The sequence below is a fragment of the Bacteroidales bacterium genome (assembly GCA_023229505.1).
GTDB lineage: Bacteria > Bacteroidota > Bacteroidia > Bacteroidales > JAGOPY01 > JAGOPY01.
On the sequence record JALNZD010000004.1, the window covers coordinates 115,343 to 156,146 of the forward strand.

Genomic DNA, 40,804 nt, shown 5'->3' on the forward strand with positions numbered 1-40,804 from the left:
TACAGCACCTGGTTGGCAGCTATGCCATGAAGGTGATCACCCAATCGCCCGTGCCGGTCATTGTTGTACAAAAAAGGCAAATTGGTCCCCAGGGATATAAAAAGATCGTTTTCCCGATAGGTTTATATACAGAATCGCGGCAGCAGGTATTTCATGCCATCGTTTCATCTCTTCTATTTAAAAGTGAAATCCTGGTATTTAAGCAAACCAGCAAGCAGGTTGCCGACATGACCAAGCTGAATATCATAACGGGCCAGATCGAGGAAGAATTTAAAAAGAATGGTGTGAAATATACCATTACTGAAGCGGAAAGGCATGCCAATTTTGCCGGCCAGCTTCTAGATTTTGCTGTTTCTCAAAGCGCTGACCTGTTGATGATGATGACCGACAGCAATATTGAGAATCCTAACTTCGACAACAGTTCCTGGAGCGAAAAACTGATTTTCAACCTGGCACAAATCCCCGTGTTATCAATTAACCCGGTTTATCTCGGCCAGATCTACTTCACCCTTTAAGAGCTTTCTATTTGTTTGAAATGACAAAGGAGGAAGCCAAAAGCAGGATTGCTGAGCTGACGGAGGAAATAAATCGCCATAATTATCAGTATTATGTCTTGTCGTCTCCTCAGATATCTGATTATGAGTTCGATCTTCTGCTGGAGGAATTAACCAGGCTTGAAGCTGAATATCCTGAATTAATCACACCCGACTCCCCTACCCAGCGTGTCGGGGCAGATCTTACGAAAGAATTTGTCCAGGTTAAGCATAAGTACCCGATGCTTTCGCTTGGCAATACTTATTCAGAAGAAGAAATTACGGATTTCGACGGAAGGATCAGGAAACTGCTCGGTGAAGATCCGGAATATGTTTGCGAACTGAAATATGATGGCATCGCCATAAACCTGACTTACCGGAATGGAAAACTGGTGCAGGCATTGACCCGTGGCGACGGGACACAGGGAGATGATGTCACTACAAATGTAAAGACGATTAAAAGCATTCCCCTGAATTTATGGGGAGATTTCCCCGATGAAATTGAAATCCGTGGCGAAGTTTTCATGCCCCGGAGCAGTTTTGAGAACCTGAACAGGGAAAGGGAAAAGAACGGGCTTCAATTGTTTGCCAACCCGAGGAATGCCGCCGCAGGCAGCCTTAAAATGCAGGACCCGGCAGAAGTCTCCAAAAGAAACCTTGACAGTTTCCTTTATTATATGATGGGAGAAAATCTTCCGGCTGATAATCATTACCAATGTCTTCAGAAAGCTAAAGAGTGGGGACTGAAAATATCGCCTTATATCGCCAGATGTCATTCCCTGGAAGAAATTTTTTCTTTTATCGAACTATGGAACGCCGGAAGGAAAGAACTGCCCTTTGATATCGATGGGATAGTGATTAAAGTCAATTCCCTCCGTCACCAGGAAATGTTGGGTAATACGGCTAAATCACCGCGATGGGTTATCGCATATAAATTTAAAGCTGAAAGAATATCTACGCCCCTTCTATCCATTGATTACCAGGTTGGACGGACCGGGGCTGTCACACCGGTAGCTAACCTGAAACCCGTCCAGCTTGCAGGCACTACGGTAAAGAGGGCAACACTTCACAATGCCGATATCATCCAGAAACTCGGCCTGCATGTCGGCGATCATGTTTTTGTCGAAAAAGGTGGCGAAATTATTCCCAAGGTCATAGGGCCAGACCTCGATCACCGGTCCGCTGATGCAAGGGAAGTTGAATTCATCACGCATTGTCCGGAGTGTGGCAGCTTGTTGGTGCGACAGGAAAATGAAGCTGCTTATTATTGCCCGAATGAATACGGCTGTCCGCCGCAAATCAAAGGAAAACTGGAGCATTTTATCAGCCGGAGGGCCATGAACATCGACAGCCTGGGAGAAGGCAAGGTTGAACTGCTCTTTGATAAAGGTTTGATCGGCAATGTAGCCGATCTGTACGATCTGAAATATGAGCAGTTGCTGGGCCTTGAAAAGATTTACGAAGCCGAAGAAGGACAGAAAGAAAGAAAGATCGGTTTCCGGGAAAAAACTGTCAGTAATATCCTTCAGGGCATTGAACAATCAATAAGCACCCCTTTCGACCGCGTCCTTTACGCATTGGGCATAAGGTTCGTAGGTGAAACCGTCGCAAAGAAATTAGCCTATCATTTTGGCAGCATCGACCTGATCATACAAGCCAGTTTTGATGAACTAAAAAAAGTTGAAGAGATTGGTGAAAAAATTGCCGGATCAATAGTATTATTCTTTGCAAATCCATTCAATCGGAAAGTTATTGAGCGGCTTCGTGAAAAGGGAATTTCTTTTCAGCTTGAAAAATCCGGACCCATTGTGACAGAAGACAAACTGGGCGGCAAGACCTTCGTAATCAGCGGGGTTTTCCAGAAATTCTCCAGGGACCAGCTTAAGGAGATGATTGAGAAATATGGCGGAAAAAACACCGGGTCGATCTCAGGTAAAACCGACTTCCTGCTGGCTGGTGAAGACATGGGACCTGTCAAATTGCAAAAGGCCCGGGCGTTGGGCGTGAGGGTGATTTCGGAAGAGGAGTTTCTTGAACTTATCAAGTAGGCAGTTGACGGTTGACAGTTGACAGATTTTTTATTGCCTACTGTCAACTGTCAACTGTCAACTTTTTTCAAAACGGTTTCACGCTGGAAGCTCCTGACTCGTCGACCGAAATATTCGGGGGATTCCCTTTGTACCTGATGGAAGATGCGCCGGAAGCGTCGATGTTCAGTTTGCCGGTGGCACATATTTTGGCATCAGAGGCCCCGCTGAGTTCGATAGTGAGATCCTGGAATTCAAGACCTTCCGCATCAAATTCCGATGCACCCGAGATCTCGATATAACCGGTCTTACAAGTCCCCCTGAATTCTATTTCAGAAGCCCCGCTGAATTCCGCATCAAAATTTTCAGCTTTCAATTCCATGTCGATTTCAGCTGCCCCGCTGACATCCATTTCCAGGTTATTGAAAGATAGCGCGTTCTCGCCTTCAACCTCCACCGCACCGCTGAAATCAATATAATCAAGGCTTTTAAAAGTCAGGTAAACCGACATTTCGTGGAGCCTGTCTGGCCAGCCTGCTTTAGTGGAAATCATTAGTTTATTTCCCACTACCTCGGTGACGATTTCTCTCATCTCATCTTTATCGGCTTCAATAACCAGTTTTTCCTGGTCGCCCTGGGAAAGATAAACTTGAAAAGCACCACCTATGTCAAGTGAGGTGAAGCCGCTTACGGCCCTCTCCTCTTTTACAAAATCACCGGTGCTCCTGTTTTCAGGAATATTCCAGCAGCCGAAAGAAACGGTCGTGAACAACCCAAGAAGGATAAAGAGTGAAAACGGAACGAATAATTTTTTTGTGTCCATGGCATTTGGTTTTTAATTAATTTGCGTTATTCTTCAAAATCAATATCGACATCTGCATTCTTAGTAGTTATAGTAAGCTGGGAAGTGGGACTTGCTGCAGAACCAATCTTACCTTTATAAATATTTTTAGTATAGCCAATGGTTTCCTGGCTTAACGAAGTATGGGAATCAGGGTAGGAAAGCTCTCCGAAATCCATTTCCGCACTGATATTCATACTTGCTTTGGGATCGAAGGTAAGACTTGCCCCGGCAAAGGTATTCCTGACTTTGCCCAGTTTGAAGGCCGGTGAGATATAGTGTATGGTGATATCGCCATATTCAGCGTCGAAATCAAAATCTCCGTTTATTTTTTCGAATTCAAGTTCTGAAAAGCGGCTGATCGAAATGACCGGCCCGGAACTCCCGATATTGATCTCATCGTATTGAGAATCAACATTTAGCTTAGCCAGTTTTTCGATGGAAATTTCGGAAAAACGGGAATAGAGTTGCAAATTCTCCGCACCTGATGATTTCCACTCGCCGTATTCGATATTCAAGGTACCATCTTTCATGAATCCTGCTTCGGCATTGCTGAACTTGATTGTCAATTGAGTTTTCGGCCCGTTAAATGCATTTGCTTCCATGGCTCCGTATTCAAGGTTTATCTTGACTAAACCATTTGATTCATCAAGATAAATGTCTCCGAATTTGTTATCAATGTCAATATCTATCCAGCGAGGCATCCTGATATCATAATCTATAGAGTAATTGGCATTGCTGATGCTTCCAACAGTAGTTATCCCCTCAACTTTTGTGCGGGTTCCGCTTAATTGCACCCCGATCTTATCAAAAACCTTGTTGGCCTTTTCCTGGGTGGAAGCATCCACCTTAACTGTGACAGTGATGTCAACACTGCTTTCATCCCATGACTGGCAGTGAATCTCTCCGAATTTATTCCGGATCACCAGGCTTGCTCCTTTGTCAACATCATATTTCTCCTGGTAGTAAGTCTTAGTGAAATCCTGCGCTGTTATTGTCATCCAGGGAAGAAGAAAGATTGTAATCATTACGATTCGTGATAGCCGCAGGGAATCCTCTGTAAATTTTTGTTTGGTTTTCATGGTTTTATAAGTATTAAATATGGCATAACCTGGTTAAAATATCGTCCAGAAGGTCGGACTTGGTTTTATAATTCCTGATCAGTGCATTGATCAACCGCTCATTTTTGTTGTCATTCTGCAATTCACTCTCGAGTTTTACCGAATTGGAATCCAGGATTGAGATCTCATTATCAACGACTTTCTGAATATATGATGCTTCTGATGTTGATGCTGCGCAGTCATTGATCTTCTGAAGTTTTTCTTCGGCCAGTTTATCATAGTACATCCGGGCTTCCTGGATTTCCTGGGGTAATATGCTGGCTGATACGAGATTGGAGTTCACTGATGGGTCAATCAGATAATATGTAACGGACAGGCCGAGCAAAATCACGATCACAGCGGCAACCCTGAAGAGCCTTGTTGAGTGCCAGGTCTTTTGGCGGGGGCCAACTTCATGCAGGGAATCCAGCCTGGACTGGAACCTGTTAAAGTGTCCTTCCGATGGTTCTGCCCCTTCGAAAAGATCCCTGTTTTTCCTGATTTTTTCTTCCAACATTGACATGATAGTATACTTTAATTCAATTTCGAATTTGAAACATTGCTTTCACCTGCGCCGATAAATTCCAGTAACTTCTTTCTAGCCCGGGAGTACCTGGTCCTGGACAGGTTATAGGATATATCGAGGATCTTGGCAATTTCTTCATGATCGTATCCTTCCAGTAAATAAAGCGACAATATGATCCGATAGCTATCCGGAAGGGCATGAATGGCTTTCCTGATTTCTTCCACCCGGGTTGAGAGCACCTGGATATAGTTTTCATCGTCATTCTGGTCTGCCACCTCGACATCGATTTCGTCAATAGAGATGACATCTTTCGCTTTCCGGATCTCATCAATAGATTTATTGATGACGATCTTTTTCAGCCATGATCCGAAACTTGATTCGCCGCGGTAAGTATCGATCTGCCTGAAAGCCTCCAGGAACGCTTCCTGCATGATATCCTCGGCCTGGGCTGAGTCGTTCACGATCCTGATAGCTGTATTGAACATGGCTTTATAATATAATTTATAGACCTGAAACTGCGCTTTCCTGTCATTCACCTGGCATCCCCGGATCAGATCCTCATGAATATTTTTTACCGCTGGTTCCAAAAAGGTGAAATTTTAATCTAATGTCGGAGAAAAAAAAAGAATGTTACAGGTTGGGGGAATTTTTTTGATGAAATAATACATTTAAATATGAATAGATTTTCATGTCATATGTTAAAAAGATTATTATGAATTTTCTTTGTTAATTAGATAACAATTGATAATTTTGACGCAAAGTTAATCCGCAACTAACTTTGAGCTTACTCCAGATAACCAAACCGTGCGTAAGATGTTGTCTTCTGATTATTGCTTTTCATACTCTTCGTTAATGCAATGCGGCTGCTGCCGGTTTGCGCGACATTTAATTTTGTCTTAATACAACCCATCTATATGGAACAACTTACGAATAAATTTCTGCTCCAGGGCATGGAGATCAAGCTTGAAGAAAACCTTGACCAGGATTTCGGAAAGAAGATTGCCGGAATGGCCCATGGCGAAAAGCTGTTTGGCTGCATTCAATGCGGGAACTGCAGCGCCGCCTGCCCTTTGAGCATTTACATGGATTTCACACCTCGCAAGATCATCGCCATGGTGAGGGCCGGATTCCGGGATGAGGTTCTTTCAAACCGTACGATCTGGCTTTGTGCATCATGCTATCAATGCACAGTCGAATGCCCGAAAGGGATTAAGATCACAGATGTGATGTATGCCTTGAAAAGGGAGGCTATCGAAAACAAGATCTATCCCAAGAATTTCCCGGTTCCTATCCTGGCTAAGACATTCTTCAATGAGGTGAAAAGACACGGAAGGATCAGCGAAGCATCGCTGCTGATCAATTATTATTTAAGGTATAACATTTTTAAAATGCTTGGTTATTCTTCACTTGGGATGAAGTTGTTCTTCAAAGGCCGTCTTTCACTATTTGAAAAAGGCATGAAGAATAAAAAGAATCTTCAGGCGATGTTACAGGATAAGCCAAACTAAAAGAGGGATTTTGCTATGAAATACTTGTATTACCCCGGCTGCTCGCTTAAATCATCCGGGAAGCTTTATGAAGATTCGCTGCTGGCTGTTTTCAAAACACTCGGCGTAGAAGTGCAGGAACTGGAAGACTGGAATTGCTGTGGCGCGACCAATTATATGTCTATAAATGAACATCACGCTATCGCCATTACAGCCCGTAATTTAGCCCTGGCAGAAATGCAGGGGGGAGGTGAACTGATCGCTCCCTGTGCCGCCTGCTACATGGGATTGCTGAAAACACAAAATTACCTGGCTACCGATCCGGATTTAATGGAAAAAGTCTGCCATCAGCTTTCAGCTGTGGGACTGCATTGCGAGATAAAGGTCAAGGTACGTCATCCGCTGGATGTTCTTGTGAATGACGTTGGAATGGATGCCATCAGAAAAGCGGTCAAGACTCCGTTAAGCAGCGTTAAAGCCGCTTGTTATTATGGTTGCCAGCTTATCCGGCCTTTTGCATCGTTCGATAATGCCCATGACCCGCAAACAATGGATATAATAGCAAGAGCATTAGGTGCAGAACCTGTCGACTGGCCCATCAAGACCCGCTGTTGCAGTGGCAGTATGACCAGCACGCTAACCCACATTGGCCTGAGCATGAACTTCGAACTGCTGAAAGAAGCAAAATTACGGGGAGCAAATGTCATGCTGACAGCCTGTCCGCTCTGCCAGTTCAACCTGGAATGTTTCCAGGGAAAGATCACGAGGAAATTCCATGAAGATATAAAAATGCCGGTCATGTATTTCACCCAGCTCATGGGCCTTGCATTTGGAATTCCAAAAAAGGAACTGGGATTGCACAAGATGTTATCACCAGAGTTGATTTTAGCCTAAAAACCGGGAGGATCTTTATGACAACTAATCACGAAATCCGCGTAGGCTTTTATATCTGCCACTGCGGGCACAATATTGCCAGCATAATTGATGTGGCATTAATTACAGCGTATGCAGCCAAACTGCCACATGTGGTCGTTTCAAAAGATTATAAATATATGTGCTCAGATCCGGGACAGGAAATAATCCAGAAAGACATTCAGGAATTTAACCTGAACCGGATCGTGGTAGCATCCTGCTCTCCCCTGCTCCACGAAGCCACATTCCGCTCGGCCACGGAGAAAGCTGGTTTGAACCAGTTCTTTATGCAAATGGTAAACATCCGGGAAAATGCATCCTGGGTACATGAGGACAAAGAGATGGCTACTCTTAAAGTAAAAGACCTGGTGCGAGCCGCCATCCAGCGCGTTGCTTTCCATAAAGCGCTCGAGAAAAAGAAGGTCCCGGTAAACCCGGCGGTAATGATCGTCGGCGGCGGTATTGCAGGAATCACTGCCGCTTTAAATATGGCCAACGCCGGAAAGAAAGTTTACCTGGTGGAAAAAGATCCTACCATTGGCGGCTTCATGGCTAAGTTCGATAAGACTTTTCCCACCCTCGACTGTGCAGCCTGCATCCTCACTCCTAAAATGTCTTCCGTTAAAAAACATCCGAATATTACTCTCTGGTCCTATTCAGAAGTATCAAATGTCGAAGGGTTTGTGGGTAGCTACAAGGTGAAGGTTACCCGGAAGCCTCGCTATGTCATTGAGGATCTTTGCGTAGGCTGCATGGCTTGCGTTGAGGCATGTATATTTAAAACCGCTAAGTTCCCTGATGAATTCAATTTCGGCTTAAGCAACCGAAAGCCGGTTTATATTCCGTTCCCGCAGGCTACCCCGCTGGTTGCACTTATTGATGAAGAATCCTGCATACACTTCAGGACGGGCAAATGCAAGCAACCATGTGCAGAAGCTTGCGACCGGAAGGCATTCGATTTCGAAATGAAGCCTGAAATCATTGAGATTGAAGTGGGGACTATTATCCTTACCACCGGCTTTAAGCCCTTTAATCCTTTAAAATCCCCATATTACGGCTATGTGAAATATCCCAATGTTTACACTTCTCTTGAGATCGAACGGCTGGTAAATGCTTCAGGGCCGACAGAAGGCCATGTCCGGCTCAGGGATGGTTCGGAGCCGAAAAGCATAGGGATCATCCATTGTGTGGGTTCGAGGGACGAAAAAACCAATAAATGGTGTTCCAAGGTATGCTGCATGTATTCGCTGAAACTGGCGCACTTGCTGAAAGAACATTCCGGTGCTGAGATTTACAACTTCTATATTGATATGCGGACACCCGGGAAGGGCTATGAAGAGTTTTATGACAAGCTGCTGAACGAAGGTGTACATTTCATTCGCGGCCGGGTTGCAGAAGTTACAGATTGGGCTGTTACAGAAGCTGAAAAAAACAAACTGATCCTTCGGGTGGAAGATACCCTTATCGGCACTGTCCGCAGAATCCCGGTCGATATGGTAGTCTTGTCGCTTGGCATGGAACCCGGGAGTGACGCGCAGGACATCAGCAGAACGTTCAACATATCATGCTCCAATGAAGGTTTCTTCCTGGAGCGTCACCCCAAGCTGGCTCCGGTCAGTACATTTACCGATGGTATTTTCATTGCCGGTGCATGCCAGGGGCCAAAAGATATCCCCGACTGCGTGGCCCAGGCCGGGGCGGCAGCAGCAGAAGCCCTGGCGCTTATCGATGCCGGTTTCGTTGAACTGGAACCCAATACTGCCTACATTGAAGAAGAATTGTGCTGCGGCTGCCAGGTCTGCATCAACATGTGCCCCTATAAGGCAATTACATACGATCAGGAAAAAGGCAAGTCGTATATCAATGAAGCACTTTGTAAAGGTTGCGGTACCTGTGTGGGGGCCTGCGGCTCGGGTGCCATATCCCAGAATCTCTTTGAAGATGAAGAGATTTATAATGAAATCGAAGGTTTAATGGTGGAATAATTATTAAAGAAGACAGAAGACAGAAGACAGAAGTCAGAAGATTAAATCAGAAAATTGAAATTTATGGAATCATATAGTAAAGATAATTCCGATTGGTCACCACGTATTGTGGCATTTTTTTGCAACTGGTGCACTTACACTGCCTCAGACCTTGCAGGAGTTTCCCGCCTGAGATATGCCCCTTCGACGCGCGTAATCCGCGTGATGTGCTCCGGCAGGATCGAGCCCGCTTTTATCCTCGATGCCTTCACAAAAGGCGCCGACGGTGTGCTCATCGGTGGTTGCCACCCCGGCGATTGCCATTATTCTGAAGGCAATTACAAATGCCTGCGCCGCTACCATTTACTGCAAAAGTATGTGGAACAGATCGGGCTTGAAAAAGACCGCCTGCGGCTCGAATGGATCAGCGCCTCGGAAGGCAAGCGCCTCCAGGAGGTGGTTAATGAAATGACGGAAACCCTCAGGCAGCTTGGACCGTCGAAAATTAAAGAAACTGTCGAAACGATTAATAAATAATGGATACCCATCATGGCTGTTGAAAAACCAAAACTCAAGCTGGCTGTCTATTGGGGAGCCGCGTGCGGCGGTTGCTGCGTTTCTGTGCTCGATGTACATGAGCACCTGTTTGATATCGTAGAAAATGCGGACCTGGTCTTCTGGCCAATCGCGCTTGACATCAAATATGCAGATGTCCAAGCAATGCCGGATCAAACCATTGATATCACCCTTTTCAATGGTGCGGTCCGTAATAGTGAAAACGAACATATGGCCCATGTTCTCAGGCAAAAATCAAAGATTCTCATCGGTTATGGCGCGTGTGCTCACATGGGCGGAATACCGGGTCTCGCTAATTTTTCCAATAAGGAAGATATCTTTAAAAGGGTTTATGAAGACAGCGAATCCACCGAAAATCCCGGTAAGGTAAGGCCTGTTGAAGAATTGGACGTTAAAGAAGGCCATATTCATATTCCCCATTTCTACAATGATGTAATGACCCTCGCTCAAACCGTCGATGTGGATTATTTCATTCCCGGATGCCCGCCACAGTCTGAAAGACTGCTTGAGGTTTTCCTGGCAGTTGTCAATGGTGCCGAACTGCCGCCTAAAGGCTCCGTGATCGGCGCATTTCCGCGGGTGCAATGCGATGATTGCAAAAGAAAGAAATCGGACAAAAAAGGGATTACACGTTTCTTCAGGCCTTGGGAAGTTGAAGACGATGGCGAGACCTGCCTCAACGAACAAGGGATACTCTGTATGGGCCCTGCTACCCGCGGAGGATGCGGAGTCCGCTGTGTGGAAGGGAATGCGCCCTGCCGCGGCTGTTACGGGCCACTGGATGACATCCCGGATGCAGGGGCCAAGAATATGTCGGTTATCGCATCGATGCTCGAAGGGAAAGAACCCGATGAAATAGGACAAGCTATCGATTCCATCATGGATCCCGCAGGTACTTTTTACCGTTTTAGTTTACCAGGATCAAAACTCAGGAGAAAACTATCATGAAACAAATCACTATTGATCCCATCACCCGCCTTGAAGGTCATGGGAAGATCGAAATATTTTGCAACGACGACGGAGACGTAGAAAATGTCTACTTCCAGGTCCCGGAACTCAGGGGATTTGAAAAATTCTGTGAAGGAAGGCCCATTGAAGAGATATCACAGATAGTGACCAAAATCTGTGGCGTATGCCCCGGATGCCACCATATGGCCGCCGGCAAGGCTGCCGATATGGTCTTCGGTGTAGAGCCGACCCCAGCTGCAAAAAAGATCAGGGAGCTCTTTTACATGGCCCATTTCGTGCATAGTCATATTGCACATTTCTATGCGCTGGGTGCTCCCGACTTTGTGGTTGGCCCCGATGCCCCAAAATCAGAAAGAAATATTCTTGGTGTCATCGGAAAGGTCGGGAAAGAGATCGGTCTGGAAGTCATAAAACAACGCAGAAGGGCACAGGAAATCCAGGCTTTGTTGGGCGGACACCAGACACACATAGTGCTGAATGTACCCGGTGGTGTCAGGAAAGGGCTTAAGGAAGAAGAAAGAAAGGATATCGTCGAAAAGGCAAAGGGATTTATTGAATTTTCAAGGTTTTCGATGAAGATTTTCAATGATGTGGTCCTGGCAAACCCGCAATATGTCGACCTGATCCTGAATGGCCCTTACTCATTGAAAATCCATTCTATGGGTTTGGTGGACGACAAGAACAGGGTGAATTTTTACGATGGTAAGGTCAGGGTGGTTGATACGGAAGGAAAGGAACTGTACAAGTACTCACCCGTTGAATACAGAGATTTTATCGCCGAAAGGGTTGAACCGTGGACCTATCTTAAATTCCCCTATCTAAAGAAAATAGGATGGAAAGGGTTTGTCGAAGGGCAGGACTCCGGCGTATATCATGCTACACCGCTCTCAAGGCTCAATGCAGCCGATGGCATGGCAACCCCGATTGCGCAGGAAGAATATGAACGGATGTATGCCACACTGGGCGGTAAACCCGTTAATGCCACCCTGGCAATGCACTGGGCCAGGCTTGTTGAGTTGATCTATGCTGCAGAACACTGCCTGGAACTGGCTTCAGATCCTGAAATCACAAGCCAGGACCTGAGGGCCAGAATCGAAAAAGTGCCCACCGAAGGTATCGGAATCGTAGAAGCCCAGCGGGGAACGCTCACCCATCATTACTGGACCGATGAGCGTGGTATTGTGACGAAGGCAAACCTCATTGTAGGGACAACAAATAATCATGCGGCGATCAGTATGTCAATCAAAAAGGCCGCCCAGGAGCTGATTAAAAAAGGTGTCGATGTAACTGACGGCATCCTGAACAGGATTGAAATGGCTTTCAGGGCTTACGATCCCTGCTTCTCATGTGCCACCCATCACTTACCCGGTCAAATGCCGCTGACGGTCAATTTCAGGGACTCACAAGGCAATATTACCAGAAGTGTCTCGAGGTAAATGCCTCATCATTGGTTTTGGCAGCGATGCCCTCTCGGATGATGGCCTGCCAATCAGGCTCATCAATGATTTAAAGGCTATTTTAGATCCGGATAAGTTCATATTGATGACGAGTCCTGTCGGTGGCCTTGAATTGCTTAATCTGCTGGACGGCTTTAATACTGCTGTATTGATCGATACGCAGCTTACTTCAAAGAGAAAACCCGGGGTAATTCATAAATTTACGCCTGACAATTTTGAGGAGACTTTTCATCTTTCCAGCCAGCATGATGTATATTTCCATGAAGCGCTTCGCCTTGGATCAGAAATGGGTATTTCTATGCCGGACGATATCCATATAGTAGCAATTGAAATTGTAGAAAATAAAAAGCTTAGTTTTGAATTCTCCGGGGTAATTGAGGAGAAGTATCCTGCTATACTTGCACAGGTCAGGCTCGCACTGAGAAAAATTGAAATTTAGCTTTCTCTTTGACAAGCGTGACGTAATCTACTTCTCTCCCGCCAGGGATGGTCTAAAAATCAGATTTTGCCTCATTTTCGCCAAGATTGTCTGTTCACCTGATGTAAACTTTCGTTTCACCTCCAAATTAACTAATCCTTTAAATCCAATCAATCAGCCGCTTACCTTGTTCATATCTTTAATACCAAAATACGAATTACCTTGCTGTAATCTTTCCGATTAATATAGACATGTATCTTCCCCAGATCATGTTAAAAGAAATAACATTTTATCCAATTTCTCACCTACTTACGCATTACCATAAGCTCCTCACTACCCTATGTCATATTCTGAATCTGAGAGTCTACAGTCCGGATATTAATTCCAGGACTTATTGTCTTGTATGTGCCCTCAGGCATTTATTTTCCAGTCCCCAATTTCTATTTTCCAATTTCAAGTATCTAATATCGAATATCCATTTCTCACATTCCCATCCGCCATAGGGGGCGCGGGTCCCTGAAAATATACAAGCCGATGGATTTACCCATCCGGAATTAAATCAATCATGAATTATTCATACGTAAACAAATTGTAATTAACTTTAAAAAATAAATCAAATGAAAAAAATTTTTATCATATTAATAATGATGATGATTGGGTCATCAATGACATCTGCTCAATCAATTGAAACGGGTTATGTAACGGTGACATGGACTGAAGTTACACCTTGTTGCATTCCAATGAAATATTATGTTTGCATTACAATTATGAGGGTTTCTGATCGCGTTGCTGTCGTCGAGAACTTGTGCGAAGTAGTAGATGTAGGAAATGACCATTATCAATTTGTGTTTGAATTCCCCTGTTCAACATCAAATGAAGAGTTCCAGGTCTTTGCTACTGTAAGAGCTGGCTGTGAAGGAACTCCTCCATGCGATAATGGTAAAAATCCAGGCACACTTGCAGACTGTGAAGATTTAACAAGTGGATCATTTACAATAGTAGGGGATTATGATTATTAGTCAAATATGAATAGTACCCTATATCGAGGATTACAATCGATATAGGGTCTTTACCTAATTAAATCTATAAATGACCAAGAATTTATTCTCATATTTATTATCAATAATATTTCTATTTGCATTCATAAATAATATTTATGCTCAACGTGAGGCCGATAATTGGATATTTGGTATGTGGGCTGGCTTGAACTTCAATTCTGGTGACCCAGTGCCTTGGTTGCCTGCAAATTACATATCTGGAGGCGCATTTGAGAACGGCACTATTATGAGTGACAGTTTGGGAAATTTATTGTTTTACTCTTCTGGTAAAGAAGTGTGGAACCGCAACGGCGATATCATGATGAATGGCGACGGATTATTAGGTGGTTATGAGTGGGAACAGTCCTGTGTGGCATTTCCAAAACCTGGATCTGATAGCCAATATTATTTATTCAATGTATCTGGATTTGTTCATCCCGAAGGTCTTTACTATTCAGTTATTGATATGTCTTTAGATGGTGGATTAGGTGGGGTGACCTATGAAAAAAATATTAATCTCGAAGCCGCCTTCTGGGCACATAATAAATTATTTGTGTTGAAAAGCAGCAATGCAGATGCTTATTGGGTAATCACACGATTGTTTAATGACGACAGTTTTGCTTGTTTTTTTGTGGATATTAATGGTGTTAATCCTGAACCGGTATTAAGTTCAACGGGCATATTTCGGGAATTTGTCTATGGAGATGTTAGTTATATGAAAGTATCGCTGAATAAAAAATATTTGGTTGCTGGATATAGAATGGGAGGCACGACCGGATTGTCAAATCCTCTTTATGCTTTTGATATTTGTAAATTCGATGAAAATACTGGCAAAGTTAGTTATTTATACATGATTAATCATTATAATCCAGATAATAATAAATATGACTATCCTGAAGGATGTGAATTTTCACCAGATTCTAAGTTACTTTATTTAACTTTTGACCATGGAAATACGATTCAATTTTTATATCAGTATGATATCCAATATGTTGAAGATTCGGTTGCTTTTGTAAATTCTGCAATATTAATTTCAAATCAATCAGGTCGTAGTTTACAACTTTCAAATGATGGTAAAATTTATTGTTCTAAACCACCAGAGAATGTCACTGGTAGTGAATATGTTTTTGGAGTAATTTCCGACCCCTGGATAAAGGGCATAAATTGCAATTTTATTCCTGATGTTGTTTATTTGTTAGGTCGGCGAGCGCAACAATGGACACCAAATATTCTCCTCGATTACCTCTACCGCTTCGAATGGGAAGCGGATGATTACTGCCAGGGCTCAACTGTTAAGTTCATTCCACATTTTGTCCCAACACCTGACAGTGTCGTCTGGTTCTTTGATGAATTCGCACCAGGAAGTACATCTAATGAACTTTCGCCGACATATACTTTTCAATTCCCAGGCATTCATGAAGTTTCGGTGGATATCTGGTACCCTACCGGAAGATTTGAACACACTTCCAGAGAGATAGAGATTTTTCCCAGGCCGAATCCTGATTTAGGGCCCGATACCCTTATTTGCGAAGGCGCTTCAGTTACTTTATATGCTAATTGCGATGCCGATTTTTATACCTGGAATGGAATTCCAGGTACTTCCCAATACTTCGTTTACGATAGTGGGTTCTATCGTGTATCGGCATCTTTCCTCGAAACCGGCTGCAGCGGCAGCGATACCATCCATGTCGTCTTTTACCTGCCAATCCTGATCGATGAAACTGATCTCGTTATAACTCCAACTTCTTGTAACGGGGCCAACGGATCAATCATCGGCCTCTATGCTCTCGGTTCTATGCCCTTAGCCTACAGTTGGAAAGACCTCTCCGGGGTCGGTTACGGATCGGATATCGATGTCTTCGGAATGCCAGCCGGGCAATATGTACTAACTATTACTGATGGAAATGGGTGCGAAACGGTTTCCGCTGTGTACACTATTGAAGATGCCGGGAATCTGCAGGTTTTGGATGTCCAGCTTACCCAGTCGCACTGCGGAAGGCCGGATGGACAGATCGTTGTTCATGCTTTCTCACCTTCCGGTTCGGTTTTGGAGTATTCGATCGATGATGGTGTGACTTACCAGGCTGACAGTGTTTTCCTTGGGCTGGTTGGTGCGAGTTATGTGATAAGGGTTAAGGATGAAAACGGGTGCGAAGGATTCTATCTTGAAAATCCTGTTCTTTTAGCTGATATTCCCGGCCCGCAGGTTACGCAGGTCAATATTACCAATGAAACTGATTTTCTGGGAAATGGAGCGATTGAAATCATTGCCAGCGGCTCGACACCGGTAATTTATTATTCTATTGATGGCGGAGAAAATTATCAATCGAACAATGGAACCTTTAACAATCTAGGATCTGGGATCTATGATTGCATGATCTTGGATGAAAACGGATGTGACACAACGTTTACGGTAGAAATTCAGAACGTTATCTTGACCCACCTGCACGCGGTTACCGGTGAAGGCGGACACTGTTTGGGCAACACGGCGCTGGTGCCGGTGAATGTGGATAATTTCAATTCCGTAGCCACTTTCCACCTGAAACTCGGCTATAATGCCGACAACCTGCAATGCGAAGGCTTTGCCAATGTCCATCCGCAACTGGTGGATAGCCTGACGGGCTGGGTTGACCAGGGCGCAGGAGAGATCAACCTGGCGTGGAATTCAGCTTTTCCGGTAACTTTTGGCCAGCCCGAAAAAGTCGCCGACCTGGTCTTCACCACAAAAAATCCCGGGCAAGGACAACTTTCCTGGTACACCGGAACCTCAGAAAGCTATTTTACTAATGCCGCCGGCTATCCCATTCCTGCCCAGTTCCAGACAGGGGAAGTGAAGATCTATGAGCCACCGGAGATCCTTTTATCACCATCAAAAACGGTCTGTGAAGGGCAATTGGTCAGCATCATGAGCATCGCCCTTGGCAACCAGCCTCCTATTGATTACAGTTGGATATATCCCTCGGGTGATACCAGCAGCTTCGATCCGATCTTCTTCAGCGTCACCCAGGCAGATGCAGGAAACTACACTCTGCTGGCCACCGACCACGTTGGTTGTTCCGACCAGAAAACCATTAACCTGATCGTCAGCGATAATCCTGTTGCAGCTTTTCATGGCTCGGATACCCTGGAATTTCATCCCAGCGATGTCCTGGATGCTGGAACAGGTCTTTCTTCCTACCTCTGGAATACGGGCGACACCACGGAAAGCATCATGATTAATTCTGAAGGAAAGTATTGGGTTGAGATGGAGTCCCAATTTGGATGCACAGGCAGGGACTCCATCTACATCAAGCTAACAACCGATGAAATCCCATCAAACTATATTTTCATCCCCAACGCCTTCTCTCCCGATGGTGACGGGCTGAACGACATCTTTGCAGCCATCGCGACCAGCGATTATATTCAAAAATTTCACATGCTGATCTTCGACCGCTGGGGTGGAGAAATATTTGAGTCGAATAATATCATGCTCGGCTGGGATGGCACCAAGCACGGCACCCCCCTGCCCGGCGGGATTTATACCTACAAGATCACCTATAGCATTTATTCGTCTTTTGGGGATTATACCGATCAGGTGAGGCTTGGGACGGTGATGCTCGTTAGATGATTACACGTTTCGCGTAATCTTTCTGCCGTCCCTATGGGACTTTATATTTTGAGCCGACCTTTTTTACCCGGCACTGGCGTGCCGGGCTACTTTCTGTCATCCCATCGGGATTAAAATCGCCCAATCGACTAATCTCCAAATCATCAAATCAACCAATCATCCAATCACCCAATCACCCAATCTTATCGCTTCTTCAGCGATAATTGATATCTTTGCCGATTCTCAAAAAATCGACTTCTGAGTTTCATGGATAAATCATTCCTCAATCGTATAGGCATTTACCCGGTCATCTCCCTGGCGGTGATCTTCTGGGGGATGTCGTTTGTGTGGACATCCATCGTCTTTAAATATTATCATCCCATTACTACGATTTTCCTTAGGTTAGTCATTTCATCCACCCTGCTTATGGTTTTTATCTTCATTACAGGGAAGGTCGAAAAGCTGAAAAAAGAAGACCTCGGCTTGCTTTTTATATCCGCGTTATTCAATCCATTCCTGTATTTTTTAGGAGAGAACTTCGGATTAAAAAACTCATCGCCCACGATCAGTTCGGTGATTATCGCGACTATTCCGGTTTTCACCCCCCTGGTAGCCTTTTTTACGCTGAAAGAAAGGCTGTCCTGGCTGAACATCGCCGGTATCTTCATTTCTTTCATCGGCATCGGGATCATGCTGGTCAACCCTGATCTTTCACTGAACTCCTCACCGGTTGGTGCCGCTCTCCTGCTGGGAGCCGTGGCATCAGCTATTATTTATTCAGTATTTCTTAAAAGACTGACTCATAAATACTCTGCCCTGACGATTATCACCTATCAGAATGCCATTGGCGTCCTCTACTTTCTTCCATTTTTTCTCATCTTTGATTTCAGGCATTTTATAACAGTCAGACCAAACCTGGAACTGATTTCTGCCCTGTTTCAACTAGCTTTCTTCGCCTCTTCAGTGGCTTATATTTTCTATACGATGACCATCAAGAAAATTGGAGTAAGCCGGGCCAACGTTTTTTCGAATCTCATCCCGGTTTTCACTGCGATATTTTCTGCTATCTTTATCTCCGAAATCTTTTCCATAACCAAAATAACCGGTATGGCTATAGTCATTGCCGGAGTAATGGTGGCGCAAGTGAGGAAGCGGAGAATAGAAAATTGAAAATTGGTACTAATAACCACTAACCACTAACTAATAACCACTAACCAATGACTACTAACCAATGACTACTAACCAACAACTAAACATCACCGTGCTGGGCGCCGGCCTGGTTGGATTTCCGATTGCTTTGGATTTAAGTAAGGATGAAAACTTTTCCGTCACGTTATGCGATATCCGGAAAGACCGGCTCGACCGGATAAAGGAGCATCATGGATTAAACACGTTGCAGGCTGATCTTTCGGATGCATCCACAGTGAAAAATATCGTCCGTAAGGCTGACTTAGTCGTAAGCGCCGTTCCGGGTTATCTCGGGTTTCAGACACTTAAACTGATCATTGAAGAAGGCAAAAACGTCGTCGATATTGCTTTCTTCCCGGAAGATCTTTTTGAGCTTGAGAAACTAGCTGAAAAACAGGGTGTTATCGCTATTTCCGATATCGGGGTGGCGCCGGGAATGAGCAACATTCTTACTGCTCATGCATTCAGCAAGCTGGAAAAGACTGAAAAAGTCAGGATTTTTGTCGGTGGATTGCCGAAGGTCAGGCAATTACCCTTTGAATACCGTGCCGTGTTCTCCCCTATCGATGTTATAGAAGAATACACACGTCCGGCCAGGTTTATACGTGAAGGGAAGCTGGTAGAAATGCCTGCCCTCTCGGAACCTGAATTTCTTAATTTCACCGGATTCGGGACACTTGAAGCTTTCAACAGCGACGGGCTCCGGACGCTCATCCGCACGATTGACTGCCCTGATATGATCGAAAAAACCCTGCGTTATCCGGGCCATATCGGAAAGATCAGATTGTTACAGGAATGCGGTTTCTTTTCGACTGAGATGGTCAACGTGAAAGGCCAGCTTATCCGCCCGATCGACCTGACCACCCAGTTGCTTTTCCCCATGTGGGATTTAAAGGATGAGGAAGACCTGACCGTCATGTTGGTTATGGTTGAAGGGATGAAAAATGGCCGTAAAATGAGGTTTACCTGGGAACTTTCAGATCAGTATGATCAGGCATCCGGTATCCATTCGATGGCCCGTACAACGGGTTACACGGCTACCGCTGCCGTGAGGCTCATTACCAGTGGATTGTACACTAAGAAAGGGGTTTCTCCACCTGAATATGTTGGGTTCGACCCGGCTTGCGTTGATTTCATGCTGAAAGACCTGGCCAAACGCGGGGTTATTTACCGCGAAAAGATTGAAACTTTATAAAATCATGCCCTCCCAGCGACAATTGTTTTTCGAATACCTGGGTATCCCCTCTTCCAGGCCACTTGGCCTTGAGATATCATCAGCCCGGGGCATTTATCTTTATGGTCCCGATGGAAAGGAATACATCGACCTTGTGTCCGGTGTTGCAGTCAGCAATTTAGGGCATCAGCATCCTGAAATCATCCGGGCCGTGAAAGACCAGGTAGACCGGCACATGCACCTTATGGTTTACGGTGAGTTGATACAGTCACCCCAGGTTCAGCTTGCAGAGGCGCTTGCAGGTGTTTTGCCACCCCAGCTTCATTCGACCTTTTTCATAACTTCCGGAAGTGAAGCCATCGAAGGGGCCATGAAACTGGCCAAGCGGTTTACCGGCAGGACAGAAGTCATCGCTTTCAGGGATGCTTATCATGGTGGGACGCAGGGTGCGCTGAGCCTTGCAGGAAGCGAGGCCCTGAAAAATTCTTTCCGGCCTTTGATTCCGGATATCAGGTTTCTCGATTTTAATAATTTTGAAAACCTTTCAAGTATTTCCTGCAAGACTGCCTGTGTTGTAGCAGAAACCATACAGGCTGAAGCAGGGATTGTATTGCCGGAGGAGGGTTTTCTGGAATCCCTGCGCAAAAGATGCACTGAAACAGGCGCCCTTCTTGTCATCGACGACATTCAAATGGGAATGGGTCGTACCGGAAAAATGTTCAGTTTTGAGCATGCCGGTATTATTCCTGATATTCTTTGCCTGGCGAAAGCCTTTGGCGGTGGAATGCCTCTCGGTGCTTTCATTTCATCAAAAGAGATCATGAGCAGTCTGACACATGATCCTGAGCTTGGGCACATCACTACTTTTGGAGGACACCCGGTGAGCTGTGCCGCAGCCCTGGCTTCTCTCAATTATCTCACTTCAAAAAAAATATATGAAACTGCGGAAAATAAGGCTGGAATATTCATAGAAAGATTATCCGGTCATCCTTCAATTAACACCATCCGTCATATAGGGCTGATGCTGGGCATCGATCTGAACTCCTCTGAATCAGTTCATAAACTGATCCCTGTCTTCCTGAATAACGGACTGATTGCCGATTCATTCCTTTTCCGGCCAAAAGCTTTCCGCATTGCACCTCCTCTTATCATTACAGAAGAAGAAATCCACCAGACATGCGATAAGATAATCATCTGCCTGGATCAACTTTAGCCCTGCTCATTAAATATTTATATCTTTAGAAGCTTAAGCCCTTATTATGTCAGTTCAAATTCTGGACGAAGAGATTATATTCCCCCACCCCTCCAATGCCGATAAAGATGGCCTGTTGGCAATCGGCGGTGATCTTTCTGCTGAAAGGCTGCTGTTTGCTTATGCCAATGGTATTTATCCCTGGTTCAATGATGACTCTCCCATTCTCTGGTGGTCGCCTGACCCCCGGATGATCCTGATTCCCGGTGAGTTTAAAAGATCAAAGAGCCTGGCTCATACGATCAGAAGAGGGAAATTTGAAATCAGATTTGATGAAGATTTCAAAAGTGTTATAAAGAACTGTGCAGAAGCCGGCCGACGAGGGGAAGAAGGCACCTGGATAACACCTGGGATGATTTCAGCATACATTAAGCTGTATGAGACGGGATTTGCCCACAGTGTTGAGATTTACTTGAACGGGAACCTTGCAGGAGGACTTTATGGCTTATCACTTGGAAAAGTTTTTTTCGGGGAATCGATGTTCCACCTGGAAAGGGATGCTTCCAAAGTGGCACTTGCAGCCCTGGTTGACCGTTGCCTTGAATGGGATTTTCATTTCATCGATGCACAGCAACGAACGGACCACCTGCGAAACCTCGGCGCCAAATCCATACCACGTGCATCTTTTCTCTCAATGCTTGCCGGGGCATTAAAATATCCCACATTGTCCGGTAAATGGTAACTTTGTCGAAATTTTTTACCTCATGACAACACTACAGGAAAAATTCATGGATGAAGCTATCCGGCTTGCTGAGACTAATATGGAAAGAGGACATGGGGGTCCATTTGGTTGCGTCATCGTAAAAGATGGTGAAATAATCGCTTCAGGCTATAATGAAGTACTGAACAATAATGACCCAACTGCCCACGCGGAAATTGTCGCTATCCGCCGTGCCTGTGAAAAGCTGAATAATTACCAGCTTGAAGGCTGCGAAATTTACACCAGCTGTGAGCCCTGCCCTATGTGCCTGGGTGCTATTTACTGGAGCCGGCCAGGTAAAGTATATTATGCAGCTTCAAGGGAAGATGCAGACCAGGCCGGTTTTGACGATAAGCACATATACCGGGAACTATGCCTGCCACTGACTGACCGTATCATTCCTTTTCAACAGATCATGCAGCAGAAAGTCAAAGATATATTCCTTACCTGGACCCGGATGAATCTGAATATCAAATATTAATACTTCCCAGGTTGAATCAGAACCTCAAATCTCACCTTGCACTTCTCGGAGCCAATACTATTTACGGCCTTAATTATGTAATCGCAAAAGGCATTATGCCCGATTACCTGATGCCCAAAGCCATTATATTCCTCCGGGTAAGTGTGACGGTATTTATCTTTGGGATATTGCATTTTATTTTCCCTTCAGAAAAGGTTGAAAAAAGGGACTTCTTTAAATTGGCCCTGTGTGCCGTCTTTGGAGTGGCTGTTAACCAGATCCTGTTCTTTGAAGGATTAAACCTTTCAACACCAATTAATGCCTCCATCATCATCACCGTTATCCCCGTGCTGATCTTAATTTTCTCCCATTATATCCTGAAAGAAAAGATCACAACCATTAAAGTTTTAGGAATAATACTCGGTGCTGCCGGGGCCCTGTTGGTGATCCTGTCGGCAGGCAGAGGGGATTTCAGGTCCAATACCATGCTCGGAAATCTCCTTATCTTCATCAATGCACTGTCATGGGCCCTTTACCTGGTGCTCATCAAGCCGCTGATGGAAAAATATGATTCCATGACTATCATGAAATGGGTATTCTTTTTTGGTCTGATCATCATTTTCCCATTCACCTTTACTTCATTTACCGCTTCATCCTTCATTACTATACCGTTTAAAATATGGATGTCTGTATTGTTTGTCGTATTTGGCGCAACTATCATTGCCTATTTCCTGAATAATTATTCTCTTAAAACAGTAAGTCCCAGTGTTAATGGCATTTACATCTACCTTCAACCTCTCATTGCTTCTGTAGTAGCTATTCTTTTTGGGAAGGATGAGCTGACTGTCATCAAGACCATCGCTGCCTTTCTGATCATGGCGGGAGTGTATTTTGTCACCCGGCTGCCAAAAAGAAACAAGCCGGCTTTTCCCGCAACATAATATTTCCGTTGAGCCTACAGGAAAAAGTCTATTTTTGCCAAAAAAATTTATAAAAAATGAAAAAGTTAATTTTTGCATTAATCTTCCTCGTTTCACTGATCACAAATGTAATAGGTCAGGATCAGGAAGTTGCTTTCGATCGTCCTCTTAAAAACGCTACGGATTCGCTATCCTATAGTTTCGGATTATTAATCGGAAATAACCTGATGGTACAGGGCGTCAAAGAAATTAACCATGATTTGTTCATACAAGGATTTAATAATGGCTTTGCCAATCAGCAACCCATTCTGAAAATTGAAGATGCCAATCAAATTGTACAGGATTATTTTAACAAACAAATTACTGAAGAAGCTAATATGAACTTACAGAAAAGCGCAGAATTCCTGGTGGAAAATCAAACCAAGGTAGGTGTAGTAACATTGCCCAGCGGACTGCAATATAAAATTCTGACACCGGGGGAAGGTATTCCTCCCAAAGCAACAGACCAGGTAAGGGTCCATTATCATGGAACTTTTATTGACGGAACTGTTTTCGATAGTTCGGTCGAGCGCAATGAGCCGATTGTTTTTGGAGTCAACCAGGTTATTCCGGGATGGACAGAAGCCTTGCAACTGATGAAGCCCGGCGCAAAATGGATGCTTTATATTCCCCCAGCGCTTGCTTACGGCGATAAAGGCGCCGGTGGCGTCATCGGCCCGAACCTGGCACTCGTTTTCGAAGTGCAACTCATTGAGGTGATAGCTGGGGAATAGTTCAAAGGGCAAAGTTGTCTCAATTGATATCATTTAACCTGACGGGTCTATTGACGCCGTCAGGTTTTTTTATTTACCTCGACCTGTCAGTGTCCGACGCAAGGAGGACCTGACAGCGTCGGTAGCACATTTTGAACTTTGAACTTTGAACTCTATCTGAAGGGTTCCCCTTCCGAGAAGTCCGGTCGGTAACTATTGTGGCTGGATAGTTCCTGCACCCAGCCGTTTTCAAAACCTGATTCTTCTAATTCCTTTGCCACCCGGGAATATTCTCCGGGTTTCAGGGTACGCCCGAGAAATTCGTGATTGTTAACACGATATGTCGGGTAATATTGCGACATCAGGGAAATATGAAGGTCATTGGATAGCTCTTTGGTAATGGTTCTCAGCACGTTGATACTATTTTCAGGATGTCCCGGCAACACAAGATGCCTGATGATAATGCCCTTCATGGCATAACCACCCTGATCCAATGGCAATTCAGTGCCTTTCTGACGAAACATTTCCTTAATTGCAGAGAGTGCAATTTCAGGGTAATCCTTCACATCGGAATATTTTTTCCCCAGAGCTGCATCTGAATATTTAAAATCAGGAAGGTAAATATCTATGTAACTTTCGAGTTCCCGGATAATCGCGGGGTAGTCGTAAGCATTGGTATTGTAAACAAACACAGGGTTTAATCCAAGAGCCCGGAGTGAATTGATAATGACTTTTACCTGCGGAACGAAATGAGAAGGTGAGACAAATCCCACATGATTAATTCCGGTAGAAAGGATCTTAGCTATTTGCCTGATGACCTCCTTAAACTCAATCTTTTGTGCGCTGTAATCCAATGAATTACAACTTATCTGGTGGTTCTGGCAATAAATGCACTGCAGGTTACAATGGGTAAAGAAGATGTTGCAAATGCCCTGGCCGCCCGAAATAGCAGGTTCTTCTCCATGATGGATGCAAATGGAAGATATACTGAAAGTCGCATCAGCTTTACAATAGCCCAGCCTGGATGAATAACGGTCGGCGTTGCAATTCCGCGGGCAAATCCTGCAGGACCTCAGATCTTCAAGCGGAACTGAAAGGGCTTTAAAATCGAGAAGGTCAATTTTTTTCAGAATATCCATCAAATTAGAATATCGAAGCCAAAAATAGGGATAAGCCTGTTATATTTGTACTTATCCAATTTCATTCTTATGAAAAGATATGCCCTGTTAATTCTGGTTGTTTTTTTTGCAGGTATCGTCCATTCGCAAACCCTTAAACTGGCAACTCAAAAGGGATTAAAAGTGATAGGATTCACCGACCGCCACAATAACAATTATGAGCTTCCGGAGACTTTTCCACTGTTTACATTTCAGGTGAACGGAAAGATCTATAGTGTGGGAGATGCCAGCGCGCAAATGAAAGATACTATCTGCACCTTTTCTTTCGAAAATCAGATCACAGGTGAAGTATTCCCGGAGCAGCAATATAGAAAAGGGTGGAAGTGCCGGGTAGTCATTCAAAATAATACCGGGGATACGGTTGATATTGAAAATATCGTCCCTTTTGGCGAAACAGCCGGACATATTTACCTTACCTCCACCGGCCCCTGGGCGCTGGCCAGGGCTAAGATTTTCCGTCCGGGTCTGGGACCGGTCGGGGTCATTCTTCCGGATAATGCATGGGAAATGGGCTACGGGGCTATTCCCATCTACGATAACCTTTCTGTTTGCGCCATTGCAAGGAGAACCAAATCCGACCAGGCTGAATGGCGAAGGTACCGGACAATCGTTTATCCAGGCGGAAATGTCGAATACACCATCTGGGCGGATGAATATGCCGGCGATTGGCAAAATGGCCTTAAATTGATGTTCCAGGACAGATATTTATATGATCTTGAGTCTTTTGAAGATAGCCTTTACCTGCGTTCAGACCTGCAGTGGATACGCCATGATTACCTCATCGGACTGCAGTTCGCATGGAACCAGGAGTACTACGACTGGCAAAAACAGGAATATACGGTAGATTCATTTCTTGAAAGAGGGAAGCGTCTTTTCGGAGGATATGATGTTATTGGCTTATGGCCCACCTGGCCACGCCTGGGTGTTGATCGGCGTAACCAGTGGGATTTGTTTTCCGATTTACCCGGTGGTCTTAACCGGTTGAAAAGCTTTTCGCAACAATGGAAGCATGAAGGAACCAAATTCTTTATCTGCTATAATCCCTGGGATGAAAGTACACGGACAGAAAACCCGTATGCAGGAATGGCAAAGCTGATCGAAGCGACGGATGCAGATGGAGTTGTGCTGGATTGTCATGGCGCCTCGAGTTATGAGCTACAAAAAGCGGCCGACAGCATCAGGCCTGGTGTGATCATGTACAGTGAAGGCATGGCGGTAGTAAAAGACATGCCCGGTATCGTTTCCGGAAGAGTCCATGATGCCATTTACCTGCCGCCACCGCTGAACCTGAACAAGCTGATAAGGCCTGATTTCGCTATTTTCCGCGTTTGCCAGGTACGCGATGGAAGAATCAGAAGAGAAGCTTCCGTTGCATTATTCAATGGTTACGGCACTGAGCTGAACACCTTCGCCCCCGGCCAGTTTGATAACATGGAGGAAGATCTGCTTTACCTGGGTATGACAACCCGGATATTGCGTGAGAACACATCCAATTTCCTCTCCTGGCTATGGACGCCGTTGCTGCCAACTTTAACCGACAGCATCTGGGTCAATAAATGGCCACTGGAAGGCAAAACTGTTTATACTGTATTCAGCCTGATACCGGAGGGTTTCCAGGGGCCTTTGTTTGAAGAGCCTCCAATTGCCGGATTTCACCTGGTCAGCCTGTGGCATCACGAGGAATTGGAATGGATTGAAAAAGATGGCAAACAATTTATTCCGGTGACGACATCATCTTTTAATTCTTATGACCTGAATACCCGCGCAGAAGGCAACATCGACTGTATAGCCCTGTTACCAGAATTAATCAGGGCAGAACTTACCAATGGATTGTTATCAATTGTTGCTGTCAACGGCGATGAAATCCGTGTCTGGGCAAGCAATCCATCCTATCAAAATGACCGTTGCGTATTCCTGGGACCAGGGTCCCACGAGCTGAACGTCCTGGAAATATTCGGGAGTTATGAAGGGAAATTCGTCATTCAATTATTTAAAAACAATGAACTGACGGATGAAAAGGTCGTCACACTTGAACCGGGAACACCTCGCCTGATGGGCAAAACAGCAAAAACACCTACTGCAATGAAGACACCTGATGGCATGGTTCTTATCCCGGCAGGTTCTTTTGACTTCATAGCCGAAAATACCGACCAGTTTATCCCCTACCCGGATAGTAAAGAACCTGTCAACATGCAGTTTGGTTCCTTTTATATCGATAAGTACCCGGTTACCAACCGGCAATTTGCCGGCTTCCTTGAAGCAACGGCTTATCTTCCAAAAGATACGGTCAATTTCCTTAAGCATTGGGTAAATGGGAAAATCCCGGCCGGAATGGAAAATCACCCGGTAGTTTATATCAGCCTTGAAGACGCCCGTGCCTATGCCACCTGGGCCGGAAAACGCCTTCCGACAGAGGTCGAATGGCAATATGCAGCCCAGGGCGGTGAAGGCCGGATCTGGCCTTGGGGAAATGAGTTTGATTCGACCCGGTGTAACAATGCCTCCGGAAAAACATCAGCAGTGGATGATTTTCCGAGGGGTAAAAGCACGTTTGGGGTTATGGACCTGACAGGAAATGTCTGGCAGCTGACCAGCGATGTTTATAATAATGGCACTTACTATTTTGTCATCATGAAAGGAGGGAGTTTTTACAAACCAACTTCCTCCTGGTGGTATGTGAAGGGAGGCCCGCAGCCGAGCACCTGGCATCAGCAGCTCTTGCTGGTTTCGCCATCATTCGACCGGAACGCCACGGTGGGGTTCAGATGTGTTAAATCCACAGACAGATGAAAATGAAAACAATCCTCATCATTATTTGCATATTTATGGCAATTGGAAAAATATCAGGACAATCAGGTGAATTAAACGGTCATACCCTTGGAGTCTTGCTTGTAAATGGCAATTCTGTGGATGACAAAGAATTTAAAGCATTGATAGAATTCCTGAAAACATTGAATTTTTCCGGACTTCAGATTCTGACTACAGATGATTTGATCTCAAAACCAAAACTGCTGAAAGAAACCGATATTATCTGGGTTTATAAAAACGACACACTTCCTTTAAAATCAACGGATTCTCAGAAGTTGTTCAGCACTTTAACCAGCTTTGTCGAGAAAGGCGGCAAGCTCGTCCTTGCTAACCAGGCATGCATGATGATCCCATTACTTGGGCTTGATGAAAAGGAGCCTGAAACAAGGCTAAAACAAACCATCGATGAAGGATACGGAAGGCAACTTGGTTACCATGCTTTCCGGGAGCATCCATTGTTTGAAGGCATGCATGGCGGGGCCTATGTTTTAAAACCGTTAAAAGACACCATAGTCCTGCAGACGGGTTATTTTGGTAATAATAAACCAGCTAATGGCAGGGTTATCGGGGTGGACTGGGACTATATTTTCCTTAGGGAAGAAAATAAACTTATTATTGATTATGAACCAGGTAAGGGGAAAGTTTTGTGTATTGGCGGCTATTTGCTGTATAGTTTGCCTAACAGGAACCGTATTCATCTTGAAACCTTTACAATAAATATTTTCAGGTACCTGGCAAAGGATTCACATGATGTAAAAAGCTTTTATTGGAATTACGATAAACCAGTCGTGATAGAGACACCATTTCAGATCAACCAGCCAATTCCCCACGCTGGTTCCAATAAGCTTTTAGACCTGGAATCAGCGCTGAGCATCAAACCGGGTAATAGCACAGGAAATTACTGGGATCTTGCAGGGGAAAGACTTCTGCTAATGGGGCAAGATCATGGGGGTATCCGCGAGATCTGGGCGCATCCTGCCTTGTGCCTTCGTGATTATGAAGTACACTACGCAATGAAAGACGGGGACAGTTTGCGGAATATTGACCTGCTAAACCCGGAAATTGAAGTCCTGCCCTCGGCTTATGTCAGAAAGTACAACCTCACAGGTGACCTGTTAGGTGAATCCATTACCGTATCTCCAAATCAGCCATATGCGGTCATTCATTATGATTACCAGGGAAATGCGCCCATTAATTTTGATATCTCATTCCGGGTACTCTTCCGGTTGATGTGGCCCTATTCTGAAAAGGTCCTGGGGAATTTACATTACTCCTGGAATGAAGATTTGCAGGCTTTTATAGCATGCGATCAGTCGGGTGATTTTGTGACGATTGTTGGAGTTAACAAAACACGAGATGACATCTCCTGTTTTTCAAATACCAGTTATGACAAAGGAAAGAAGGGGAATGGAAACCTCGGGATGACATCTCAAATCATGTCTTTCGAGCTGAGACTCCCCGGCCCGGGCTCGTTTGATGTCATTATAGCATCTTCCGCAGAAGGCTACGATAATACCCTGAAGGCCTATTTAAAGGCGCTTTCTGATCTATCATCTGTTTTCCTTGAATCCCAGGCATATGCTGATTCCATCCTTCAAAGATCCATGTTGATTGAAAGCCCGGAGAAAGACTTCAATGATGGCTATCGCTGGGCTTTGCTGGCTACCGACCACTTCCAGGTTAACACTCCGGGTGTCGGATCTTCCCTTGTTGCCGGTTATGCTACCAGCGACAATGGCTGGGACGGGCAGCATGCCGTCAGTGGCAGACCCGGCTACGGTTGGTACTTCGGAAGGGATGGAGTATGGAGCGGCTTTGCCCTGCTTCATTACGGCGATTTTGATAAAGTCAGGCTCATGCTGGAAACTTTTCAGCGATACCAGGATCTAAATGGCAAGATATTTCACGAACTCAGCACTTCAGGTATCGTTCATTATGATGCGGCGGATGCTACGCCATTATATATAATCCTTGCAGGACGCTATCTCCGGCACAGCGGCGACAGTGCGTTTATACGTGCAAGCTGGCCGTATATCAAAAAAGCCATTGAATTCTGTTACAGCACAGATACCGATGGCGACCTGCTGATTGAAAACACCAATGTAGGCCATGGCTGGGTTGAAGGCGGGCATTTATTCGGCTCACACACTTCGCTTCACCTGGCGTCATGCTGGGCCGCTGCACTGGATGAAGCGTCATACCTGGCTAAAAACCTTGGACTGATTGACGAAGAGCAGAAATATCGCAAAGACGCACTCATAGTTAAAACCACCATCAACCAAAATTTCTGGAACAAGCAAAATAATTATTACTACCATGGCCTGATGCCTGACGGGAGTTATATGGAGGATGTCTCCATCATGCCGTGCATTCCGATGCTTTTTAACCAGGCAGACCGTGATAAAGCGCAAAAAGTCCTTCCGGTCATTGCAGCCAATGGCTTTACTTCTGATTGGGGATGCCGGATTGTGGAAGAAGGCAGTCCACATTTCAACCCGGGCGGATATCATACCGGCAGCGTATGGCCGCTTTTCACCGGCTGGGCCGCATTGGCCGAGTTCAGGAATAACAATTACCTGCAAGGCTTTTCTCACCTGATGAGCAATATTTTAATTTATCAGTACTGGGGACTGGGCTTTATTGAAGAAGTATTACATGGCGAAATTTTTCAACCGTTCGGGGTTTGCCATCACCAGTGCTGGTCGGAAACCATGGCCCTGCAGCCGGCCATTGAGGGGATGCTTGGCTACCAGCCGGATGCATTGAAGCACCAAATTAGTCTTAAACCATGGTTTCCGGCGGACTGGAGCACTGTAAAGGTGAGCGGGATTAGGATTGGAGATGAGAAAATAAGCATGGAGGCATGGAAGCATGGAGGCATGGAGGCGGGGAAGCGTGGAAGCGGGGAAGAGGTTGGTTTTGTAAGCACATATTATTTTTCTAAAGAGCCAACAGGTCGTCTTGATATGCATTTTCAGCCGGTATTTCCACCGGGGAGTGTTATTCAGAAGATCAGGGTGAACGGATTGCCGGCGAAGGACCCGGGGTTGAGGGAAACAGAACAGGGTTGGGTAATCCCGGATTTCGGGTTCTGGCTGGACAGCGTTGCTACCGTCGAAATTTATTGGGAAGGCGGCATCACGGCATTGCCCGTTATATCGCATCCAAAGCCCGGGGACAGGTCGGAAGGGCTTCGGATCATTAATACAACCTATTCAAAAGGAGAATACAGCATTACCGTTGAAGGGCTGCATTCAAAGCAATATGATCTGAAAGTCTGGGCAGCGGACCCGGATAAGTATAAGGTTGAAGGTATAGAGATCAAGGATATTTCAGGAAATATCATCACTCTTACCATAGATTTACCAGATTCGGAGACGAAATATACAATGAAGAAGGTAGTTCTGAGTGTGGAGTTTTGAGTGCTAAGTTTTAATTAAAAATAGTCATTTCATAATTGACTTCTGGCTATAAATTCATTATCTTTAACCCTGATTTTGACAGGCCCCCTAACGTTTTTATTTTCCTAAGTCTATTCTCCTCTTTTTATAACCCAAAGTCATAAAGCAATTGAATGTTTTATCGACACTCTATAATGATTATTTCCTTTTAATAATTATTTAAAAGATTCAAGTGCAATAACTTTATTTTCAGCCTTTTAATAATACAAACCCCTTAATACATCACATCATGGCACCAATTAAATATTTGAAAACAGAAACAGCAAACCTTTATGGTGACGAAACTTCAAATAAAGTCATAACTGAACTCTTATGGGGTGATAGGATCGAGATCCTTTCCACAACCGTAACTGACGGGAGAGTCAAAGCAAAGGCAAGGGGAAAGTATGGATTCATCAAGGAATCTGTTTATGGTGAAGAACCGTTGCTCGAACTGTATTTAATAGACGTAGGGCAGGGTGACGGTATTCTGATTGTTACTCCTGACCGGGAGCATATCCTATTGGATGGGGGATACAACCGTTCTGTGCAGCCTCATAAAAAAAGTGCCGCAGATTTTGTCGACTGGAAATTCAAGAAAGATTATGGTTTGGATAAAATCGACCTGGACGTAATGATAGCCTCGCATTGTGATGCTGATCATTATGGTGGATTATGGGATCTTTTCAATCCTGCTGAGAAATTGAATATTGATTGTTCCTCTGTCTCTTTGAAAAATTTTTATCATGCCGGTGTTTCGTGGTGGAAATCGGCATCGAACTCCAGGTTTCTTGGTAGCAAAGATAACGGCTATCTGAACGAATTGATCGAAGGCAAAGATTCTGTTCAAAAAGGTTTAGACCCATCATCTGCATTAAAATTTCAAGGCAATTGGGCAACTTTTATGCAGTGCATCCTTAACTCCGGAGCTAACATAAAACGTATCAGTTACAACCCGGATAAAGGATTCGAATACCTGCCCGGTTTTGAACAAGATAAAAAAACCGCAATTAAAATCCTGGGTCCGATAGAGCAAACTATTAGCGGAAAGTCAAAGCTCAAGGACTTTGGCAGTGATTCCCAAAACACCAATGGAAACTCTGTCCTTCTCAGGGTAGATTATGGCAGGGCAAAAATTCTGTTGACCGGCGATCTTAATAAGAAAAGCGAACAGTATATCCTGGATAAGATGAGTGGCAACCGGCTGGAATTATCTGCCGATGTAGCCAAGTCCTGTCATCACGGGAGCGATGACTGTTCCTACGAATTCATGGAGTGCATACAGGCATCAGCAAATGTCATATCATCAGGGGATGATGAAGCACATTCCCATCCCCGTCCAAATATCGTCGCAACCTGTGGCATCACCGGCTACAGGATAATACAAGATGATGAGGTATTGACGCCGTTGATCTACAGCACAGAAATTTCCAGGAGTTATAAACTGGGAGATCCCTACAAAATTGAATGCAAGGATTATCCTGTCGGCAGTCAAACTATTAATGTCAGATTAGAGGATAAAGCCAAAACCAATATTTATTACAAGCAAAGATCCTCAGGTGCACTCAACGCTTCAGATAAATTCAAAAACCTGGATAAAATAAAGGTGGTCGATACCATTGTATATGGCCTGGTCAATGTGCGGACAGACGGTAACAAGATCCTCTGCGCAACATTGAATGAAGGTAAGAGTAAGTGGGAGGTCCAGACGTTCAACTCACGCTTTTAATTTCAAAAAATTTTAACCAGACTATCTAAATCATGCAACATTAAAAAGAAACATTTGGAGTATACCTAAAATGTATATACCTTTGCAGTATAATACAAAGGAATATTATGAAAACACTTTCGCTAAAATTAGATGATTCAGTATTTACCGATACGGAACAAGTCATCAATCAAATTAAGAAATCCCGAAACAGATACATAAATGAAGCATTAGACTTTTATAATAAAGTTCAAAAAAGAAAAATCTTAGCTGACAAGTTGGCAAAAGAATCGGAACTTGTTAAGGATGAATCTATAAAAGTTCTTCATGAATTCGAAATGATTGATTATGAAAGTCAAACAATTTGAGGTCTGGATTGCTGACCTTAATCCTACGTCAGGGACAGAACCAGGCAAAGTCAGGCCAGTCATAGTTATTCAAACTGATCTTTTGAACAAACACCATTCTTCTTCAATAATTTGCCCGATAACAACTAATGTTCAGAAGGAAAGTGAAATTTTAAGGGTTCACTTGAAAAAAGGTTGCTGTGGTTTAAGTGAAGGCTGTGATATAATGATTGACCAGATTCGGGCGATTGATAATAAAAGGATGTTAAAAAGAATTGGCATTGCTCCAAATGATATAATTCTAAAAATAAAAGACAATTTGAAAATATTATTTGATATGGAATAGGATGTTTCATCGTTTCATCAGAGGGTCACCGTTTCACCGCTTCCACGCTTCCACGCTTTACCACTCACGCCTCACATCTCACGCCTCTTTGAACTTACTAACTTCAACTTTGCCCTTTTTCCTTTGAACTTTGAACTTATTTTTCCTCCCTTATTGTACATATCAAATCATTTTTTATATTTGTCATGCTAAGCCACCATCCATTAGAGTTCTTCTTACAAACCGACTCAAAATCAATGCAATAGTTGGTTTTATGAAGGAACTGATTGTTATTTTGAAATTTTTATTGGTATAAAATGAAGTATGTTTCTCAACCAAAATTTGGGTGGATAAACCAACTAGTGTAGTAATTCAAACATTAGAACCAAGAATAGTATTAACTTAAATTAAAAGAAAAATGAAAAACACAAAATTACTCTTAGGTCTATTATTAACTGAACTAGTTCTTAATAGTTGTGCTCCTGTTAAAACAACTGTAACTTTCAAGAATTACAATGAAGCGGATGTGACTGTAAATATTGAAAGTTATACTAAAAAGGGGAGTTTGAAGGTTAATGAATCTGTTTCAGTTGGGAAAGGTATTAAAGACCAAACCACAAAACAAATTACTCCTACCAATAAAATCTATGTTACAAATGGTTATAAAGGTGGAAATATAAAAATGAAATATCACCCTACAATATCGAGCACGAGCTATACTATAGAACCTATTATCATTCCAGATTCAAAAAATGATGTGTATAGAGAAGAACCCCTAACTGGTCTAGTAATGTATGACGCTACTGACGGTAAGCTAAGATTAAAACAATTGGGTACAGATTTGAAATTTGACTCAACCTCAACACTTAGTAGATTGGTCGATATAAGACCTTTATTAGGGTGCTTAATTATCGGAAAAGAAGTAGATGAAAAACTAATTATTCAAGATTATATTCAATTAGAAAAATTTGAAATTACTTTCGATAAACCTTCAATTATTCAAGAAACAGCAGTTACAGAAAAGTCTATAGTATCCGGATTGAAAATTTCCGTTCCAATTTATGGCAGCGTAGAAGCAAATATGTCTAGTTCTAATTTGTGTATGGTAAAATGTGATATTTTATGGTTCTCTTATACAAATACAGTTAGCACAGCAACTCTAATTACCTCTTTAGACGATGCAAATAGAAAGGTATTAATAGCTAAATTAAAATTACAACCTTCAGACCAGAATATTTACATTTTAAGGAGTTTTAATGTAATTGAAAGTGGAATATTCTCAACAACTAATGGAACTAATATAACTAGTGGTGGCAATGCCGCAATTGCGTCAGTATTTACTGCTAATGCTTCATATGCTTTTAAATCTGAAGATTCGAAATTTTATTCGATTCCAAATCAAGCCTACAATTTATATTATCAGCCCTGGCAAACTGTTTCTAGTTTATTACTAATCTTAGAAAATAATGAAAAACTACCTCTAGATGGAGATGAAAAGTTTAATATCATGATTCCCGAATTTGAAATGAAATAGAATTTCTGGCACTAATGCGAGCTGACGGCCCAGCCAGCAATAGCTGACGGTATGCGCCTCTCACACTATCCCGATTAAATCGGGACGGTTCATTAAGTTGTGGTGAGCAATTTTCAGATAATAGTCGAGCATCGGTTCGTAATCTCTCTTTTTCAGCTTGTTAAGCGTAATTGTCCTGACAAGAATCGGGCTTTGAGAAACGAGGAGTTCTATTCGCCTATGCATCCACACTTCCATGCAACCTCGCTTCAACTTCTCACGTCTTCCAATGCAGAGGCGCAGAATGATCTTTTAAAGTTCTTAAATTTAGAGATTAATAGTATTTTGTAAGAATTCAACTGGTCTTTTTATTAACTTTAGGCAGATTTTTTTTTCAATTAAGTATCATTAACATGAAACTAGATAAAATACTTGATAAGCTGAATTCTCTGGAAAAGAATGCTTTCCTGAAGATAGTCGACACTATTATAACATCAAATCCTTCCAATCAAAAGGAAATAGAAAAAATCCTGAGTGAAACTGACAAAGGACTAAAAAACGCTGATAACATTAATATTTCCAGAGTATTTACACTTATCGAAAAGGAGTTTGCTAATCACCTTCAAAACGAATTCGTCAATATTACAAGTCAACTGGATGTTTTGGTAGATATCTTAATAAGAGATGGAAATTCAGTTTTGACCCGCGAATGGTTCAATAAACTCTATGACAAAGAATTAAAGCTGTTAAAAGATAGTCTGAAACAATTTAAAGAGGCAATTGATGGTAAAAAATCTGATATTGATCCATCACGATTACGTGATTACAGAGTCTACTCTGCCTGCATAAAGACTGCTTATATCAATGACAGAGGAAATAACCAGGAAAACAAAATCACCAAGGATGAGCAATCAATTTTAGTCACACTTTCAAAAGAACTGGAACTGTCTCAAGAAGAAGTCAAATTAATAAACTATTCAATCCTCCCCTTTGAAAAAGTTGATATTGAAGAAATTATAAATTACTTAAGAAATCTAGGGATTCTTTTTTATTCTAAAAAAAGTCGCATAATATATATTCCTGACGAAGTCATTGGTATCCTCAGGAAACTACGAAGGAAGGAAGTAGCAGATAAATACCTTCGAAGAGTCCTTCGACTGTTGAAAGAACCACAAATAAATAATGTTTGCAGAAAGCATACTATTAATATTAAATTAGATAAAGAAGAGAAAATAAAGAAAATCATTAAGGAAGGAATCTCATTTACATCAATTCTTTTACAGGATATTTTTAAAGATAACACCTCTTTGACCGAGAAAAAGAATTTCTTTAACGATCTGGTTAATAGTGGACTAAACATCACGCCGAATCTAAAAGGTGTTACAATTGAAGAAAAGATCAATAATCTGATTACCCATTTCGAAATGATGGACAAAGATGATAAGATCGGAATTACTCTTGATGGTTATAATAAGCTACTTATTGATTTGGGTTCCTTCCAGCCAAAACTAAACGTTATCATTAAAGAAGTTTTTGAACTTGAAGAAGAAAATGCATTGATAGGAGATTTTTTACTTGAATTAGGTGTAAAGCCAAGTGATATCATCGATTTATTATCTGAGGAAGACCTGGGAAAGTTCTGTAAAGACCGGAATATTAAGACTAGAGGAAATATCCTTCAAAATATTATAGAGGCATATAAAGACACTGAAAACATCCTTCTGGATAACTACGTAAATATTGGGTATCGTAATTACAATGCTTTAAAAGAGAATGGTATAAATATCAAAGAAAGTGAAATTGGAATTAAATTTGAGGTGTTGACGAAAACAATCCTTAGTAAACTTGGATTCCATATAGATGAGAAGCTTCGTAAAAAATTAAACACTTCTAAGGATAAGGTTGATATCATTATTAATCTGGGAAATGGAGATATCATAGTTGTTGAATGTAAGACAGTAAAAGAAAGTGGATATAATAAATTCAGTTCAGTATCAAGGCAATTAAAATCTTACTTCAAACTTGCAAATAACCAGGGACTTAAAGTCGTCAAGTCATTACTTATTGCCCCGGATTTCACAGATGAGTTTGTCGCAGATTGTGAACTGGAATACGAATTGAACCTTTCATTGATTACTGCCAATTCTTTATTATGTATTCTGAAAGGTTTCCAGAAGTCGAGGCATACTGTCTTACCATACAATTTATTAATGCGTGATGTATTATTAAAAGAGGATAGAATTCTAAAAGCTATTGAAAAATAGCAAAAAGCAGTATTTAGTACTTTTCTGAGATACTGTTAACGAATCACTCCCGCTGACTTTAAATGGCACCTAGAAAATATTCTTTTCAAATAAATACTTATCAATATGAATGAGGAAATAGTTTATTCGCTTAATAAAACCGATATGCAGACGGTTGCCCTTGAAGAATTAAACAGGGAATTAACTGATAAAGAAATTGAAGAAATCAAAGATAAAATTGCTGAAAATATAAATTGGTTTGATGCAATATCTGATGCAATAAAAGAAAAATTAAAAAAATAGTAAACGAAAAATGAGACTGGGAAAAGCTGGTAATTTTCAATTCCTCTGATCAGTCCTAGCTTTGATAAGGTTTTTAAAACTTTGAACTGACAAACTTCAACTTTGAACTTTGAACTTTGAACTTTGAACTAATTGTAGCCCTCACTCTCTCACCACCTTCCTCTGGTAATACTTGCCATTCGTAGATAGCGAAACAATATAAATCCCCGGTGCCAGGCCGGAAACATTGATATTTTTCCCATTAAACGGCACCGATTTGAGCACCACATTTCCCATCATATCAATCACTTCCAAACTATCGCAATTATCCGGGAAATCAGCCGGCAACATCAGTTTATCGCCGGTTGGATTGGGGAACAGGCGGATGATATTTACTTTCACAGGCTCGAATATATCATTGGCATAAGAGGCATACAACCATTTGTAGGCCTCGCCGAAATCCTCGCTCCAGAGGCTCTCGTTATGCTGCCCGCCGGGAATGACCGTCAGGCTGATTTCATCTTCCATAAAACCAACCAGCAACAGTGAATCCTGCATATCCATCATGTCGTTAATCGTCCCCTGCCCTTCACTGCCGCCGCACATCAGGTAAATCCGCATGGCATCCTGGCGGCCCACTCCACGGGTAAATGACCAGACGCTGTCGGAATACCAGAAAGATGGTGAGAATATGCCGGCCTTGCTGAAAACATCCTGGTACTTCAACGCGCCGTAATGAGAGATCAACCCGCCCAGGGAACTGCCCATAATGCCGGTGTATTCCCGGCCTGGAAGGGTACGGTAATTCAAATCAATATATGGTTTTAGGGTTTGTACGATAAATTCCATATACAGGTCGCCATCGCCGCCACCATAAAGCGGGTGTGCCCAGGGGGTGTATTCGGCAATCCTTAAGTCTCCCCCGTTTTCAATGCCAACGACAATAGGGACATTATAGCCTTGCTGGTACAATGTATTCAGGGTTTCGTCGACCTGCCACTCACCGGCAAAAGATGTGGAATCGTCGAACAAGTTTTGCCCGTCATGCATGTAAAGAACCGGGTAATTCATCCCGGAAGTCTCATAATCGGGCGGCAGGTAAAGCCAGATCCGCCGTGTCCGGCCAAGCTGCGGCATCTCAAAGTCATCATCCATGATATAGACATTATCGGCAGCCGTACTCCCTACCCCACTGCCCTGCGCCCAGTTGTAAATGATAATATCAACAGTGTCCCCATTTCCGTACGTGAACAACCTATTATTCAATTCTTCGCCCTGGGGTCCTTTTTCGACGGTTTCCCAGCTTCCCCGGGTGAACTTGAACTGGATCACCGTACCTTCCGTCGCTGCAGCCAATGTTATAAACCATTTCTGGTCTTCATTCTTTGCAAGAACATATCCGGCATCACCGGGGTCCCAGCCATTAAAATTCCCGGCAATGTAGAGATAGTCCTCCGGCGTAGTATAAGCAGGAAGGGAATCAATTACGAAAGTCACCTGGGAATGCACCAAGCCAGGGAGTGATAGTAAAAATAACAAAAGGAGCTTTTTCATAAGTGTCATAAAGTTGTCATAAAGTGGTCATATGGTTGTCATAAAGTGGTCATTAAGTGGTGTTCCTACAGTCTTACAGTCTTACAGTCCTACCGTCTTACAGTCTTACAGTCTTACAGTCTTACAGTCTTACAGTCCTACCGTCCTACCGTCCTACCTGCGATCTTCTCCAAAAACCCCTCCGGAATCCGCACCGGACGCCGCAGATCGTAATCGAAAGCCACCAACCCGGTGCTGCCGGTAAAAACGACCGCATCATCACTGAGCCTTCTGACAGTATAGAGCATTTCAAAAGAAGAACTGCCTACATTTTCTATACCCACATCCACGGTCAATACGTCATGAAGGTAAACCTCTTTTCTGAATAAAACATGCGCATCACGCATAATAATCCCCGGCCCGCCGATATTTTTTTCGGAAAACCCGAGAGATTCAAAAAACCGTATCCGGGCATCCTGAAAAACGAGCAGTGCTTTATCATTGCCCATATGACCGCCATAATTGATATCCCCTACCCTGATTTCGAGCGTGGTCATATTTTCTTTGGTAATCCAATCTGAATGTTGTCCCATATTCTAAGAGAATTCAATATGCAATAATAATAACAATATCGCAAATTGTTAATTTATTGTTAAATATTGATATCCAATATTTTAGTCGAATATATTTATGAACTTCGCATGAGATCTCATAATTTATTTATAATTAATTTATTGTATTGAGTTCACTCTAAAAAGAAGAATAATTAAAAATGCCACTAAATCACTAAATCACCAAATTTCACCAAACAATGATTATCAAGCAAATAACTTTGGTGGGTTTTGGAGTTTTAGTGCTTTGGTGGCAAAATTTTCACTTTTCGAACCTGACATATATAGAACAGAAAATATCATTAATCAATTTAATAAATTGAATTATGCCGAATTTTCAAATCAATGATTTTATTAAGCAACCCGGGATGCCTGAGATCATTGCAAGGGCTGAAAAAATTGCAGCATCAGGAAAGGCTTATTCAGATGTACTCGATGTTGAAGGGCACCAATATGTTGACCTGGTCCAGGGTTTCATTGAGGGAAAACCAAAATGGTATTTGTGGCTCAAAGGGCTGAGCAATATCAAAAAGATTATTTCCCTGGTGAATCAGAAACTGGGAATCAACCCCGGGATTGACTTTGAGGAATGGATCCGTGAAAACATGTCGAAAAATGGCATCAAATCAACCAAAGACCTGCAGGAATATAGAAGCAAATTTTCGATCAACGTCTTCCATAATTCCAAAGTTGTTCCCAGACTTCCTACTTTTGGGGTCAGGCTTAGTTCTTATAGGAATGAATATAAAGAGATCAGGAAAAAGATCCTGGAAGGAAGCACGGAATAAGTGTTGAGGTTTAAGTTTTAAGGTTGAGCCCCCTCTAAAAAGGGACATTTATTAAAAATGAAAAAATACTGATTATCGATAAAAATATGACTTTGGAAGATTGCAAATTCAAATTTGGTTGAAAATTGATTTGTAAAGAAAAATAATCG

Annotated in this window: 33 protein-coding genes and 1 pseudogene (1 of these 34 only partly in view); 27 read left to right on the forward strand and 7 right to left on the reverse strand. The window is 43.1% G+C overall.

From position 1 onward, the window contains the following. Both M0Q51_02710 and ligA read left to right on the forward strand, forming a co-directional pair. Window positions 1-515, forward strand: partial view of a universal stress protein gene (locus tag M0Q51_02710; protein MCK9398893.1) — the 3' portion only. 349 nt of this gene lie to the left of the window's left edge; 515 of the gene's 864 nt are visible here — the last part of the coding sequence; the start codon falls outside the window, past its left edge; its stop codon occupies window positions 513-515. A gap of 20 nt (window positions 516-535) precedes the next feature. Beyond that, on the forward strand, window positions 536-2,581 hold the full coding sequence (ligA, locus tag M0Q51_02715; GenBank protein MCK9398894.1) for an NAD-dependent DNA ligase LigA: 2,046 nt from the start codon (window positions 536-538) through the stop codon (window positions 2,579-2,581). Between the two features lie 67 nt (window positions 2,582-2,648). On the opposite strand, the gene M0Q51_02720 is transcribed toward ligA, so the two are convergent. Genes M0Q51_02720 through M0Q51_02735 form a run of 4 tightly spaced genes read right to left on the reverse strand, consistent with a single transcriptional unit; the run spans window position 2,649 to window position 5,614 of the window. Next, on the reverse strand, window positions 2,649-3,383 hold the full coding sequence (locus M0Q51_02720) for a DUF2807 domain-containing protein (GenBank protein ID MCK9398895.1): 735 nt from the start codon (window positions 3,381-3,383) through the stop codon (window positions 2,649-2,651). Window positions 3,384-3,409: 26 nt separating this feature from the next. Continuing rightward, the gene (locus M0Q51_02725; protein MCK9398896.1) at window positions 3,410-4,483 is read right to left on the reverse strand and encodes a hypothetical protein; all 1,074 of its coding nucleotides are present in this window, start codon (window positions 4,481-4,483) and stop codon (window positions 3,410-3,412) included. A gap of 13 nt (window positions 4,484-4,496) precedes the next feature. Continuing rightward, window positions 4,497-5,018, reverse strand: a complete 522-nt coding sequence (locus tag M0Q51_02730; protein ID MCK9398897.1) for a hypothetical protein — start codon at window positions 5,016-5,018, stop codon at window positions 4,497-4,499. Window positions 5,019-5,035: 17 nt separating this feature from the next. After that, window positions 5,036-5,614, reverse strand: coding sequence for a sigma-70 family RNA polymerase sigma factor (locus M0Q51_02735; GenBank protein ID MCK9398898.1), 579 nt, complete (start codon window positions 5,612-5,614; stop codon window positions 5,036-5,038). Window positions 5,615-5,941: 327 nt separating this feature from the next. On the opposite strand from M0Q51_02735, the gene M0Q51_02740 reads away from it, so the two are divergent. The 16 genes and pseudogenes from M0Q51_02740 (at window position 5,942) to M0Q51_02815 (ending at window position 23,900) form a co-directional block, all read left to right on the forward strand. Next, the gene (locus tag M0Q51_02740; GenBank protein ID MCK9398899.1) at window positions 5,942-6,535 is read left to right on the forward strand and encodes a 4Fe-4S dicluster domain-containing protein; all 594 of its coding nucleotides are present in this window, start codon (window positions 5,942-5,944) and stop codon (window positions 6,533-6,535) included. A gap of 15 nt (window positions 6,536-6,550) precedes the next feature. Further along, window positions 6,551-7,408: a CoB--CoM heterodisulfide reductase iron-sulfur subunit B family protein gene (locus M0Q51_02745; GenBank protein MCK9398900.1), complete on the forward strand. Its 858-nt coding sequence runs from the start codon at window positions 6,551-6,553 to the stop codon at window positions 7,406-7,408. Window positions 7,409-7,425: 17 nt separating this feature from the next. After that, the gene (locus M0Q51_02750; GenBank protein MCK9398901.1) at window positions 7,426-9,411 is read left to right on the forward strand and encodes a CoB--CoM heterodisulfide reductase iron-sulfur subunit A family protein; all 1,986 of its coding nucleotides are present in this window, start codon (window positions 7,426-7,428) and stop codon (window positions 9,409-9,411) included. Window positions 9,412-9,474: 63 nt separating this feature from the next. Then, window positions 9,475-9,927 carry a hydrogenase iron-sulfur subunit gene (locus tag M0Q51_02755; GenBank protein MCK9398902.1) on the forward strand — a complete coding sequence of 151 codons (453 nt, stop codon included), beginning with the start codon at window positions 9,475-9,477 and terminating at the stop codon, window positions 9,925-9,927. Between the two features lie 12 nt (window positions 9,928-9,939). After that, a complete protein-coding gene (locus M0Q51_02760) occupies window positions 9,940-10,914 on the forward strand; it encodes a F420-nonreducing hydrogenase (protein MCK9398903.1) in 975 nt (324 codons plus the stop codon). Further along, a complete protein-coding gene (locus tag M0Q51_02765; protein MCK9398904.1) occupies window positions 10,911-12,371 on the forward strand; it encodes a Ni/Fe hydrogenase subunit alpha in 1,461 nt (486 codons plus the stop codon). The genes M0Q51_02760 and M0Q51_02765 overlap by 4 nt, the downstream gene beginning before the upstream one ends. After that, window positions 12,358-12,831: a hydrogenase maturation protease gene (locus M0Q51_02770; GenBank protein ID MCK9398905.1), complete on the forward strand. Its 474-nt coding sequence runs from the start codon at window positions 12,358-12,360 to the stop codon at window positions 12,829-12,831. Before M0Q51_02765 ends, M0Q51_02770 begins: the two co-directional genes overlap by 14 nt. Before the next feature lie 596 nt (window positions 12,832-13,427). After that, complete coding sequence (locus tag M0Q51_02775; GenBank protein ID MCK9398906.1) at window positions 13,428-13,829, forward strand: hypothetical protein; 402 nt, start codon at window positions 13,428-13,430, stop codon at window positions 13,827-13,829. A 265-nt stretch (window positions 13,830-14,094) separates the two neighbouring features. After that, the gene (locus M0Q51_02780) at window positions 14,095-17,454 is read left to right on the forward strand and encodes a gliding motility-associated C-terminal domain-containing protein (protein MCK9398907.1); all 3,360 of its coding nucleotides are present in this window, start codon (window positions 14,095-14,097) and stop codon (window positions 17,452-17,454) included. Between the two features lie 246 nt (window positions 17,455-17,700). Beyond that, entirely contained in the window at window positions 17,701-18,603 is a 903-nt protein-coding gene (locus M0Q51_02785) for a DMT family transporter (GenBank protein MCK9398908.1), read from the forward strand. A 61-nt stretch (window positions 18,604-18,664) separates the two neighbouring features. Further along, window positions 18,665-19,816, forward strand: coding sequence for a saccharopine dehydrogenase NADP-binding domain-containing protein (locus tag M0Q51_02790; protein MCK9398909.1), 1,152 nt, complete (start codon window positions 18,665-18,667; stop codon window positions 19,814-19,816). After that, window positions 19,803-21,008, forward strand: a complete 1,206-nt coding sequence (locus M0Q51_02795) for an aspartate aminotransferase family protein (protein ID MCK9398910.1) — start codon at window positions 19,803-19,805, stop codon at window positions 21,006-21,008. Before M0Q51_02790 ends, M0Q51_02795 begins: the two co-directional genes overlap by 14 nt. A 46-nt stretch (window positions 21,009-21,054) precedes the next feature. Continuing rightward, a complete protein-coding gene (gene aat / locus M0Q51_02800; protein ID MCK9398911.1) occupies window positions 21,055-21,729 on the forward strand; it encodes a leucyl/phenylalanyl-tRNA--protein transferase in 675 nt (224 codons plus the stop codon). Between the two features lie 46 nt (window positions 21,730-21,775). Then, window positions 21,776-22,162: pseudogene (locus M0Q51_02805) on the forward strand (nucleoside deaminase). A 77-nt stretch (window positions 22,163-22,239) separates the two neighbouring features. Continuing rightward, window positions 22,240-23,148 carry a DMT family transporter gene (locus M0Q51_02810; GenBank protein ID MCK9398912.1) on the forward strand — a complete coding sequence of 303 codons (909 nt, stop codon included), beginning with the start codon at window positions 22,240-22,242 and terminating at the stop codon, window positions 23,146-23,148. A 206-nt stretch (window positions 23,149-23,354) separates the two neighbouring features. Then, window positions 23,355-23,900 carry an FKBP-type peptidyl-prolyl cis-trans isomerase gene (locus M0Q51_02815; protein ID MCK9398913.1) on the forward strand — a complete coding sequence of 182 codons (546 nt, stop codon included), beginning with the start codon at window positions 23,355-23,357 and terminating at the stop codon, window positions 23,898-23,900. Window positions 23,901-24,052: 152 nt separating this feature from the next. On the opposite strand, the gene M0Q51_02820 is transcribed toward M0Q51_02815, so the two are convergent. Further along, window positions 24,053-25,018, reverse strand: coding sequence for a radical SAM protein (locus tag M0Q51_02820; GenBank protein ID MCK9398914.1), 966 nt, complete (start codon window positions 25,016-25,018; stop codon window positions 24,053-24,055). Between the two features lie 69 nt (window positions 25,019-25,087). Between M0Q51_02820 and M0Q51_02825 the strand changes: the two genes are divergently transcribed. The 8 genes from M0Q51_02825 (at window position 25,088) to M0Q51_02860 (ending at window position 37,744) form a co-directional block, all read left to right on the forward strand. After that, entirely contained in the window at window positions 25,088-27,847 is a 2,760-nt protein-coding gene (locus M0Q51_02825) for a formylglycine-generating enzyme family protein (GenBank protein MCK9398915.1), read from the forward strand. Continuing rightward, the gene (locus tag M0Q51_02830) at window positions 27,844-31,287 is read left to right on the forward strand and encodes a GH116 family glycosyl hydrolase (GenBank protein ID MCK9398916.1); all 3,444 of its coding nucleotides are present in this window, start codon (window positions 27,844-27,846) and stop codon (window positions 31,285-31,287) included. The genes M0Q51_02825 and M0Q51_02830 overlap by 4 nt, the downstream gene beginning before the upstream one ends. A 268-nt stretch (window positions 31,288-31,555) precedes the next feature. Then, window positions 31,556-33,034 carry a hypothetical protein gene (locus tag M0Q51_02835; GenBank protein ID MCK9398917.1) on the forward strand — a complete coding sequence of 493 codons (1,479 nt, stop codon included), beginning with the start codon at window positions 31,556-31,558 and terminating at the stop codon, window positions 33,032-33,034. A gap of 107 nt (window positions 33,035-33,141) precedes the next feature. Continuing rightward, a complete protein-coding gene (locus M0Q51_02840; GenBank protein MCK9398918.1) occupies window positions 33,142-33,381 on the forward strand; it encodes a hypothetical protein in 240 nt (79 codons plus the stop codon). Next, window positions 33,362-33,706 (forward strand): type II toxin-antitoxin system PemK/MazF family toxin, encoded by a 345-nt coding sequence (locus M0Q51_02845; protein MCK9398919.1) that lies wholly within the window; start codon window positions 33,362-33,364, stop codon window positions 33,704-33,706. Before M0Q51_02840 ends, M0Q51_02845 begins: the two co-directional genes overlap by 20 nt. 397 nt (window positions 33,707-34,103) lie before the next feature. Further along, window positions 34,104-35,219, forward strand: a complete 1,116-nt coding sequence (locus M0Q51_02850; protein ID MCK9398920.1) for a hypothetical protein — start codon at window positions 34,104-34,106, stop codon at window positions 35,217-35,219. A gap of 392 nt (window positions 35,220-35,611) precedes the next feature. Beyond that, window positions 35,612-37,462, forward strand: coding sequence for a hypothetical protein (locus M0Q51_02855; GenBank protein ID MCK9398921.1), 1,851 nt, complete (start codon window positions 35,612-35,614; stop codon window positions 37,460-37,462). A 105-nt stretch (window positions 37,463-37,567) separates the two neighbouring features. Further along, on the forward strand, window positions 37,568-37,744 hold the full coding sequence (locus M0Q51_02860; protein MCK9398922.1) for a hypothetical protein: 177 nt from the start codon (window positions 37,568-37,570) through the stop codon (window positions 37,742-37,744). 141 nt (window positions 37,745-37,885) lie between these two features. On the opposite strand, the gene M0Q51_02865 is transcribed toward M0Q51_02860, so the two are convergent. Continuing rightward, window positions 37,886-39,277, reverse strand: a complete 1,392-nt coding sequence (locus M0Q51_02865; GenBank protein MCK9398923.1) for an alpha/beta hydrolase-fold protein — start codon at window positions 39,275-39,277, stop codon at window positions 37,886-37,888. A gap of 137 nt (window positions 39,278-39,414) precedes the next feature. Further along, on the reverse strand, window positions 39,415-39,849 hold the full coding sequence (locus M0Q51_02870; GenBank protein ID MCK9398924.1) for an acyl-CoA thioesterase: 435 nt from the start codon (window positions 39,847-39,849) through the stop codon (window positions 39,415-39,417). A 344-nt stretch (window positions 39,850-40,193) separates the two neighbouring features. On the opposite strand from M0Q51_02870, the gene M0Q51_02875 reads away from it, so the two are divergent. After that, window positions 40,194-40,655 (forward strand): hypothetical protein, encoded by a 462-nt coding sequence (locus M0Q51_02875; protein MCK9398925.1) that lies wholly within the window; start codon window positions 40,194-40,196, stop codon window positions 40,653-40,655. The last annotated feature ends 149 nt before the right edge of the window (window positions 40,656-40,804 follow it).

Bases quoted from the DNA above. Each gene is read 5' to 3' on its own strand.
- ligA (MCK9398894.1), top strand. From the start codon at position 536: ATGACAAAGGAGGAAGCCAAAAGCAGGATTGCTGAGCTGACGGAGGAA.
- M0Q51_02720 (MCK9398895.1), bottom strand. From the start codon at position 3,383: ATGGACACAAAAAAATTATTCGTTCCGTTTTCACTCTTTATCCTTCTT.
- M0Q51_02725 (MCK9398896.1), bottom strand. From the start codon at position 4,483: ATGAAAACCAAACAAAAATTTACAGAGGATTCCCTGCGGCTATCACGA.
- M0Q51_02730 (MCK9398897.1), bottom strand. From the start codon at position 5,018: ATGTTGGAAGAAAAAATCAGGAAAAACAGGGATCTTTTCGAAGGGGCA.
- M0Q51_02740 (MCK9398899.1), top strand. From the start codon at position 5,942: ATGGAACAACTTACGAATAAATTTCTGCTCCAGGGCATGGAGATCAAG.
- M0Q51_02745 (MCK9398900.1), top strand. From the start codon at position 6,551: ATGAAATACTTGTATTACCCCGGCTGCTCGCTTAAATCATCCGGGAAG.
- M0Q51_02750 (MCK9398901.1), top strand. From the start codon at position 7,426: ATGACAACTAATCACGAAATCCGCGTAGGCTTTTATATCTGCCACTGC.
- M0Q51_02755 (MCK9398902.1), top strand. From the start codon at position 9,475: ATGGAATCATATAGTAAAGATAATTCCGATTGGTCACCACGTATTGTG.
- M0Q51_02760 (MCK9398903.1), top strand. From the start codon at position 9,940: ATGGCTGTTGAAAAACCAAAACTCAAGCTGGCTGTCTATTGGGGAGCC.
- M0Q51_02765 (MCK9398904.1), top strand. From the start codon at position 10,911: ATGAAACAAATCACTATTGATCCCATCACCCGCCTTGAAGGTCATGGG.
- M0Q51_02775 (MCK9398906.1), top strand. From the start codon at position 13,428: ATGAAAAAAATTTTTATCATATTAATAATGATGATGATTGGGTCATCA.
- M0Q51_02780 (MCK9398907.1), top strand. From the start codon at position 14,095: ATGAGTGACAGTTTGGGAAATTTATTGTTTTACTCTTCTGGTAAAGAA.
- M0Q51_02785 (MCK9398908.1), top strand. From the start codon at position 17,701: ATGGATAAATCATTCCTCAATCGTATAGGCATTTACCCGGTCATCTCC.
- M0Q51_02790 (MCK9398909.1), top strand. From the start codon at position 18,665: ATGACTACTAACCAACAACTAAACATCACCGTGCTGGGCGCCGGCCTG.
- aat (MCK9398911.1), top strand. From the start codon at position 21,055: ATGTCAGTTCAAATTCTGGACGAAGAGATTATATTCCCCCACCCCTCC.
- M0Q51_02815 (MCK9398913.1), top strand. From the start codon at position 23,355: ATGGTACAGGGCGTCAAAGAAATTAACCATGATTTGTTCATACAAGGA.
- M0Q51_02820 (MCK9398914.1), bottom strand. From the start codon at position 25,018: ATGGATATTCTGAAAAAAATTGACCTTCTCGATTTTAAAGCCCTTTCA.
- M0Q51_02825 (MCK9398915.1), top strand. From the start codon at position 25,088: ATGAAAAGATATGCCCTGTTAATTCTGGTTGTTTTTTTTGCAGGTATC.
- M0Q51_02830 (MCK9398916.1), top strand. From the start codon at position 27,844: ATGAAAATGAAAACAATCCTCATCATTATTTGCATATTTATGGCAATT.
- M0Q51_02835 (MCK9398917.1), top strand. From the start codon at position 31,556: ATGGCACCAATTAAATATTTGAAAACAGAAACAGCAAACCTTTATGGT.
- M0Q51_02840 (MCK9398918.1), top strand. From the start codon at position 33,142: ATGAAAACACTTTCGCTAAAATTAGATGATTCAGTATTTACCGATACG.
- M0Q51_02845 (MCK9398919.1), top strand. From the start codon at position 33,362: ATGAAAGTCAAACAATTTGAGGTCTGGATTGCTGACCTTAATCCTACG.
- M0Q51_02850 (MCK9398920.1), top strand. From the start codon at position 34,104: ATGAAAAACACAAAATTACTCTTAGGTCTATTATTAACTGAACTAGTT.
- M0Q51_02855 (MCK9398921.1), top strand. From the start codon at position 35,612: ATGAAACTAGATAAAATACTTGATAAGCTGAATTCTCTGGAAAAGAAT.
- M0Q51_02860 (MCK9398922.1), top strand. From the start codon at position 37,568: ATGAATGAGGAAATAGTTTATTCGCTTAATAAAACCGATATGCAGACG.
- M0Q51_02865 (MCK9398923.1), bottom strand. From the start codon at position 39,277: ATGAAAAAGCTCCTTTTGTTATTTTTACTATCACTCCCTGGCTTGGTG.
- M0Q51_02870 (MCK9398924.1), bottom strand. From the start codon at position 39,849: ATGGGACAACATTCAGATTGGATTACCAAAGAAAATATGACCACGCTC.
- M0Q51_02875 (MCK9398925.1), top strand. From the start codon at position 40,194: ATGCCGAATTTTCAAATCAATGATTTTATTAAGCAACCCGGGATGCCT.